Annotated in this window: 52 protein-coding genes and 3 pseudogenes (2 of these 55 running past the window's edge); 23 read left to right on the top strand and 32 right to left on the bottom strand. The window is 69.1% G+C overall.

From position 1 onward, the window contains the following. Both ABZ193_RS00555 and ABZ193_RS00550 read left to right on the top strand, forming a co-directional pair. Positions 1-1,174, top strand: the 3' portion of a protein-coding gene (locus ABZ193_RS00555; protein WP_354708323.1) for an FAD-dependent oxidoreductase. 20 nt of this gene lie to the left of the window's left edge; the window shows 1,174 of its 1,194 coding nt (coding positions 21-1,194); its start codon lies off the left edge, out of view; it ends in the stop codon at positions 1,172-1,174. A 3-nt stretch (positions 1,175-1,177) separates the two neighbouring features. Continuing rightward, a complete protein-coding gene (locus ABZ193_RS00550) occupies positions 1,178-2,227 on the top strand; it encodes an LLM class flavin-dependent oxidoreductase (RefSeq protein ID WP_354708322.1) in 1,050 nt (349 codons plus the stop codon). Here ABZ193_RS00550 and ABZ193_RS00545 read toward each other — a convergent pair. The 4 genes from ABZ193_RS00545 to ABZ193_RS00530 all read right to left on the bottom strand — a co-directional run bounded on the left by ABZ193_RS00545 (position 2,176) and on the right by ABZ193_RS00530 (position 5,610). After that, positions 2,176-2,421 carry a helix-turn-helix domain-containing protein gene (locus tag ABZ193_RS00545; protein ID WP_354708394.1) on the bottom strand — a complete coding sequence of 82 codons (246 nt, stop codon included), beginning with the start codon at positions 2,419-2,421 and terminating at the stop codon, positions 2,176-2,178. The genes ABZ193_RS00550 and ABZ193_RS00545 overlap by 52 nt on opposite strands. A 619-nt stretch (positions 2,422-3,040) precedes the next feature. Continuing rightward, positions 3,041-3,784, bottom strand: a complete 744-nt coding sequence (locus ABZ193_RS00540) for an SDR family NAD(P)-dependent oxidoreductase (RefSeq protein ID WP_354708321.1) — start codon at positions 3,782-3,784, stop codon at positions 3,041-3,043. Between the two features lie 8 nt (positions 3,785-3,792). Further along, positions 3,793-4,674, bottom strand: coding sequence for an SDR family oxidoreductase (locus tag ABZ193_RS00535; RefSeq protein ID WP_237337046.1), 882 nt, complete (start codon positions 4,672-4,674; stop codon positions 3,793-3,795). 24 nt (positions 4,675-4,698) lie between these two features. Next, a complete protein-coding gene (locus ABZ193_RS00530; RefSeq protein WP_354708320.1) occupies positions 4,699-5,610 on the bottom strand; it encodes an SDR family oxidoreductase in 912 nt (303 codons plus the stop codon). 106 nt (positions 5,611-5,716) lie between these two features. Between ABZ193_RS00530 and ABZ193_RS00525 the strand changes: the two genes are divergently transcribed. The 4 genes from ABZ193_RS00525 to ABZ193_RS00510 all read left to right on the top strand — a co-directional run bounded on the left by ABZ193_RS00525 (position 5,717) and on the right by ABZ193_RS00510 (position 9,501). Then, a complete protein-coding gene (locus ABZ193_RS00525; protein ID WP_354708319.1) occupies positions 5,717-6,295 on the top strand; it encodes a helix-turn-helix domain-containing protein in 579 nt (192 codons plus the stop codon). A gap of 129 nt (positions 6,296-6,424) precedes the next feature. After that, positions 6,425-6,643 (top strand): hypothetical protein, encoded by a 219-nt coding sequence (locus ABZ193_RS00520; RefSeq protein WP_237337049.1) that lies wholly within the window; start codon positions 6,425-6,427, stop codon positions 6,641-6,643. A gap of 1,215 nt (positions 6,644-7,858) precedes the next feature. Next, positions 7,859-8,278, top strand: coding sequence for a MarR family transcriptional regulator (locus ABZ193_RS00515; RefSeq protein WP_237337050.1), 420 nt, complete (start codon positions 7,859-7,861; stop codon positions 8,276-8,278). A gap of 89 nt (positions 8,279-8,367) precedes the next feature. Next, positions 8,368-9,501, top strand: a complete 1,134-nt coding sequence (locus tag ABZ193_RS00510; protein ID WP_354708318.1) for a glucose 1-dehydrogenase — start codon at positions 8,368-8,370, stop codon at positions 9,499-9,501. A gap of 166 nt (positions 9,502-9,667) precedes the next feature. Here ABZ193_RS00510 and ABZ193_RS00505 read toward each other — a convergent pair whose 3' ends face one another. Next, entirely contained in the window at positions 9,668-10,459 is a 792-nt protein-coding gene (locus ABZ193_RS00505; RefSeq protein ID WP_354708317.1) for an IclR family transcriptional regulator, read from the bottom strand. Between the two features lie 112 nt (positions 10,460-10,571). Between ABZ193_RS00505 and ABZ193_RS00500 the strand changes: the two genes are divergently transcribed. The 5 genes from ABZ193_RS00500 to ABZ193_RS00480 are packed head-to-tail and all read left to right on the top strand — an operon-like array spanning position 10,572 to position 14,320. Beyond that, positions 10,572-11,321, top strand: a complete 750-nt coding sequence (locus ABZ193_RS00500) for a fumarylacetoacetate hydrolase family protein (RefSeq protein WP_354708393.1) — start codon at positions 10,572-10,574, stop codon at positions 11,319-11,321. Continuing rightward, positions 11,321-12,226 carry an acetaldehyde dehydrogenase (acetylating) gene (locus tag ABZ193_RS00495; RefSeq protein ID WP_354708316.1) on the top strand — a complete coding sequence of 302 codons (906 nt, stop codon included), beginning with the start codon at positions 11,321-11,323 and terminating at the stop codon, positions 12,224-12,226. Before ABZ193_RS00500 ends, ABZ193_RS00495 begins: the two co-directional genes overlap by 1 nt. Next, positions 12,223-13,239 (top strand): 4-hydroxy-2-oxovalerate aldolase, encoded by a 1,017-nt coding sequence (gene dmpG, locus ABZ193_RS00490; protein WP_354708315.1) that lies wholly within the window; start codon positions 12,223-12,225, stop codon positions 13,237-13,239. Before ABZ193_RS00495 ends, dmpG begins: the two co-directional genes overlap by 4 nt. Next, positions 13,236-14,018 (top strand): fumarylacetoacetate hydrolase family protein, encoded by a 783-nt coding sequence (locus ABZ193_RS00485; RefSeq protein WP_354708314.1) that lies wholly within the window; start codon positions 13,236-13,238, stop codon positions 14,016-14,018. The genes dmpG and ABZ193_RS00485 overlap by 4 nt, the downstream gene beginning before the upstream one ends. A 59-nt stretch (positions 14,019-14,077) precedes the next feature. Further along, positions 14,078-14,320, top strand: a complete 243-nt coding sequence (locus tag ABZ193_RS00480; protein WP_354708313.1) for a hypothetical protein — start codon at positions 14,078-14,080, stop codon at positions 14,318-14,320. Between the two features lie 9 nt (positions 14,321-14,329). Here ABZ193_RS00480 and ABZ193_RS00475 read toward each other — a convergent pair whose 3' ends face one another. Further along, a complete protein-coding gene (locus ABZ193_RS00475) occupies positions 14,330-14,536 on the bottom strand; it encodes a hypothetical protein (RefSeq protein ID WP_354708397.1) in 207 nt (68 codons plus the stop codon). On the opposite strand from ABZ193_RS00475, the pseudogene ABZ193_RS00470 reads away from it, so the two are divergent. The 5 genes and pseudogenes from ABZ193_RS00470 (at position 14,445) to ABZ193_RS00450 (ending at position 21,002) form a co-directional block, all read left to right on the top strand. Further along, positions 14,445-14,908 (top strand): annotated as a pseudogene (locus ABZ193_RS00470) (TetR family transcriptional regulator C-terminal domain-containing protein). The gene ABZ193_RS00475 and the pseudogene ABZ193_RS00470 sit on opposite strands and share 92 nt — an antisense overlap. A 681-nt stretch (positions 14,909-15,589) precedes the next feature. Further along, complete coding sequence (locus tag ABZ193_RS00465; RefSeq protein WP_354708312.1) at positions 15,590-15,859, top strand: hypothetical protein; 270 nt, start codon at positions 15,590-15,592, stop codon at positions 15,857-15,859. 517 nt (positions 15,860-16,376) lie between these two features. Then, the gene (locus ABZ193_RS00460) at positions 16,377-16,652 is read left to right on the top strand and encodes a hypothetical protein (protein ID WP_354708311.1); all 276 of its coding nucleotides are present in this window, start codon (positions 16,377-16,379) and stop codon (positions 16,650-16,652) included. 91 nt (positions 16,653-16,743) lie between these two features. Then, positions 16,744-18,624: a propionyl-CoA synthetase gene (locus ABZ193_RS00455; protein ID WP_354708310.1), complete on the top strand. Its 1,881-nt coding sequence runs from the start codon at positions 16,744-16,746 to the stop codon at positions 18,622-18,624. Between the two features lie 512 nt (positions 18,625-19,136). After that, on the top strand, positions 19,137-21,002 hold the full coding sequence (locus ABZ193_RS00450) for a helix-turn-helix domain-containing protein (protein WP_354708309.1): 1,866 nt from the start codon (positions 19,137-19,139) through the stop codon (positions 21,000-21,002). 201 nt (positions 21,003-21,203) lie between these two features. On the opposite strand, the gene ABZ193_RS00445 is transcribed toward ABZ193_RS00450, so the two are convergent. From ABZ193_RS00445 to ABZ193_RS00395, 11 genes are all read right to left on the bottom strand, one after another. Further along, on the bottom strand, positions 21,204-22,049 hold the full coding sequence (locus tag ABZ193_RS00445; protein ID WP_237337063.1) for an alpha/beta hydrolase: 846 nt from the start codon (positions 22,047-22,049) through the stop codon (positions 21,204-21,206). Between the two features lie 43 nt (positions 22,050-22,092). Further along, positions 22,093-22,866 (bottom strand): 3-hydroxybutyrate dehydrogenase, encoded by a 774-nt coding sequence (locus ABZ193_RS00440; protein ID WP_354708308.1) that lies wholly within the window; start codon positions 22,864-22,866, stop codon positions 22,093-22,095. Between the two features lie 165 nt (positions 22,867-23,031). After that, positions 23,032-25,059, bottom strand: a complete 2,028-nt coding sequence (locus ABZ193_RS00435) for an acetoacetate--CoA ligase (protein WP_354708307.1) — start codon at positions 25,057-25,059, stop codon at positions 23,032-23,034. Then, positions 25,013-26,197 (bottom strand): cytochrome P450, encoded by a 1,185-nt coding sequence (locus tag ABZ193_RS00430; RefSeq protein ID WP_237337066.1) that lies wholly within the window; start codon positions 26,195-26,197, stop codon positions 25,013-25,015. The genes ABZ193_RS00435 and ABZ193_RS00430 overlap by 47 nt, the downstream gene beginning before the upstream one ends. 21 nt (positions 26,198-26,218) lie before the next feature. Continuing rightward, positions 26,219-27,379, bottom strand: coding sequence for an FAD-dependent oxidoreductase (locus ABZ193_RS00425; RefSeq protein ID WP_354708306.1), 1,161 nt, complete (start codon positions 27,377-27,379; stop codon positions 26,219-26,221). After that, positions 27,369-27,566, bottom strand: coding sequence for a ferredoxin (locus ABZ193_RS00420; protein WP_354708305.1), 198 nt, complete (start codon positions 27,564-27,566; stop codon positions 27,369-27,371). The genes ABZ193_RS00425 and ABZ193_RS00420 overlap by 11 nt, the downstream gene beginning before the upstream one ends. Further along, positions 27,563-28,720, bottom strand: coding sequence for an alpha/beta hydrolase (locus ABZ193_RS00415; protein ID WP_354708304.1), 1,158 nt, complete (start codon positions 28,718-28,720; stop codon positions 27,563-27,565). The genes ABZ193_RS00420 and ABZ193_RS00415 overlap by 4 nt, the downstream gene beginning before the upstream one ends. A 17-nt stretch (positions 28,721-28,737) precedes the next feature. Then, complete coding sequence (locus tag ABZ193_RS00410) at positions 28,738-29,709, bottom strand: cyclase family protein (RefSeq protein ID WP_354708303.1); 972 nt, start codon at positions 29,707-29,709, stop codon at positions 28,738-28,740. A gap of 14 nt (positions 29,710-29,723) precedes the next feature. Next, entirely contained in the window at positions 29,724-30,842 is a 1,119-nt protein-coding gene (locus tag ABZ193_RS00405; protein WP_354708302.1) for an FAD-dependent oxidoreductase, read from the bottom strand. 20 nt (positions 30,843-30,862) lie between these two features. Continuing rightward, a complete protein-coding gene (locus ABZ193_RS00400) occupies positions 30,863-31,792 on the bottom strand; it encodes a VOC family protein (protein ID WP_354708301.1) in 930 nt (309 codons plus the stop codon). Between the two features lie 111 nt (positions 31,793-31,903). After that, a complete protein-coding gene (locus tag ABZ193_RS00395; protein WP_237337073.1) occupies positions 31,904-32,824 on the bottom strand; it encodes a LysR family transcriptional regulator in 921 nt (306 codons plus the stop codon). 750 nt (positions 32,825-33,574) lie between these two features. On the opposite strand from ABZ193_RS00395, the gene ABZ193_RS00390 reads away from it, so the two are divergent. Further along, a complete protein-coding gene (locus tag ABZ193_RS00390; RefSeq protein ID WP_354708300.1) occupies positions 33,575-34,279 on the top strand; it encodes a zinc-binding dehydrogenase in 705 nt (234 codons plus the stop codon). A gap of 110 nt (positions 34,280-34,389) precedes the next feature. On the opposite strand, the gene ABZ193_RS00385 is transcribed toward ABZ193_RS00390, so the two are convergent. Then, entirely contained in the window at positions 34,390-35,307 is a 918-nt protein-coding gene (locus ABZ193_RS00385) for an NADP-dependent oxidoreductase (RefSeq protein ID WP_237337076.1), read from the bottom strand. 124 nt (positions 35,308-35,431) lie between these two features. Here ABZ193_RS00385 and ABZ193_RS00380 point away from each other — a divergent pair, with 124 nt between their 5' ends. Next, entirely contained in the window at positions 35,432-36,082 is a 651-nt protein-coding gene (locus ABZ193_RS00380; RefSeq protein WP_354708299.1) for a TetR family transcriptional regulator C-terminal domain-containing protein, read from the top strand. 682 nt (positions 36,083-36,764) lie between these two features. Here the strand turns inward: ABZ193_RS00380 and ABZ193_RS00375 are convergent. Continuing rightward, entirely contained in the window at positions 36,765-37,334 is a 570-nt protein-coding gene (locus ABZ193_RS00375; protein ID WP_354708298.1) for a TetR family transcriptional regulator, read from the bottom strand. Between the two features lie 90 nt (positions 37,335-37,424). Between ABZ193_RS00375 and ABZ193_RS00370 the strand changes: the two genes are divergently transcribed. Further along, positions 37,425-38,186, top strand: coding sequence for an oxidoreductase (locus ABZ193_RS00370; protein ID WP_020418655.1), 762 nt, complete (start codon positions 37,425-37,427; stop codon positions 38,184-38,186). Positions 38,187-38,295: 109 nt separating this feature from the next. Here the strand turns inward: ABZ193_RS00370 and ABZ193_RS00365 are convergent, their stop codons facing one another. Further along, positions 38,296-38,805: a helix-turn-helix domain-containing protein gene (locus ABZ193_RS00365; protein WP_020418654.1), complete on the bottom strand. Its 510-nt coding sequence runs from the start codon at positions 38,803-38,805 to the stop codon at positions 38,296-38,298. Between the two features lie 173 nt (positions 38,806-38,978). Between ABZ193_RS00365 and ABZ193_RS00360 the strand changes: the two genes are divergently transcribed. The 3 genes from ABZ193_RS00360 (at position 38,979) to ABZ193_RS00350 (ending at position 42,913) form a co-directional block, all read left to right on the top strand. Then, positions 38,979-39,860 carry an isocitrate lyase/PEP mutase family protein gene (locus tag ABZ193_RS00360; protein WP_020418653.1) on the top strand — a complete coding sequence of 294 codons (882 nt, stop codon included), beginning with the start codon at positions 38,979-38,981 and terminating at the stop codon, positions 39,858-39,860. Positions 39,861-39,910: 50 nt separating this feature from the next. Beyond that, a complete protein-coding gene (locus ABZ193_RS00355; protein WP_020418652.1) occupies positions 39,911-41,224 on the top strand; it encodes an amidohydrolase family protein in 1,314 nt (437 codons plus the stop codon). 408 nt (positions 41,225-41,632) lie between these two features. Further along, positions 41,633-42,913 carry an MFS transporter gene (locus ABZ193_RS00350; RefSeq protein WP_354708297.1) on the top strand — a complete coding sequence of 427 codons (1,281 nt, stop codon included), beginning with the start codon at positions 41,633-41,635 and terminating at the stop codon, positions 42,911-42,913. A 63-nt stretch (positions 42,914-42,976) separates the two neighbouring features. Here ABZ193_RS00350 and ABZ193_RS00345 read toward each other — a convergent pair whose 3' ends face one another. Beyond that, on the bottom strand, positions 42,977-43,555 hold the full coding sequence (locus ABZ193_RS00345; protein ID WP_354708296.1) for a TetR/AcrR family transcriptional regulator: 579 nt from the start codon (positions 43,553-43,555) through the stop codon (positions 42,977-42,979). An 85-nt stretch (positions 43,556-43,640) separates the two neighbouring features. Continuing rightward, a pseudogene (locus ABZ193_RS00340) lies at positions 43,641-44,753 on the bottom strand (chloride channel protein); the annotation flags it as partial. 165 nt (positions 44,754-44,918) lie between these two features. Here ABZ193_RS00340 and ABZ193_RS00335 point away from each other — a divergent pair. Beyond that, positions 44,919-45,791: pseudogene (locus tag ABZ193_RS00335) on the top strand (IS481 family transposase); the annotation flags it as partial. A 35-nt stretch (positions 45,792-45,826) separates the two neighbouring features. Here the strand turns inward: ABZ193_RS00335 and ABZ193_RS00330 are convergent. From ABZ193_RS00330 to ABZ193_RS00285, 10 genes are all read right to left on the bottom strand, one after another. Next, positions 45,827-46,246 carry a nuclear transport factor 2 family protein gene (locus tag ABZ193_RS00330; RefSeq protein WP_354708295.1) on the bottom strand — a complete coding sequence of 140 codons (420 nt, stop codon included), beginning with the start codon at positions 46,244-46,246 and terminating at the stop codon, positions 45,827-45,829. Positions 46,247-46,384: 138 nt separating this feature from the next. Next, positions 46,385-47,548 carry an acyl-CoA dehydrogenase family protein gene (locus ABZ193_RS00325; protein ID WP_354708294.1) on the bottom strand — a complete coding sequence of 388 codons (1,164 nt, stop codon included), beginning with the start codon at positions 47,546-47,548 and terminating at the stop codon, positions 46,385-46,387. A gap of 17 nt (positions 47,549-47,565) precedes the next feature. Next, positions 47,566-48,312: an SDR family oxidoreductase gene (locus tag ABZ193_RS00320; RefSeq protein ID WP_354708293.1), complete on the bottom strand. Its 747-nt coding sequence runs from the start codon at positions 48,310-48,312 to the stop codon at positions 47,566-47,568. Between the two features lie 61 nt (positions 48,313-48,373). Next, positions 48,374-49,546, bottom strand: a complete 1,173-nt coding sequence (locus ABZ193_RS00315) for a thiolase family protein (RefSeq protein WP_354708392.1) — start codon at positions 49,544-49,546, stop codon at positions 48,374-48,376. Positions 49,547-49,575: 29 nt separating this feature from the next. Further along, the gene (locus ABZ193_RS00310; RefSeq protein WP_354708292.1) at positions 49,576-50,373 is read right to left on the bottom strand and encodes an SDR family oxidoreductase; all 798 of its coding nucleotides are present in this window, start codon (positions 50,371-50,373) and stop codon (positions 49,576-49,578) included. Positions 50,374-50,479: 106 nt separating this feature from the next. Further along, positions 50,480-51,238 carry an SDR family NAD(P)-dependent oxidoreductase gene (locus tag ABZ193_RS00305; RefSeq protein ID WP_354708291.1) on the bottom strand — a complete coding sequence of 253 codons (759 nt, stop codon included), beginning with the start codon at positions 51,236-51,238 and terminating at the stop codon, positions 50,480-50,482. Positions 51,239-51,477: 239 nt separating this feature from the next. Further along, positions 51,478-52,056, bottom strand: coding sequence for a TetR/AcrR family transcriptional regulator (locus ABZ193_RS00300; protein ID WP_237337089.1), 579 nt, complete (start codon positions 52,054-52,056; stop codon positions 51,478-51,480). A gap of 85 nt (positions 52,057-52,141) precedes the next feature. After that, positions 52,142-53,680: an AMP-binding protein gene (locus ABZ193_RS00295; RefSeq protein WP_020418642.1), complete on the bottom strand. Its 1,539-nt coding sequence runs from the start codon at positions 53,678-53,680 to the stop codon at positions 52,142-52,144. A 12-nt stretch (positions 53,681-53,692) separates the two neighbouring features. Beyond that, complete coding sequence (locus tag ABZ193_RS00290) at positions 53,693-55,237, bottom strand: sugar ABC transporter ATP-binding protein (RefSeq protein WP_354708290.1); 1,545 nt, start codon at positions 55,235-55,237, stop codon at positions 53,693-53,695. Beyond that, positions 55,237-55,943: the 3' portion of an SMP-30/gluconolactonase/LRE family protein gene (locus tag ABZ193_RS00285; protein WP_354708289.1), read on the bottom strand. It continues 403 nt past the right edge of the window; 707 of the gene's 1,110 nt are visible here — the last part of the coding sequence; the start codon falls outside the window, past its right edge; it ends in the stop codon at positions 55,237-55,239. Before ABZ193_RS00285 ends, ABZ193_RS00290 begins: the two co-directional genes overlap by 1 nt.

Here is a 55,943-nt window from a genome sequence, read left to right as displayed (position 1 = left end):
CATTGTCGGCGCCGGGCACGCGGGTTTCACCGCGGCCGCGTCACTACGCCGGAACGGCTATGCGGGCGCAATCGCCTTGATCACGGCAGAGAGCTGCCTCCCGTATCAGCGGCCTCCTTTGTCGAAGGGCTATCTCGACGGCCTCCGCGAGGATCGCCTCTCATTCCGTCCGGAGCATTTCTACGAGCGCAAGGGAATAGAACTGCTTCGCGCGTACCGGGTCGAGGAGATCGATCGCACCGCGAAGGCGGTCGTGCCCGCGTCCGGGGAATCTCTGCGGTACGACCACTTGATCCTGGCCACCGGATCAACACCCCAGGCGGCACGGCTTCCCGGTAACGATCTGGACGGCGTTTTCCGGCTCCATCGCCGCGCGGACGCCGACGCGCTCCGAGAACGGCTCGTCACGGCGAGTGAGGTGGTCATCGTCGGTGGCGGGTTCATCGGCCTCGAGTTCGCCGCCCACGCGCGAGGCCCGGGAAAGAACGTCACGATCGTCGAAGCGGCTGACCGGCTCATGGCCAGGGCGGTCACACCGGTGATGTCGGAGTTCTTCCTTCGTGAGCACGTGTCGGCAGGCTCCCAGGTCTTGCTGGACACGCCTGTCGCACGGCTGGTCGGCGGCGACGGTTCGCGCGTTCAGGGCGTCGAGCTGCACGATGGTTCCCTCGTGAAGGCCGACCTCGTCGTAGTAGGCGTCGGTGTCCGGGCGAACACCGGGCTGGCCGAGCGGGCGGGGCTCGCGGTGAACGACGGCGTCCTCGTCGATCGCTGCCTGCGCACGTCCGATCCGGACATCTTCGCGATCGGTGACTGTGCGTCCTACCCGTACCGGAACCGGCGAACCCGGCACGAATGCGTCGAAAACGCCGTCGGCCAGGCGCGCGCCGTGGCCAGCACGCTGACCTCCGGCGAATCGCAACCTTACCGGCGGACACCGGTCTTCTGGAGCGACCAAGCTGATCTCAAGCTCCAGATCGTGGGCGACTTCAGCGGTAGCGACCGCACCGAAGTGATCGGTGACCCCGCGGGACGGTCGTTCTCGGTCAACTGCTATCGAGACGGTGCCTTGATCGCTGTCGAATCGGTGAACCGTTCGTCCGACCACGTGGCTGCGAGGAAGCTCGTCGACCGGTCCGGCTGTAGTTCTCCAGCTCAAGTGGAAGGAAGCTAAGGCATGCGATTTGGGGTACTCTATGATCTTCGCAATCCGACTAGGCCTGACTGGCACCGCCCATGGTCCCAGTTCTACAGTGGCGCGTTCGAACACATGCAAGAGATGGAGAACGTCGGATTCGACGCGGTCAGCCTGAGTGAGCATCACGGCGACCCGGACGGATACAATCCGGGACTTCCGGTGACGCTGACCGCGGCCGCGCACCACACCAGCAGGATACGCATCGGTACCAACATCATCCAGGTGCCGTTTTACCACCCGGTCCTCCTCGCCGAGCAACTCGCCGTGATCGACATCTTGTCCGGCGGCCGCCTCGACGTCGGCCTGGGCCAGGTCGGGCCGACCTTCAACATGGAATTCCCCATGCTGGGGGTGAACCCGAAGTTCCGGCCGAGTCTGCTTGACGAGGGCATTGACATCATGCGGAGGTGCTGGAACTCTGACGAGCCCTTCAGTTATCACGGCAAGCGCTGGCATCTCGACGACGTGTGGATCAACCCGAAACCGATGCAAAAGCCATTGCCGGTGTGGGTTGTCGCGGCGTTCTCCGCGGCGGCGATGGACCGGGTTGCGAAGCGCGGGCTGAATGTCGGTGGGCTCGGCGGGTTTTTCCAGGGACTCACCGGTGGGCAGACGTGGCAGAAGTGGTTGGCCGGCTGGCGGGAGGCGTGTGTCCGCAACGGAAGGCAGCCCAACTACGCGAAGATCCACACGTTCGGGACCTGTTACATCACCGATGACCCGGAGCGGGCCTGGGCGAAGCACCGTGAAGGAATATTCGAGCATTTCCACTACCGCCGGGGAGATGTGCACCCGTACAGCTCGTTACTGATGGACGTACCGCCGGCCAAACCCGAGGACATCCCGAACTGGGAGCGGATATTCCAGACACCGGACCAGGCCATCACGGAGCTCCGCACCACATACGAAGAGGGCGGGCCTGACGAACTTCATCTGATGGCCACCCGGCACGGCATGACCTGGGAGGAATCTGCCGGTTACCTGCGCAACTTCGCCGAGAAGGTCATTCCCGCCGTACGGGACTTGTGAGGCGGCTCGCGGATCGCTCCGGGCTGCGTACCCTTCCAGCGCCGCAATGTGTGCGACGGTGGCTCCCCGTACCACTCCTGACACGCGGCCCCGAACCGGCCGAGGTGGCCGAAACCCCAGCGGAGCGCCACCGCGGACACGGTGAGGGCATCGGGGTCCCCGTTGATCAGGTCATTCCGTGCCCGGGCTGACATTCGGCCGGTGTCCGCGTCACGGTTCACGACCGGATCCGGTGCCGATCGCGTTGAGGCGGAGTGCCACGGTCCGACGAGCCGTTCTTCGCTCGAGTCTGTCCACTTTTCGCACCGGTCGCGGGCAGAATCGAAGACGTGCGGATGAGCTGGAAGAACCTTGGTCACGGCTGACTCGGCCGGCGCTGCCGCGCTGTCCGTGGCCGGTTGCGGCGGTGGCGACGTCGAATCAGCGGCGCCAGCACCCCAGCCCGTACCGTCGTCGAGTTACCGTCCGCACGAAGACAACGGCCCCGGCGCCCACCTCGAAGCGGCTCCTGCGCGAGTGCTTGTTCGAGACGGCGTCATCGGCCGCTGGGTCGAAACCCGCCTCACTGACAGCGCGGACCGCCGTCACCCGGCCAGGCGGGGTGACGGTGATCAGGTCGACCTGCAGTCACATCCTCCGGGACCCCCGCCAACCCGGCGAGCCGCGAGGAGTCGACGTAGTCGCTCGCGAGGGTATCCTTCGCGGCGCGGAACCGGTGCACGAGCCGCTCATGCACCGTCTCAAGTTCACCCGCCCACAACCTGACCTCAGAGGTCGCCCTCGTTGTCCGCGGGGCCGCCCGGCGCCGGAGCGTCACTGCTGCCCGTTGATGAGCGCGAAGACCTTTTCGTAGTCCCCGCGCCGCTCGGCATAACGCTGGAGCTTGACCTGGTCGACAAGGATCTCGTGGGCCTCGGGCTGGCTCTCCAGTAGAGCGATGACGTTGTCCGCGAAGTCATCGAGCGGGATCGCGCGTGGGTTGCGGGCGGTGTCCGCGAGGCCGGTGCGGACCACTGGCGGAACCAGCTCGATGACCTGGACGGACGTGTCAGCGTACTGGACGCGGATTGCCTCGGAGAGGGCGTGGATCGCGGCCTTGGTCGCAGAGTATGTGGCTGTGCGTGCCAGCGGGACGGAAGCGAGTCCAGAGGAGACGTTGACGATGGTTGCGGCGGGGCGGCTTTGAAGCTGTTCGGTGAAGGCGGCGATCAGCCGGATGGGGCCGAGAAGATTGACGTTGACCGTGTCCTCGGCAACCGAGAGGAAGCCCTCGGCTGTGTGCCAGTCCTCGGCGACCATGATCCCGGCCATGTTGACGAGGGTGTCAAGGTCTGGATATTCGGCGATCACCTGAGTGGCGGCCCGGGTGATGCTGGTCGGGTCCGCGGTGTCGATGTGGGCGACGCCGAATCCCTCTTCCCGTAGCTCCTCCAGGAGTTCGGTCCTCCGTCCACCGACGACGACCGTGTTCCCGCGGTCTTTGAAGCGCCGGGCCAAGGCGAGCCCGATGCCGCTGGTGGCGCCGGGAATGAAGAGGGTGTTTCCGGTGATGTGCATGGTGTCCTTCAGTTGTGTGCGACGGTGAGAAGCTGCTCGTAGCCCATGTGGTGCATGGCCCGGCGGATGTGGGATGTACTCAGTTCGTTGATGTCGTCCACGCTGAAGCGGGTGAAGTCCACCACGGTGCGGAACGGTCGTGTCCCGTAGGGCAGGGCGAGGACGCGAGCGATCTCGTCGGCGACCGCTACCGGGTCGGGGTCGACCCCCTCGGGGAAGAGGCTGTTGGTGGCCTGCAGGTTCCGTGCGACGAATGGTTCCAGTTCGGCGTATCCCTGGGTCACCGCGGAGTCGCTGGCGCGGCTGGCGTTCGGGAAGTGGTTGGTGCCCCGGGTGAACGGGCCGGGCATCACGATGACGGACTCGATGCCGAGCGGGGCGACTTCATAGCGGGTGGCCTGGGCCATCACGTCGAAGGCGGCCTTGGAGGCGACATAGGGGCCGAGGAAGGGCGGCACGTCGAGTACTGAGGTGCTGCCGACGTAGAGAAGGGTCCCTGACCGTCGCGCGCGGAAGTGCGGAAGGACCGCCCGGTTGACGCGTTGCGCGCCGAGTACGTTGATGTCGAACAGGCGGGCGATGTCCTCGGCGGTGAACGCCTCGACGTATCCGGTGGCGAGGTGACCGGCGTTCTGCACGACGACGTCCAGAACGCCGGATTCCCCGAGGATGGCGTCGATCGCCTGCTGAATGGACTCCTCGGACTGGACGTCGAGGACGATCGGGCGCAGGTCGATGCGTTCGTCTGTGGCGAGCTTGCGCAGTTCTTCGGCGTGATCGGTGGTTGTGTCCCTCATGCTCGCGTAGACACGGTGCCCGGCGCGGGCCAGTGCCCGGGCGGTGAGGTTTCCGATGCCTGTTCCCGCACCGGTGATCAGGACGGTGGACATGTCTGCCTGCTTTCTCTCTGCTGTTCAACGGGGTGACGGCGTGAGGACGGGGTCGCTTTCCAAGGCGGCTATCAATCCCGGGCGGCTGGGAGCCCAGCCGAGCGTCTCGCGCGTGCTGCGGCTGGAGACCGGGTTGTCCATGCTCACGAAGGGGGCGAGGAAGCCGAAACGTGTTGCAGCCTCTTCGGCAGTGACCGCTGCGGTGGGCACACCGAGTCGATGACCGATGGCTTCGGCGATGTCGCGCATTGCGATGCCTGCCTCCGCGACGGCGTGGATGCGTGATCCGGCCTTGGCTGACTCAAGGGCAAGGCGGTAAGCGCGGCCGGCATCTTTCAGTGCGGTGGCGCCCCATCGGTCGCCCCCGTCGCCCACGTATCCCGCGCTGCCGGCAGCCCGCGCGATTTCGATGAGCCCGGAAACGAAGCCGTACCGGCCGTTGCCGTGTACGGCCGGAGGCAGTCGCACCACGGATGCGCGCACGTCCTGCCCAGCCAGGGCGAGGACGGCGTTCTCCGCGTCGATGCGGGGCCCACCGGGCAGTGAGACGTCCTCCGTGAGGACGCCCTGGAAGCCCGCCAAGGCAATGCCGCCGGTCGCGTTCGTCCCCACGAAGGGTTTGCCCGAGCCGGCGAGGGCCGAGCCGATCGCCCGCACGGCGGCGAGGTCAGCCTCGACAGCTCCTTCCAGATCGCCACCGCTCTGACGCTGGTGGTCGAACGCGAGGTGGACGACCCCGTCGGCCTTCGCCGCAGCGGCGGCAAGGCCGTCAAGGTCCGACAGGTCGCCCAGGTGCACTTCGGCACCCAGACTCTCGACCTTCACAGCAGCCTCATCGGAACGGACGAGACCGACGACGGTGTGTCCCGCGCCGATCAACTCCGGGATGAGGGCGGACGCGATGTGCCCGGACGCGCCGGTGACGAAAACGCGCATGGTCAAGCTCCTCCCCCAGGCCTCGCTTGCTGCGAGGCCAGCTATTTCAGTGCCTGCAATCAGCATAGGGTATGACTACAGTGACTGCAATCGCTATCTTTGGGCCATGCCGCGATGGGAGCCGAACGCCGTAGGACGCCTGCACGACGCAGCCCTCGCCCTCTTCACCGAACAGGGCTACGACCAGACGACGGTCGCGCAGATCGCCGCACGCGCCGGCCTGACCGAGCGCACCTTCTTCAACCACTTCTCCAGCAAGCGCGAAGTCCTCTTCGGCCGCACCTCGGAAATCCAGAAGCAGGTCCTGGCCCGTGAGATCCACGCCAGCCCGGCCGACCTGCGACCGATCGACGTGGTGGTACGGGCGCTGCGTGCTGCCGCCGACGAGGTGCTGGAGGAATTCCGTGAGCCGGCCGCGCCCCGGCGGACGATCATCGAGGCCACGCCCGAGCTCCAGGAGCGGGAAGAAGCCAAACGCGCCGCACTTACCGCCACAATGGCCGGCGCCCTCCGTGAACGCGGTGTCGACGCGCAAACCGCGCTCCTGGCGGCAGGGGCCGGCATGCTCATCCAGCAGGCGGCTGAACAGCGCTGGATTCAGCCAGCGGAACGGCGGCCGCTGCGCGACCTGATCAGTGAAGCGCTCTCGTCGCTCCGGTCGGTCACGGGGACGGATGCGGTGTGACGGTGCAGACCGTTACCTGCGGCACCGTCGCGGAGAGCCTTGTTCCGAGTGCCGTCCCGCCAGCAGGACGTTCTTGAGCCGAACAGGTCGGGCAACTGATCGCCGCCTACCGGTCCGCCGCGACGGTGTGTGAGCTCGCCGAGCGATTCGGCATCGAACGCGGACAGCCAGCTACATCCTGGCGGAACCGAACATCTGTGGGCGACACCGCAGCAGGTCGTCGCGATCGCCGCGCAGGCCGGCGCGCTGGTCGGGCTGTGGGCCGGGGTGCCCATCATCACCGAGGCCTGGACGGGCGCCCGCTGGGGTGAGCTGACCGGCCTGCAACGCCCACCTCGACGACGGTGAGATCGTCATCGACCCGCAGATCGGCGCCCTGCACGAAGTCAACGGACAACTGGAACTCGAACCGCCCAAGACGGCGTGTTCCGCGCACACCATCTCCCTGCCACCGTTCCTCATCCCGCCGCTGCAGGCGTGTCTCGACAGTCATGACCATCCGCACGTGTTCGTCAGCGCCGAGCACCAGCTGCTGCGGCGGTCGAACTTCGCGCGCCGGGCGATGCGGCCCGCCGCGGACGGGAACTCCCACGGCCCGCTGACCTGGGCTTCCCTCCAGAGCCAGCGGACCCAAACAGACCGTCGGGCTGACAGGATTTGAACCTGCCATCGACCCCAAGTGCGACATCTGCAAGCCGCTGACCTGCTTTTGCTCCTGCTCGTCCCAGCGAAGTGGCCGGCATCGACATGCCGGCCGAGGACGCTGGTTAGCCTGGTCTGAGATCCGTCGGTACGCCACCTGCGGCACATAAGCCTTCCCGGTGTGCCAGCGGGACGCGTCCCTGGCGGACGAAGGCGTGCCAGACGGCTAACCTCGACGTAGCAGGCTTGGCCGCGAGGGCCGCCCCTGGCGCTCCTCTCAATCTGAGCTACACGGCACCACCGCCGACATCAGGAGGGGCCCGGTCGGGACATCGGTCCAGCCGGGCAGGCAAATCCGCTCGACACCGGCTCGCCGATCAGGGGGTGGTTAGGGCACCAGTCGAGCCCACTCGCCGAGCGCGCGGGCGAATCCGTCGTCATCGTGCGGGTCGAGTTCGGCGCGGATCTCTGATTGGCGGTCGCGGCTCCCTGGGCACGACGAGGTGCGCGAGCATGGGGTCGCCCTCGGCGGCGACCCGGCCACCGTGCCCCTCGCAGACGGCAACGAGTTGTTCGATGCGGGCCAGCCGGTCGCGGATGGCTCACCGCTCGGACGGCGACTGATCCGGTTCCCAGCCTCGCACCAGCCAGGCAGCGGCACCTTCCGGGAGCGGCCCGGTTTGGCCGTTGCGCAGCGACCGGGTGATCTCGCAGGTCGGCCGGGCGCGGGACGTCGCTGCTGGTTCCTGGCCCGCCGAGAGGGACCGCAGCGCCTCCGCTCACCCCGGCAGGGATCCAGATCACTTTCGATATAGCTTTACGAAAAGCTATATCGAAAGCTAAAGTTGTGTCGTGACCAAGCGCGGAGAACCCAGCTCTGCACGAAGCCGACCGAGCGTGTACGTAGGTTTCGCTCGCCACGTGGGCAGGTTCCACGCGCTCCTCGACCGCGAAGTTGTGACAGCAGTGGGGAAACTGGGGCTGTCCCGGTCCGAATTCGACGTGCTCACCGCTCTGCTGGCGACGGCGGACGGAGAAGCACGCCCGGGAGACCTGTCCGCGGGGCTTCTTCTCACCACAGGAGGCACGAGCAACATCCTGCGCCGCCTGGAACGTGAACGGCTCGTCGAACGAGCGGGCGGCAGCTCGGACCGGCGAAGCTATCGCATTCGCCTCACCCCCGCTGGTGCTGCCCGCGCACGGGAGGCACTGTCACTGGTCGACGCGCGGCTCACCCAGTTGCTCGCATCGATGGAAATCGATGCCATCCGGTCAGGTACCGAGATCCTGCACGAGCTGCTGACACAGCTGGGCGAGGACGGTCCCGTCCACCAGCTCTGATTCCGTGAACAAGTCCTGCCGCGCGATCGTGCCGTCCCTCGTTGTCGGTACGGGTCGCGCGTTCGTCAACCGTCCAAAAAGGATGAATAATGCCCAAAATTCAGCTGCGCACTTACCACCTGTCGTCGCCTGAGGCGGCCAGCGACTACCTGCCTCGGTGGGAGGCACACGTCACGAGCCTTCGGGAGTTCGGCGTCGAAACTCTCGGATTCGCCAAACTTCCCGGAGACCCCTCCGTCGTTGTCGCCGTTGTCAGTTACCCGGACGGGGCCGATCCGGAGGCGGTCATCCGGGAGTACATGGGCAGTGAAGGGTTCGCCGGAGATATGGCCGGGTTCGACATGCGCCAGATCGAACAGGCGGAGACGGTGCTGCTGGGAACTAACGAGCCGAGTGACGCGCCGGTGCAGAGGGCGGCCCGGCCGAACGCCGCGCCGCGTGGCGCTGGAAGGCTGCAGGGCAAGGTGGCCGTCGTCACCGGTGGGGCGCGGGGCCAAGGAGAGGCAGAGGCCCGGCTCTTCGCACGAGAGGGTGCACGCGTCTACCTGTGTGACATCCTCGACGAGCGAGGTGAAGCGGTCGCCGCGGAGATCCGGGAAGCAGGTGGGTGGGCCCGGTTCGTGCACCTGAACATCACCCGGGCCGAGGAGTGGCGGCGCCTCGTCGGTCAGCTCGAAGAGGAGGCCGGACGCCTCGACATCCTGATCAACAACGCCGGCGTCAATGTCCGTCATGACCTGACCGGCACGTCGGAAGACGACTGGGACAGGATCCTGAATGTCAACCTCACCGGGCAGTACCTCGGCATGAAGGAGTGCGCCGCGCTGATGAAGCGCAGCGGCGCAGGCAGCATCGTCAACCTCGGCTCCACCGCGGGGATCATGGGGCATCCGGTCGCCGCGTACTCGTCGTCCAAATGGGGTGTCCGCGGACTCACGAAGGCGGCGGCAACCGAGTTCGCACCGGCCGGTATCCGAGTGAATGCCCTGCACCCCGGGGTCGTCGCGACGCCGATGATGGACGCAGGCAGCGCTCTCTTCGCGGAGTTGGTGCGGCTCACTCCTCTGGGACGTGCCGCCGATCCGGACGAACTGGCGGCTGCGGCATTGTTCCTCGCCAGCGACGATGCCGCCTTCGTGACAGGAATCGACCTTCCCGTCGATGGCGGTTTCAGTGATCTCGCCGCGTACAACCACGTGTGGCACACCATCAACCCGAAGTAGGAACCCGGCTTGCGAGCGGCATCCCAGTCCCGCAGCCGTCGCCGGCAGGCCATTCCCGACCCGGACTCATGGCGCGGCTGCGGGACACCGTCGGGGAGACCATCGTGCTCCCCCAGCTCACGCCGAGACCGACCTCTCCGGGAACCCCGTTACCAGCGGGGCTGGGTTAGCCCAGTTCCGTCCAGGCCGCGCCGGACAACGCGGGCATGCGGGCCGCCTGCCTGCCGAGCGCGAGGGCGGCGGTCCGGACCGCGGGTCCGAGCGTCGCGGTGTCGACCTCGCCCCGCCGTGTGCTGATCGACAGGCCCGCGATCGGCCTGCCCTCGCGGGGCGTGACGGGTGCCGCCACGCACACCACGTCGTGGCCGGATTCCTCGGTTTCATAGGCGATCCCGGCCTCCCGGATCGCCGCCAGCTCGTCCCGCAGCCGTTTGCCGTCGGTGATCGTGCCCGGCCCCAAGCGCGGCAGCCCCGCCTCGATCACGCGGTCCACGACCCCGGGGTCGGCGAAGGCGAGCAGCGCTTTGCCGACGCCGGTGGCGTGCGCCGGCATCCGGCCGCCGACGCGCGAGCCGAGTGGTGGCGCGGTCCTGCTGCGCAGCTTGATCACGTAGACGACCTCGGTGCCGTCAAGCACGGCCAGGTGCACGGTCTGGCGAGTGGCGCTGCGCAGGTCGGACATGTTCGCCATCGCCATCTGCCGCAGCTGGTGCGGGCGCGCGGCCTGCTCACCCAGTTCGAAGAACCGCAGCCCGATCCGGAACCCGCGCCCGGCCGGCTCCAGGAACCGGTGCTCGACCAGCTCGCGAACGATCCTGGACACGGTCGAGGACGCCAGCCCGGTCCGGCGCGCGATCTCGCGCACCCCGAGCGCATCGTCGGGGGGCCGGAAGGCCTCGAACACCCGCGACACCCGGGCGATCATCGACGCCGGAGTGTCCCGCTCACTGGGGCACATGCTAGGAGCGTGCAGGTCAGCGGCGCACGATGTCAACCAACCGCGTTTCCTCTCACAGGGAGTGTTTTTCGTGAGCCCACAGCCCCGCGTCGCAGAGGCGGCCCGCCTGCTGATGCAGGCCTACGACAGCGGTGTCCCGATCCCGCCGTTCACCGGCCTGACCGTCGAGGACGCCTACGACGTCCAGCTGCGCCAGGTCGCGGAGTGGAAGGCGGCGGGCCGCATCGTCAAGGGGCACAAGGTCGGCCTGACCTCGGCCGCGATCCAGCGGCAGCTCGGCGTGGACTCCCCGGACTACGGTCACCTCTTCGCCGACATGTTCTTCGTGGACGGTCAGCCAATCCCGGCGGACGCCTACCTCAGCCCGCGCGTCGAACCGGAGATCGGATTCGTGCTGCGCAAGCCGCTGGCCGGGCCCGGCGTCACCGTCGCGGACGCGCTCGACGCGATCGCCCACGCCGTGGCCGCGCTGGAGATCATCGACTCGCGCATCGAGGACTGGAAGATCGACCTGCCCAACACGATCGCCGACAACGCCTCCTCCGGCGGCCTGGTCCTCGGCTCGACGCCGCTGCCGCTCGACGCCTTCGACCCGCGCACCACCGGAGTCGTGCTGCGCCGCAACGGCCGGATCGTGCAGACCGGCGCCGGCGCGGCCGTGCTCGGCTCCCCGGTCAACGCGCTGGCCTGGCTGGCCAACACGGTCGGCCCGCTCGGAATCACGCTCGACCCCGGCGCGGTCGTCCTGCCAGGTGCGCTCACCGCGGCAGTCGGCGCCGCGGCCGGAGACACCGTCACCGCCACCTTCGCCCACCTCGGCAGCGTCACCGCGACGTTCGCCGGCACCCCCGAGGAGAAGTGATGCCCCGCCCCACCGCCGCCATCGTCGGTCCCGGCAACATCGGCACCGACCTGCTGGTCAAACTGCAGCGCCGGGATGTCTTCGACGTGCGCTACATGATCGGGGTCGACCCGTCCTCCGACGGCCTGGCCCGCGCCCGCGAGCTCGGCGTCGAGGCCAGCGCGGAAGGCGTGGACTGGCTGCTGGCCCAGCCGGAGCTGCCCGACTTCGTCTTCGAGGCCACCGCCGCGAAACCGCACTTGGCCAATGCCCCTCGCTACGCCGAAGCCGGGATCCGCGCGATCGACCTGACGCCGGCCGCCGTCGGCCCGTTCGTGTGCCCCGCGGTCAACCTGGGCGCGCACGCGGAGGCGCCGAACATCAACATGATCACCTGCGGCGGACAGGCGACGATCCCGATCGTGCACGCCGTCTCGCGCGTCACCGAGGTGCCCTACGCCGAGATCGTCGCGTCGATCTCCTCGCGCTCGGCCGGCCCGGGCACGCGGGCGAACATCGACGAGTTCACCGAGACCACCTCGCACGCGATCGAATCCGTGGGCGGCGCCGCGCGGGGCAAGGCCATCATCATCCTGAACCCGGTCGAGCCACCACTGATCATGCGGGACACGGTGTTCTGCGCGATCCCGGGCGACGCCGACACCGGTGCGATCGCCGAGTCGATCCACCGTGCCGTGGCCGAGGTGCAGACCTACGTGCCCGGCTACCGCCTCAAGTCCGACCCCCAGTTCGACCGCCCGAGCGAGCTGTGGGACGGGCACGCGCGGGTCGCGGTTTTCCTCGAGGTCGAGGGCAACGGCGACTACCTGCCACCGTGGGCCGGGAACCTGGACATCATGACCGCCGCCGCGGTGCGCGCCGGAGAGCTGCTCGCCGCCGGATCGAAGGAGACGACCGCGCGATGACGAACCCCGTGCGCATCACCGACACCACGCTGCGGGACGGCAGCCACGCCGTGCGCCACCAGTTCACCACGGACCAGGTTCGCGCGGTGGCCGGGGCACTGGACCGGGCCGGGGTCGAGGTCATCGAGGTCACCCACGGCGACGGGCTGGCCGGCTCGTCGTTCAACTACGGCTTCTCCAAGGTCCGGGACATCGAACTCGTCGCCGCCGCGGTCGACGAGGTGCGCCGGGCAAAGATCGCCGTGCTGCTGCTGCCTGGTCTGGGCACGGTCGCGGATCTTCGCGAGGCCGCGGACGCCGGTGCCCGCGTCGCCAGGGTCGCGACGCACTGCACCGAAGCGGACGTGAGCGTCCAGCACTTCGGCGCGGCCCGCGATCTGGGCCTGGAAACCGTCGGGTTCCTGATGCTCTCGCACATGAACTCGCCGGAGGGCCTGGCGAAACAGGCCCGGATCATGACCGACGCGGGATGCGAGTGCGTCTACGTCGTCGACTCCGCGGGCGCGTTGCTGCCCGGCGGCGTGACCGACCGCGTCACCGCGCTGGTCCAGGAGCTGGGCGAGGACGCCCAGGTCGGGTTCCACGGCCACCAGAACCTGTCCCTCGGGGTCGCGAACTCGCTCGCCGCGCAGCAAGCGGGCGCCCGCCAGATCGATGGCACGTTGCGCGCTCTCGGTGCGGGCGCGGGCAACTCCCCCACCGAAATCCTCGTCCCGGCGTTCGACGCACTCGGCGTGGAGACCGGAGTGGACAGTGAACTGATCCTCGCCGCGGCCGAGGAGGTCCTGGCCCCGATGGTGCCCCGGATGCCGGTCGCCGACCGGGCCGCGATCGTGCAGGGCCGTTACGGTGTCTACAACTCGTTCCTGCTGCACGCCGAAACCGCCGCCCAGAGGTACGGCGTGCCCGCCTACCAGATCCTGAAGCGAGTCGGCGAACTGCGGTACGTCGGCGGCCAGGAAGACATGATCATCGATGTGGCGATCGGCTTGGCCGAGAAGGAGAACGCATGACGACGTGGAGCATCGACACCGCGGCGGACGTGCTGCTGGCCGCCGAGGCGAAGCGGCGGGACCGCGGGCCGATCACCGAGGAGTGGCCGGAGCTCGACCTGCCGACCGCCTACCGGGTGCAGAAGCGGCTGATCGAGAGAAAGGTCGAGGCGGGCGAGACGGTCGTCGGCGTCAAGCTGGGACTGACCTCGCGGGCCAAGCAGGAGCGGATGGGCATCGACTCGCCACTGACCGCGGTGCTGACCGACGGCTACGTGCTGGCGGCCGACGAGCCCATTCCGCTGGACCAGCTGATCCACCCGCGAGTCGAGCCGGAGATCGTGTTCGTCATGGGCAAACGCCTGGCGGGCCCGGGCATCACGGCGGCGACCGCGTTGGACGCGGTGGAGAGTGTCCACGCCGGACTCGAGATCATCGACTCGCGTTACTCCGACTTCAAGTTCACGCTGCCCGACGTGGTGGCCGACAACGCCTCCTCGGCGCGGTTCGTGGTGGGCGGCAAGCCGGTATCGCCGAAGAACCTGGACCTGGCGCTGGAAGCGTGTGTGCTCACGGTCAACGGCACGGTGACCGACACCGCGACCGGTGCCGCGGTGCAGGGCCATCCGGCGGAGGCGCTGGCGCTGGCCGCCAACGCACTCGCCGCGAGGGGCGAGGCGATCGAGGCCGGGCAGATCGTGCTGACCGGGGGCCTGACCGACGCGGTGTTCGCGCACGCCGGCGACCAGATCGGTGCCGAGTTCACCTCCCTCGGCTCGGTATTCGTCACCGCGGCCTGACGTGACAAGGAAGTTCCGCTGCCCCGCTGAGTCGGCCGAGGCCCGCGAAGGGCTGCCTGGTGGCGGAGAGCGAGACCGCCGCCACGACCGGGATGGCCGCCCTGGAGGACCGTCGCCCGACCACGGTGATCGTCACCCTGCTCTTACTCGGCACCTGGAGGAAGATCGGCCTGAAGACGCTTCCCCGTGAGTCGCGCCTGCCACTGCGGCGCACCTTCGAACCCATCACGGATCCGGGCTACTGGTTCGAGGTCGCCCTCACCACGGCTCATCCCGACCCAGCAGGCGCGGCGATGCGGTGACGCCTCGCATCACGCGCACGACCGATTTGCCAACTTGGCTCCGCGGAGAAGCGACATCAGCGCGGCCGGTGCCTGCTCGATTCCGTCGAACGCGGTGACCGGGACCTGGAGACGGCCGCTGGTCATGAGTTCGCGTAACTCGGTCTCGACTGCCGGCGCGCGTTCTAGCTGGTCGGTGACGAGGAAGCCCTCGAGCCGAAGCCGCTGGATGATCACGTTGGCGATGTCCGCCGGTCCGGTTTGCGGCCTGCCGGCCCCACCTCCTCGCTCAGGTCGGCCTGGAGGTCCTGCAGCGTACAACTTCGAGCTCGGCTGCCTGATGGGCAACCTCGGGCAGGAGGTCGTGTCTTTACCCGACCGCTTCCGCGTAAGACTCGAGGAGGTCCTGCGTGGGAGCGCCGGCTCGCGGCCTGCCTCCGGCTGGCGGACGAGGCCGGGGAGCTCGCGGCCGGCGCCGATTGCGACCAGCTTTCGGCGTTCTTCTGGATCGGTTGGGAGGGCGCGGTGCTGCGGGCGCGACTGGTGCGCAGCACCCGGCCGCTCGACGTCTCCATCGCCGGCTTCCTGGCCCGCGCGGCCAGCGATTAGGCACCGACCCCGCTGACCCACAGCCCGAGGAGTAGCACGACCTGCCCGAGGGTGACCTGCGTGTCCGCGTCGCCTACAGCACCCTCAACTAGAAGGACGGCCTGGCCATCACCGGCAAGGGGCCCGTCGTGCGGCGGTTCCCCATGGTGCCCGGCATCGACCTCGCCGGGGTCGTCGAGTCGAGCGACCACCCGTCGCACTCTGCCGGTGACCGCGTCGTGCTCAACGGCTGGGGTGTCGGGGAGAGACCCACTGGGGCGGGCTCGCGCAGCGCGCCCGACTGCGAGGCGACTGGCTGGTGCCGTCGCCGGACGGCGTCAGGGAGCAGCAGGCGATGGCGAGCGGCACGGCTAGCTATACGGCGATGCTCTGCCTCATGGCGCTGGAGCGGCACGGCGTGAGGCCCGGCGACGGCGACGTGCTGGTGACGGGCGCCAACGGAGGGGTGGGCAGCTTCGCGATCTCGCTGCTGAACCGCCACGGCTACTCGGTGATCGCCGCGACCGGCGCCCGGAGCAGGGCGACTACCTGCGGAAATCGGGCGCGACCAGCATCCTTGACCGCGCCGAACGATCCGAGCCGGGACGTCCGCTCGCCAAGGAGCGGTGGGTCGCAGCCATCGACTCCCTCGGCAGCCACACCCTCGCCAACGTCTGCGCTGGCACCAGGACCGAGGGCGCCGTGGCGGCCTGCGGCATGGCGCACGGCATGGACCTGCCGGCCACCGTGGCACCGTTCATCCTGCGCGGCGTGAGCCTGCTCGGCATCAACAGCGTCAACCAGCCCTACGACACGCGCGTCACGACCTGGCAGCGACTGAGCCGGGAGCTCGACCGCGCTCATCTCGAGGAGATCAGCCACGACATCGGACTCAGCGAGGCGATCGCGACCGCCGACGAACTGCTCGCCGGCCGGATCCGCGGCCGGGTGATCGCCGACGTGACCCGCTGACGAGCGGGGTCGCCTGACCTACCCCCGGATCCGCGACTCCAGCTCGGGTCACACCTAGTCGCGGAGGCGAACTCCTGGTCACGGCCCGCCGAGGTCATGGGGAGCATGGCGATCACCTCGACGTCCCGCGGTGCCTTGTACTGCACTGGTGAACGGCGAGGAGGTAGGTTCCGCGAGGTCGATCAGCAGCTGGCCTGTGTCAGTGACACTGTTCGGGTTCACCCTGGCTGGGCTTGGCTTCTGATGACGGTTGCAACCTTCGCTGGCGCAGCAGCCAGCTCACGGCCTCATCATGAGGTGACGCGTCCGGTCCAGGCGCTTGCAACGACTTCTTGGGGAACGCAGCTGATGCGATGAAGGAGCGGTCTCTCCGCTCCCGCCGAACGCTGCAGCCGTATCCCGCTCGGATAAATGACCCTGTCGCGATTTGCGACAGCAGCAGCCGTCACAAGCAGCGTCTACTTACAGCAGCGGCCCCGTCCGAGAGAGGACCGCCTCCGGTACCCAAGGAACAACGATGTCCAATAAGCAGCCGGTTCCGCCACTTGCGGCCACCTGTCGAGCACAGGCAATCCTGCGAGCAGTCGCCGCAGGGCGGGTGCGGATGAGGCTCGGGTGTGAACCCGACCTCTTCATCGATGGTCTCGCCTGCTGCGATCAAGCCATGGCGCATTCGCTCCACCACCTCGGCTTGATCCGCCCTGCCAGGCCCGGAGGCGTCGGCGATCTGGTCACGGCGACGCTTACCGCCGATGGCGTGGACATGATTCGGATGGGCCCATCAGCGGCTTGAGACCGTTGCAGCGGCGGCCACTCGGCCCTGCGGCTGCGCAGCTTCCAGATGGGGTTGAAGTATCCATCGAATTATCGAACGGAGACGATGCATGGGTGAGTATCAGGCGGTCCTTGAGCGCAGCCGGCGCGACCCCAGCGGCTTCTGGCTTGAGGCCGCGGAGGCCATCAGCTGGCACCGTCCGCCCACAACCGCGCTGGACGCGGAGCGGGCGCCATTCTATGGCTGGTTCCCCGACGGGGAGCTCAACACCTCTTACAACGCGCTGGACCGGCACGTGGAGGCTGGCCGGGGCGGCCTGGCCGCGCTCGTTTACGACTCACCGGTGACGGGGTCGAGCCGTACCTACACCTATGCCGATCTGCGGGACGAGGTCGCCCGGTGCGCCGGTGCCTTGGCCGGCCTCGGCGTGGTCAAGGGCGACCGTGTCGTCATCTACATGCCGATGGTGCCGGAGGCAGTGATCGCCATGCTCGCCTGTGCCCGGCTCGGCGCGGTCCACTCCGTGGTGTTCGGCGGGTTCGCGCCCAAGGAGCTGGCCATCCGGATCGACGACTCCGAACCGAAGATCGTTGTCACCGCGTCCTGCGGCATCGAGCCGCACCGGCTCGTGGAATACAAACCAATCATCGACGAGGCGCTACGCACGACCCGTCACCAGCCGCAGAGCGTCGTGGTGCTGCAGCGCGAGCAGTCCCGCGCGCAGCTCACGCCCCGCGACCGCGACTGGCTGGAGCTGATGGCCGCAGCCGAGCCGGCAGACCCCGTGCCGGTGGCCTCCTGCGACCCGCTCTACATCCTCTACACCTCCGGCACGACCGGGCAGCCCAAGGGCGTGGTCCGCGACAACGGCGGTCACGCGGTCGCCCTGGCCTGGTCGATGCGCCACGTGTACGACATCCGCGTGGGGGACGTGTGGTGGGCCGCCTCCGACATCGGTTGGGTCGTCGGCCACTCCTACATCGTGTACGCACCGCTACTGGTCGGGGCCACCACAGTGCTCTACGAGGGTAAACCGGTCGGGACGCCCGACGCTGGTGCGTTCTGGCGCGTGATCGCCGAGCACCGGGTGAAGGCGCTCTTCACCGCGCCGACGGCGCTACGCGTGATCAAGCGGGAGGACCCGTACGGTGAGCTACTGGCGGGCCACGACCTCTCGCGCTTCACCACGCTGTTCGTGGCTGGAGAGCGGCTCGACCCCGAGACCCTGCGCTGGGCCAACGACTTGCTGGACGTGCCCGTGCTCGACCACTGGTGGCAGACCGAGACCGGATGGGCCATCGCGGCGAACCTGCGCGGAATCGAGCCGATGCCGGTGAAGGCCGGCTCCGCGACGGTGCCGGTGCCGGGCTTCGACGTCCACATCGTCGACGAGGGCGGTGAGCCCGTCCCGACCGGAACCGAGGGCGCGATCGTGATCCGCCTGCCGCTGCCGCCGGGCGCGCTGCTGACGCTGTGGAACGACGACGAACGCTACATCGACTCGTACCTGAGCACTTACCCGGGCAGCTACATCACCGGGGACTCGGGCTACCTTGACGAGGACGGCTACCTGTTCGTCATGGGGCGGATGGACGACGTCATCAACGTCGCCGGTCACCGGCTCTCTACCGGCACCATGGAGGAGGTGCTCGCCGCCCACCCTGCGGTAGCCGAGTGCGCCGTGATCGGCGTGCCCGATAGCCTCAAGGGACAGGTCCCGCGCGGCTTGGTCGTGCTCAAAGCCGGTGTTCGGATCGAGGAGGGCGTGCTGCGCGACGAGCTGGTCGCCTCCGTGCGCCGTGAGATCGGACCGGTTGCGGCGTTCCGCGACGTCGCCGTCGTTGAGGCCCTGCCCAAGACCCGCTCGGGCAAGATCCTGCGCCGCACGATGCGGGGCATCGCTGCCGGGAACGACGAGGCACTGCCGGCGACAATCGACGACCCTTCGGCGCTGGACGCCGTGGCCGCCGTCCTGCGGGCGACGCCCTGAGCCGGGGTGCTCGACGGTGGGCGTCCTAGCCGGGAGAGCCCTGCACGGGCCGTTGCTGGAGCACGAGGAGAAGCGCAGCACAGAGCTGGTCGAGACCCGTGCAGCACTGGTTCGACGGGTGGGTCCCTGGCCGAGACACCGACCCAGATGCACGTCCACCCCAAATACCATCGGCTCGACCAGGCCGGGTCGGCTGCTCGGCGCCACCTGACGGAACCCCGAACGCAGAGCGGAGGTGGAGATCGGTCTGAGACTTCCACGTCCTGCGCCAGGACGGGATTGTCGCCGCCTGGTCACCTCATCCGCATCGCCCCAAGCGGCGCGAGCGACCCGGAGGGACCCCGAGGGTGTCCTCGGGAGCCGCTCGGCCGCCGCGAAGTGTCTCGTTACGCGACAATCCGATGCGCAGTGACGTAGGTAACATCGCGTAAGCGCGGGTGGCACCCGGCGGCCGAGCCGTCGACCGCACTCCCCCGACTGGACACTGGAGTCTGGAGGCTGGAGGCCGAGGGATGAATGACTGGCTGCGCACCGCCAGCAGGGCGCGCGACGACGTCTTCTCCAACGCGCTGGATGCACAGGTCGGCGCGGCGGTGGACCTGCGGCCCACTGTGTACGAGTCATGGCGCCGCTCGCGCTTGCAGGGCCTGGCGCCCGAGGCCGTCTCTCCGATGCCGCTGGCCGAGGTGGAGTTCGACGGCTATCTGGCGCGTACGGTCACCCGGATCGTCGAGAAGCGCGCCGCCGCGCTCGACCAGAGTGCCTGTGCGCTGGTGCTCACCGACCGTGAGGGCCGACTGCTGCGGCGCTGGGTGCGCGACGCCGAGATGGCCGCCGGCCTGGATGCCAAGGGCGTGGCGGCCGGGTTCATGATGGACGAGTCCACGGTTGGCACGACCGGGCTGGTCACGTTGCTCACCGGCAGCCCGGAACTGATTCGGGGTCCAGAGCACTTCTCGGAGCTGTTCAAGCAGTACAGCTGCGCCAGCGCCCCGATCTTCCACCCGGTGCGCCGGGTCCTGCTGGGCAGTGTCTCGCTCATCTGCCGCGTCGCCGACACCACCCCGCTCATGCTCTCGTGGGTCACGGAGCTGGTGATGGCCGTCCAGGAGGCGCTCTTGCTCCGCGCCTCTCAGCGCGAGCAACGGCTCTTCGACGCCTACACGACCTACAACCGCGACGTACGCCACCCGATCATCGCCCTCGACGTCACGACCATCATCACCAACGCGGCGGCGGCCCGCCTGCTCGGCGGCGTCGACCAGACCCTGCTGTGGGAGCACGCACGGCGCAGCCTGCGCGAAGGCGACCGCGGCCCGAGCAGCCTGACCCTGCCCGACGGTCAGGTGCTCAAGGTGGACTGCCGCCCACTGGCCCATGACGACACCGATGCCGGCGCCATCCTGATCCTGCGCAGGGACCCGACAGCCCGTGCGCACCGGCCTGCGACCGAGCTCGCGCAGGGCTCCTCCGGATTCGCCGCTGAGGCCTCCGCGGCCGCGGGGAGCCTTGGGCCTGCCCCCGTCGGTCTGCCCGTTGCCGACGCCCCGGCCGCGTTGCCGGGTCTGGTCGGGCGCAGCGAGAAGTGGCGTGCGCTGTGCCGCCGGGCGGCGTCCTTGCGCAACGGTCCCGAGGCTGTGCTCGTGCTGGGCGAGCCCGGCACGGGCCGACTGGCGGTGGCTCGGGCGCTGCAGGACCTGCCGGATGTCCGCGTCGTCGACGCCGTCGAGGCCGTCGCACTCGGCGACGACGGCTGGTGCGGCCTGTTGGCCTCCCAGCTCGGGGACCCCGACACCGCTCTGGTCGTACGCCACGCCGACTTGCTCTCGCCCTCGGCTGCGCTTGCGACCCTGGCTGCGGTACGGCGCACGCCGCCGACCCGAGTGCTGGCGACCGCCCGCAGCGGTGCCGGTGAGCAGGCCGTCCACAACCCGCTGCTCGGCTCCTTCGAGTCGGTCCTCGAGGTGCCGCCGCTGCGCGAGCGCCTCGACGACTTCCCTGTTCTGCTGGCCCGCTTCTCCGCGGAGGCGGCGCGCGGCGGACTGCCCGCCACGTGGTCCCCGGAGGCGGTGCAGGCACTGACCCGGCTCGACTGGCCGGGCAACCTGGCCTCACTGCGGGCGTTGGTCCGCCGTACGGTCACTGGCCGCTCCGCCGGCCGGATCGGCACCGCCGACCTCCCACCGGAGTACGTCGCGCGCGCCGCGCGACGCCAACTGGCCGCGCTGGAACAGATCGAGGCGCAGACGATCGTTCGGGCCGTGCGAGAGGCGGGGGGCAACAAGCACCAGGCGGCATTGACGCTCGGCATCGCGCGCTCCACGTTGTACCGCAAGATTCGCGCGCTGGGTCTGGATCTCTCGGCCAGCACCTACTGATCCGACAAGTGCAGTTGTCCGCCGGCCAACTGCGCGGCTGCGGCAGCGGATTCCTGTGCCATAGCTGCCCGGTCGCGTGTCAAGCCGGCAGCAGGCGGCCCGTTCGATTGACGCTGCGCCCACTATTCAACGGGGGGATATCCGGCCAAGCCGGAATATCCCAATGCGACTGTTCTCCGATATCGCCGGATCGCGCGCTGACTAGCGATTCAAGAAGGCCGAGAGCACAGTGTTGAAGCGCTCGGGGTGCTCGAACTGCGTCCAGTGGCCGCACTGGCCGAAGACGTGCAGTTCGGCGCGCCCGATGAGCTCCAGGAGTCGGACAGCCGAGCTCAGCGGGATTACGCCGTCCTCGCGACCATGAATCACGAGCGTCTCATGTGGCAGCGTGGCGATGCGTTCCTCCGGCACCGCCAGGCGATCCAGCACCTCCTGGTGGGGGTGTGGGAACATCTGCTCGTACGCCTCCTGCCGACCCGGACGGGTGGACGCCTCGAATCGCAGCCGCACCAGGTCGTCGGTGACGAGTGAGGTGTCGTAGGCGAGCAGGTCGACCAGGTCGCGCATGGCCTCGAAGGATGGCCGGTAGCCCCACACTTTCCTCAGGCTCGGCGTGACGGGGAGCGATAGTCCGGCACTGCCCATGAGGGCGAGCCTGTCGACACGGTCGGGGTGCTCGGTGGCCAGGCGGAGGGCCAGCGCGCCGCCGAAGCTGTTTCCCACGACGCTGACCCGGTCCAGCCCGAGGGCGTCGAGCAGCGCGACGAGGTGCTCGACCCAGCGCGACGGGGTGTAGACCCCGTCGGCGGGACGTTGCGTGTCACCGAAGCCCGGGATGTCGGGGGCCACGACGCGCAGGCTGCTCGCCAGGGCGGAGATCGTGGGGCGCCAGGTGCCCCACGCCGTGGCCCCGGGCCCAGACCCGTGCAGCAGCAGGACGGTGCCCGCCACCGGCCGAACGTGCGCGACGTCGTGCACGTTCGTCGCTATCCCGCCGGCGTCGACCGTTGTTCCGATCTCAGGGTTGCTGGCGTCGCTGCCGGTCATCGGGTTCCTCTCGTGCGGCTCGCGCGGTTGGCGGACGGAGCCCTCAGGTCGCGGTCCAGCCGCCGTCGAGGACATAGGAGGCGCCGTTTATCGAGTCGGTGCCAGGGCCGCACAGGAAGCCAACGAGACCGGCGACCTCTTCGGGTTCGATCAGCCGCTTTACGGGTGTCCGAGCCAGCAGCACGTCGGATACGACCTGGTCCTCGGCCACCCCGTGGCGCGATGCCTGATCGGCGATCTGGCCCTCGACCAGGGGCGTACGCACGTACCCCGGTGCGACAGTATTGCTGGTGACCCCGCGCTCGGCACCCTCGACCGCGAGGACTTTCGACAGACCCTCGAGGCCGTGCTTAGCGCTGACGTATGCCGACTTGAAGGCGGACGCTCGATGGCCGTGGGCGGACGTCACGTGCACCAGCCGGCCCCAGCGCCGCTCGTACATCCCCGGCAGGACGGCGCGTGCGAGCAGGAAGGGGGCGTGCAGCATGAGCCGGTGGATCAGCTCGAAGCGCGCGGGTTCGAACTCCTCCACCGGAGCAACGTGCTGAATGCCGGCGCAGTTGATCAGGATGTCGACAGCGCGGTTCCGCAGGCCGAGCGCCTCGATCGCTGCGGGATCGCTGAGGTCGACGGCAAGCGCTTCGCCGCCGACCTCTTCGGCCGCGCGCTCGGCGCCCGCCCGGTCGAGGTCCAGCGCGATGACATGGGCTCCGTCAGCGGCCAGCCGCTCGGCGATGGCCCGGCCAAGGCCGCTGGCCGCGCCCGTGACGGCGGCGACGCGGCCCTCGAGTGCGGGGGTGTCCTGGAGCGTTGCCATGGCCGAAAGCGTATGGAGAAAGTCAGAGATCGGTTGTCGCACTTCGCTACAGCTGCCGTGGCGCGTCCCACTGCCGTCTCGGAATGCGGCAACCGGCAGCGCGATCATCGTGGCAGGCTTGCCCGGGTCGTTCGCCGGATACCTGACGCCGCGAATCGCGCACCGCTACTCGTGGATCCCGTCCAGGTGTGCTCTACGCCGGCCGGCGAACTGGGCGTACCAGGCGATGAGCCCGGGGTCGTCGACACTGGCCGGGTCCAGAACGGATTCCGCGTCCTCTCCCCGGAACAGCCGCTTGAGCGGCACTTCCAGCTTCTTCCCCGTTCGCGTGTGCGGGATGCCCGGAACAGCGATGATCTCGTCCGGCACGTGGCGCGGCGAGGTCCGGGTGCGGATGGTGGCCCGAATCTCGTCGATCAGCTGCTGGTCGAGCCGGCAGCCCTCGGCGAGCCGGACGAACATGGGCATGTAGTAACCACCGTTGCCCTCCTCGATCCCGATGACGAGCGCCTCGGCCACCTGCGGAAGGGACTCGACCGGATCTGTGATGTCCGCGCTGCCCATGCGGATGCCGTGACGGTTGAGGGTCGCGTCCGACCGCCCGTGGATCACGACAGAACCGCGGCCGGTGATCGTCACCCAGTCACCGTGCCGCCAGACTCCCGGGAAGTGCTCGAAATAGGTGGCGCGAAAGCGGCGCTTGCCGTGGTCGTCCCAGAAACCGAGCGGCATCGACGGCATCGGAGCACGCACCACGAGCTCGCCGACCTCGTCCCGGACCGGCCGGCCCCGGTCGTCGTAGCAGTCGAGCGCCACGCCCAGGCATGGCGCGGAAAGCTCGCCTGCCCGCGCCGGGACGTTGGGGGCGGGGCCGGCGAAGGCGGTGCACACATCGGTTCCCCCGCTCATCGAGGCGACCTGCACGTGCGGCCCCAACTGGGCGGACAGCCAGCTCTGCAGGTCCGCGGGGAACGTCGAGCCGGTGACGCCGACCGTGGTGAGCGAACCGAATCGACGGCCGGCTGGTCCGGTGTCGTTCCTCCGGCAGGCGGCCAGGTACGCAGGGCTGGTGCCGAGCAGGGTGAGGTCGAGTTGTTCGGCCAGCCGCCACAGCGTCCCGGTGTCCGGGTGGCCGGGATTGCCTTCGAAACACACGATGGTCGTGCCGAGCAGCAACGTGCCGACGAGGAAGTTCCACATCATCCAGCTCGGCGTGGTGTGCCAGAAGACCCGGTCCCCCGCACGCAGGTTCAGGTGCAGGCCACCGATCTTGCACGACTCGATGGTCACCCCGCCGTGGCCGTGGACGATCCCCTTGGGGCGCCCAGTCGTCCCGGACGAGAACAGCACCCACAGCGGATGGTCGAACGACACGGGGACGGGTTCGAAGGGCGCGTCTTCCGTTCCGGCAGCGGAGTCCCACGCGAGCGTGCCCACCTGCCCGTCGAGCGTGATCGTCGCCCGCAGCGATGGCAACGAGGCACGCAGCTTTTCGACGTCGGCATTGCGGTCGATCAACCGGCCCGCGTTCACGTATGTCGTGCCCGCGATCAGCACAGCCGGATCGAGCTGGCCCAGCCGGGCCACGGCCGCGTCGGCGGCGTAGTCGAGACCGCACAGACTCCACACAGCGCCGAGGCTGGCGGTCGCCAGCAGAGCGACGACCGCCTCCACGCCGTTGGGCAGATACCCCACGACGCGATCACCGCGCGTGACGCCGAGCTCCCGTAGCGTCGCGGCAACCGACGCCACCTGCCGCCTCAGCTCTCCCCACGTCAGCTCGACGGGAACGAACCGCTCGTCGACTGTCACGACCGCGACGGCGTCGGCCTCTCGCCGCTGGAGAACCTCGGACGCGAAATTGAGCTCCACGCCAGGGAACCAGGCGACGTCCGGCATGCGATCCCCGACGAGAACCGGCCCGTCGACAGGCCGCTCCGGCAGGCCGAAGTAGTCCCACACGAGCGCCCAGAACTCCTGTGGGGCCTCGACCGACCACTTCCACAGGCTCCGGTAGTCCTCGTCGAGCGGCAGACCGGTCCGCGACCCGGCCGCCCGCGCGAACTCGGTGATGCGCGCCTTGTCGGCTCCGCTCGTGGTCGGGACCCAGCCGGGTGCTTTGATCGCCACTGACGCCTTGCTCCTTCTAGTCATCTGTCTCGAGGTGGACCACGGGCAGTGATTCCAAGCCACGAATCACGTTGTTCAGGTGCCGTGTCGCCTCCCCGACGTGGATGCGTCGTACCCGCGCGGCGAGCGCACGCAGTATTGCGTGTGCTTCGATCTTCGCGAGCGCCTGTCCCGCACAGGTGTGCGTGCCGTAGCCGAACGCCAGGTGGTCAACGGGATTGCGCTGGATGTCGAAACTGTCGGGGTCCGGGTACTGGCGTTCATCGCGGTTTCCGGATCCGTAGAGCAGCACGACCTGTGCGCCGGACGGGATGTGCGTGTCGTCGACGGTCACGTCCCGCGTGATCTTCCGGGCGAACGCTTGGACGGGTGCATCATAGCGAAGGACTTCGTTGAATGCGCTGGGAATGAAGTCGGGATTCGCGCGGAGGGCGTCCCATTGATCCGGGTGGGTCGCGAAGAGCTGTATCGAATTGGCGATGGCGTTGATCGTGGTGTCCATGCCGGCCGTGGTGTATGCGGCGAGCAACGGAACGCACGAGTCGTGGCCGATCTGTCCGGCGTCGGCCGCGTCGAAGATCGCACGGCCCATGCTGCCGGGTTTCAGGTCCTCGGCGCGCAACGTGCCGAGCCACGCGAACATCTCCTGGATGACTCCGAGGCCCTTCTCGGTGCGCTCGTTCATGGGACCGAAGACCGTGAATGTGCCGTCCGCCCAACGGAGCATGTCGTCACGCGCCCGCTCGGGGAGTCCGATGAGATCGAACACCACCGACAGCGGCAACGCCGCCGCGAGGTCGGTCACGGCGTCGAACTCGCCACGCGTGACCAGTGCGTCCACGAGTTTGCCGGCGCTCGCTTCGATGTCGTCCTTGACCTTCCGCAGGGCGCGGGGCGCCAGCTGCTCGGAGAGCACAGAACGGAGCGTGTCGTGCTGCGGCGGGTCGGTACCGAGCACCGTGCCGACGAGGAAGCCGTTCACCACGTCGTTCAGTCCGACGGCGGCGTCCGAGGAGAACGTTTCCCAGTCACGCAGCGCGGCGCGGATGTGTTCGTACCGCGGCAATGCCCACGCGTCGATCTTGTCGAGGTACACGGCGGCGCCCGACGCACGCAACGTGGCGTAGGCGGGGTAGGGATCCGTGAGGATCGTGTCCGAGAACAGATCGATTTCGGTGTGCGGGACGGGAGCGATCGTCATTGGTCTCTCCAAGGTTGGTTGTCAGGACGCGCGGGACAGGGCCCGTAGTTTGCCGATGGGGACTCGGGTGTTCACCGCGGCGGCCGTTGTGGCGGAGCGCTCGTCCCGCCACTGCAGGAGCAGCTCCGAAGTGCCGGGTGAGCCGTCGAGAATGTGCGGGTTGCCCGCCGCCGGCAGCTTCCCGCAGACCTTGATGGTCAGACCGAACTGTTCGGTCCAGAAATATCCTGCGGGATTCAACGGCGGTGCCCCGTCTCCGTACAGGAGGGCGGCGGCCGCGGTACGCGCTTGCTCGAGGGCACTGTTCCACAGTGGAGTGCGCCGGTGTCCACCGTCGGCGGGGAAAGCGGCGACATCACCCGCGGCGACGATGTTCTCAAGGACACGTCCCCGCGCATCCACCTGAACGCCACCTCTGGCGGGGAGGCCGGTACCGGCGAGCCACTCGACGTTCGGTGTGCAGCCGACAGCACTGAGGATGACGTCGCCTTCGAACTGACGCCCGTCGCCGAGTTCGACGATCGGTGACGTCACGCCCCGGAGCCGGATCGAGGGGTGACACACGAACCGGACGCCGGCTCGCCGGGCGGCCGCCGCGACGAGGTCGGCGAGGTACTCCCCCAGCTGTGCGAGCAGTGGCGGCTGCCGGTCGACGATCGTTACCTCGGCACCGTGATCGACACACGCGGACGCGAGCTCCATTCCGAGTATGCCCGCGCCGACGATCACGACCCGGCAGTGTCCCCGCAGCTCGCGGGCCAGCCACAGCGCGTCATCGAGGTCGCGGAAGGTCGTTTCCCGGGCGCCGGGTTCGGCGGCACCGAGATCGGCGAGCCGCCGAGCGCGCGCGCCGGTCGTGATCGCGAGCCCATCGAACGCGAGGTCGTCGCCGTCGTCGAGCACCAGCCGGCGCGCCTGCAGATCCGCCGCGAGCACCCGGGTGTTCAGGCGCTGGTCGATGTCACCGCCCAACGGTTGCAGCGCGATGTCGCCGGGTTCCTCGGTGCCCGCGAGAACACCTTTCGACAGGGCGGGACGGCTGTATGCGGCATGCGGCTCGGCCCCGAGCAGGGTGATGCGCCCGTCGTAACCGTTGCGGCGCAGGGTGTCGGCGACGACCGCGCCGGCCAGCGACGCACCGACGACCGCGATGTGGCGTAGCCGGGTCGCACTAGCTGTCATCGCGGATCCTGAGTGCGGCGACGGGGCAGACACGCGCGGCGGAGGAAGCATCCGGCGCGTGCTCCGGCCGTAGCTCTTCGACATCCAGGACGAGTTCTCCTTCGTCGTCGAGGTGCATCAGCTGCGGGGCCGTTTCGGCGCAGATGCCGTAACCTTCGCAGCGTCGCCGATCCACGCTGATCTTCATCGTTGCCCTTTCAGTTCCGTCACCGTCTCGCCGATCCAGTCGCAGATGTAGTCCCGGACCACGGGCAGGTTGTCGATGCTGCAGTGCTCGACGCCTCCCTCGCGGTCGGTGAAGATCTTCAGCTCGCGCTTGGGAGAGTTGACGAGGTCGTGGAAAAGGTCGTTGGCGTAGTGGACCGGGATCTGCCGGTCGTTTTCGCCGTGGACGACGAGGAAGGGCACGGTGACCCGGTCCATGATGCCGCGCAGCGTGATCTTCGGTGCCAGAGCGAGAAACTCGTCCAAGTCGTGACAGCCCCACACCCACTTCACGTGTTCCCAGTAGTGCGGGACCGGCCGGTCGCCCTGGTTTTCCAGTCGCCGCAGCTGCACCTGACCCCAGTCGTAGTTGGATCCCCACGCGACACCGAACCGGATACGCGGTTCGAACGCGGTCGCCCGGGGGCCGTAGTAGCCCCCGAGCGACCAGGCGAGCATGCCGACCATGTCCTCGTCGACATCCGGGCGGGTGGCGAGGTAGTCGATGCACGCCGCCGCCCACTGCTCGGTCTCGGGAACGGCCGTCAGGCCGCGCAAGCGCAGCGCCTCGCCGGCTCCGGGCGTGTCGACCATGAGGGTGGCGATGCCACGGCGACGCAACTCCTCCGCGGTGCCGCTGCCGTACAGCTGTTCCTTCGTGCTGTCCAGGCCGTTGAAGAACAGCACGCACGGAACCGGGTCCGGGGTGTCCGGGCGGACCAGGATGCCCGGCAGGCTGGCGCCACCGTAGGGGATCTCGACCCGTTCGGCGGGCTGTTCGGTCAGCTCCAGGTAGCGGGCGAAGGAGTCCAATGCGTTGCGGTAGGCGACCTTGCGGGGCTCGAAGGAATGCGCCTGCATGCGTTCGGCTGTCTGGTAGTATACGGCAGCGCGTCCGTACTTCTGTCCCGCGCTGCGCCGCCTGCCGCGTTTTTCATCCTCTTCGGCCAATTCGACGAGGTTGTCGGCCACAGCGGACCAGGAACGGAAGAACGCCTGTGTCGCCTCGTCGTCGTCAGTGGCCAGGTCGTGCAGCGGGCGGCAGGCGCGGTCCACCTCACCGATCAGACCGCCGACGGCCAGAGCGATCCCGACGGAGAGGTTCCACACGTACTTGTCCGGGAACGGTTCGAACACTGCGTGCCTTTCATCTGTCACTTGATCGCCACCGCGCTCACCGGGGCACCGGAGCCACCGGTGATCGGCAAGGGCGAGGCCACGAACATGAACTCGTACACGCCGTCCTCGGCGCAGTACGCGGCGAGCTCGTCGAGGTCGAACATCTCCCCGAAAGCGATGCCGCCGTGCACGAGCGAAACGATGTGCAGGGGTTGGAAGTACCCGACCTCGTTGGGCCGTACCTCCACGCCCCAGGTGTCGGTGGCGACGGCCGCGATGTCGTGCTCACGCAGCCAGGGCGCCGTGTGCAGTGACAGCCCTGGCGCGGGGCCACCGGCGTAGTCACCCCAGTGGCCCCGGCGCGCGGCCATGAACCCGGTGCGCACGAGGAGGGCGTCTCCCGGGCGCACGGTGAGGTCGTGCGCCGCGAACACCTCCTCGATCGCATCGGGTGTGATCGCCTCGCCCGGCTCCAGCGATTCGACTCCCCGGTGGGCAGGCAGATCCACCAGCACCCCGCGCATCACGACGCGGCCGGTGTAGTTCTCGATGCCGTTGGCCGCGGCGCCGCCGCTGGTGACCTGTCCGGCCGAGCGCCCGTTCCACATCTTGCCTTCCCAGAAGATGTGCGACAGCGAGTCCCATTGGGTGCCGCACTGCGTCGGCATGACGAGCACGTCGTCGGAGAACCCGAAGCCCTTCGCCGGGCCGAACCCGCCCGGCAGCTGATCCTGCGCTCCCGACACATGATCGGTACCGGTAGCGGTGACCAGCAGCTGCGGGTTGTTGCGGAAACCGCCGGGTTGTGGCCCGGCCTGGTCGTACGGCAGGGTCAGCGAGATCGGAATCCCCTTGCGCACCAGCGCTGCGGCGCGGCGGACCTCCTCGGGGCCGACCAGGTTGAGCGCACCGAGCTGATCATCAGGTCCCCAGCGACCCCAGTTCGAGCACTTGTCGATGTACTGGTGCAACAGGCGTGTGTCATCGTCGGCATATTCGGTACCCATCGGAATTCCTTCGATCAGAACGGGCCGGCCAGTCGCTCGAACGCCTCGCCCATGACGCGCGAGTGGTCGGCCCCTGGCGTGTCGGGGTGGGTCTGCCAGTGGCTCAGCAGGGACGCGGTCTCGACCACGTACTTGCAGCGGTCGAAGCGGCGCGTGCAGTAGGCGCGCAAAGCGTCGTCGACCGTCGCCGCGGCGGCCAGTTCCTCACCGAGCACGACCGCGTCCTCCAGGCACATCGCCGCTCCAGCGGCCAGGTGCGGTGTCGTGCAGTGCGCCGAATCGCCGAGGAGAACCGTGCGGCCCCGGAACCACGGGTCAGGCACGAGGACGGTCTCGAACCTCGTGTAGTGGATCTGGTCCGCGTCTTTGATGGCGTCCCGGATTTCCGCCACCACACCACCGAACGGCGCGATCCGTGCCCGGACGACGTCGACCATCTCCTCCTTCTCCGGCCGGTAGCCGTCGTCGATCGGGAACAGGCAGTACATGTACATCCGGTCCGGCGCGGTGGGCGTGAATCCCATCGCGACATCGCCGGCCGGGTGGAACTGCACTTCCGCGGTCACCTCGGCCGGCCGGGGCAGCACCACCCGGAAGATGCCTTGCCCCAGGGGTTGCGGGGTCAGCGGCTCGAAGAGCAGCTCGCGGATGGTGGACCTGATGCCATCGGCACCGATGACCAGGTCGTAGTGGCCGCGCTCGCCGTTGTCGAAGGTGACGTCGGCCGCGGTCCGGTGCTGTTCGATGTGGACCGGCGCGACGCCGGTGCGCACGACTGTGCCTTCTTTCGTCGCGTGGTCGATCAGGATCGTGTGCAGGGTCGGGCGCATCATGCCCAGCAGACCCGGCTGGTCGGTGCCGACCGGCGACGGCAGCGGGAACCGTTCGGCCAAGGTGCCGTCGACGTCGTAGATCTCGAAGTCGGTGACGCCGTACCCCTGGTCGACGCAGTCCGCGTAGACACCGAGCCGGTCGAGTGCGCGCAGCGCTGGTGCGATCAACGTGATACCGCTGCCGAGCGCTTCGACCCGGGGCTGCCGTTCGACCAGATCGACCTCGATGCCCTGGCGCGACAACACCATTGCCGTGGCCAGCCCGCTGATTCCACCGCCGACGATGAGAGCTTTCGTCATGACAGTCATCCGTTCCTGTTTTACAGCGGTGCTGGGGTCCACAGCCCCTGGTCGGGGGAGTTGTGCATGGCCGGGATCATCGGTTCGAAGGGGCCACCGGTGCCCCACTGGTCGGCGACCTCCGGGGCCGCGGAGAACGTGCGTGGTTCCCAGGCCTCGTCGTCGTCGATCCGCTCGAGCTCGGTGGTGTATTCCACGACATTGCCGACGGGGTCGGTGAAATAGGAGAAGGTGTTGTCTCCCGCACTGTGCCTGCCCGGTCCCCAGACGGGATCGCGGCCCTGACGGATGAGCCGCCCTGTCCCGCGCATGAACTCGTCGAGACCGCGCATCTCGAAGGACACGTGGTTCAACGAGGTGTGCGGGCCCTGAGCGATCGCGAGAATGTGGTGATCGGACCGGACTCGCATGAAACACATCTTGTCTTCCAGCCAGTCCGACAAGCGGAAACCCAGATGCGTCTCGTAGAACCGCTTGGTCGCCGCGACATCGGGCGAGTTGACGACCACGTGACTGAGCTTCTGCGGGACCGATTCCCGAGGCTCCAGCGCCCGCCACGGACGTTGTGCGACGTCGCTGGAGACCTCGATGAGGCGGCCGTCCGGGTCGAAGAACCGGAACCCGTAACCGCCACCGGGCGTGCCGAGCTTGTCGGGCTCCCGCACCAGGGTGATGCCGGCCGACCCCAGCCGCTGCGCCAACTCGTCCACAGCGGACGCGCTCTCCGCGGCGAACGCGATCAGGTCCACGCGCTTCGCGGAGTCCTTGCGGACGCGCACGATGTAGGCCTCGGGATTGGCAGGGGTTCCGAAGAACACCACATCGGAGTCCTCGTCGACGATCTCCAGACCCCATGCGGAACGGTAAAATTCGACTGTTTCCCGGAAATCCGGGACGCCGAGCCCCACGTGGCGAACGTGGGTCAGCGGTGACTTCGCTGCCTGAGTCATTGATGTTCTCACTTCATTGTGCGGTCAGCCTCCGCACACGCTAACCGCGCCAACCCCCGCACTGATAGCGATGGATATCGATGTGAACCATCATTGGAATCGATGGATGGCTCAGGGCTGCAGCGCGGCGGCCGCCCGTGCGACTCGGTTGCGCAGCCACCGGTGGGCGGGGTCCGTCTCGGCGCGCGGCGACCAGAACATCGACTCGCTCATCGTGTCGATCGTGAACGGCGGATCGAGCAACCGGATCCCGGCCCGCTCGGCGAAGTACCGGCCGAGCCGCTCGTGCAGCAGCGCCATGAGCCGGGTGCCGCGGAGCATGAACGGCTGGATGACGAAACTCTGCGTGCCGATCTCGACCGGACGATCGATGCCCAGCTCGCGGAACCGGAGTTCGCTGATCGTGCGCAACGAGGTCCCGGCGAAGGACACGTAGGGCAATGTCCGGAACTGCTCCTCGGTGATCCGACCCCCGATCTCCGGATGGTCGCGGTCGACAGCGCACACCAACCGATCGGTGAACAGCTTCTCCGAGCTCGCCTGGAGGTCCTCAGGCATCAGTTCGTCCGGAAAGATCAGCAGATCCAGCTGCGAGCGGCTGACCTGCTCGGCGAAATCCGGCGCGATCGGGCGGACGGTGAAGCGCAGGTTCGGCGCCTCGACCTCGAGCTCGGCCAACAGCGGTCCGAGCAGGATCAACAAGACGTAGTCGCTGGCCATCAGCGTGAACTGGCGATGATCGGCCCCAGGATCGAACCGCCGACCGGACCGGATCGTCGACTCGACCAAGTCCAGCGCCTCACGGAGAGGCTCGATCAGCTGCAGCGCCCGGGTGGTCGGCACGAGCGACCGGCCCTCCCGGACCAGGAGCGGGTCGTCGAAGAACTTCCGCAGCCGGGACAACGACGCGCTCATCGCCGGCTGCCCGACCGACATCCGCTCGGCCGCCCTCGTGACACTGCACTCGGCCATCAACGCGTCGAACGCCAGCAGCAGGTTGAGGTCGAGCCGATACAGCTGCTCACGATCCACGATGTCACCGTCCCGGCCGGCTCATGAGGTCGCACGACCCTAACCCCAGGGCCCGGTGACCATCAACGCGGCCGATGCGCGACACCGGCAGTCATCACCACAACACAATGGCGGTTCGTCAGACGCCGACATTTGACGAACCGGAGCCACCGCTGCATGACTCCCACAAGACGGTTACGAGAATCACCGGGGTTACGGACCATCAGCGGTACTAGCGGAGCCCCGTTAGCCACAAAGGAACTGATAAAGGTCTGGCACTGTACTCCAGGCGCGGAGGCCAACACATCAGCGGACTGCGGGTGCGAGGAACCAACTGTGACGATTAGGGGATTCGAACCCCTGACCCCCGCACTGCCAGTGTGGTGCGCTACCTCTTCCAGCCTGCACTTTCAGAGAATCCGCTGGCCAGTTGGGACAGTTTGGCGTTGAGTCGGACGCGGGACCCGTTCGGGGTCGGCCAGCTTGACGTCGTGCGCGCGGACCGCGAGCCGGCCGCGGATGCCTTGGCCGCTGCGTTCGCCGGCCATGCCGGCGTAGACGATGGCGCCGTGGGAGCGAGGCAAATACACGCCCGGCTCGCGCGGGTCTTGGGTGACGGCCTGGTCGAAGGTCAGCCACGGGGACCATGCGGCCAGGCGGCAGGTGTGATGCCGGCGGCGCGGTCCCGGCCGGGTTGTCGTCGTTGCCGCTGCTTAGCGATCTTGATGACGACGAGCTCCGGGTCCGAGGGCCGGGGGGTGGGGCGCACCAGTGGATCACCTCGCCGACCTTCTTGATGATGTTGCCGCGGGGCCGGTTGAGCGCGGCGGGCTTGCAGTGGTGCTGGAGAACATCGACTGGAAGCCGGGTGTGGTGGCCGGGCTGGGGTGGAGCGGAGGCGGCGCTGGCCGGCATCGCTGCCGCAGCCGGTCGGCAACAGGCGCCGGGCAGCGCGGTGGTGACCGCCGGCTGCGACGAGGCCGCCCGGGACGCGGTCGCGGTGTGGACGTCAGCCCGCTGGGTGCCCGACCGGGGCTCGATCGCGGTGCAACTGGCGAAGCTGGCGCCACCGTGATCGGCGCGGGCCGCGCCCACAATCGCGAAGCCGCCCTCGACCTGGGGCCCGACGTGTTCGTCGACCTGGAGGACGACCGGCAGGAAGACATCGGCGAAGTCGACGTGGTTCTCGACGTGTTCGGCAAGGAGATCGGCGCGCGGTCCGCCGGCGTGGTGCGGGCGGGTGGCACGCTGGTCACCATCACCGCCCTGCCCGAATTCGAGCCGCGGTACGGGCGATCGGTCTTCTTCGTCGTGGAACCGGACCGCGCCCGGCTCGCTCAACTGGTCGGGCTCGTCCGCGAAGACAGCCTGCGTGTCCTGATCAGGTCACGTGATTCGCCGGCCGAGGTGCTGCAGGCCTTCAACGCCGGACGGCAAGTTGGCGGGAGACCGATCGTCATGGTCGACGAGCCCTAAGCGTCGCAGCCAACCGACCGGGTCGCCGCAGCTCGCGACCCGGTCCCCCGCTGGCCCCGCGACGCTCCCGGGCACCGGCGGAAGGACGGGAGCGCAGCTGCCCCAGAAATTCAGGGGCGCACGCGGACGACGGTCTTGCCCTTGCGCCGCTCGGTCGGATTGAGCGCGGGGAGGGCGTCGTCGAGGGATACGACCGTGCCGATGTGCGTGCGGAGGCGTCCATCCCGCACCCGGTCGACGATCTCCACCAGCTGACCCGGAACGGACTCGACGACGAAGTCGATCGCGAGGCCGTCGACCGGGCGCGCCTCGACGGGCCCGACCACCGACACCAGTGTCCCGCCCGGCCGGAGGATGCTCGCCGAGCGCCGCTGGACGTCGCCGCCGACTACGTCGAAGACCAGGTCGACCCCGCCGATGTCGCCGAGGTCGTCGTGCTCGAGGTCGAGGAATTCGTTCGCGCCGAACTCGAGCGCCGCCTGGCGGTCCGCCGCCCGCCCGGTGCCGATGACATAACCACCGAACTCCCGGGCCAGCTGCGTCACCACCGCCCCGACCGCACCGGCCGCGCCGTGCGCCAGGACGCTCTGCCCCGCCCGGAGACGACCGTGCTGGAACAGGCCCTGCCACGCGGTCAACCCGGAAATCGGCAGACTCGCACCCACCGTGAAATCGACGTCCCCCGGCAACGGCGCGAGGTTGCGGGCCTCCACGGCCGCGTACTCGGCAAGGGTTCCGTCGCGGTGCCAGTCCGTGATCCCGAAAACCCGCTGCCCCAGCGAGAGTCCCGTCGTGCCGTAGCCCAGGGCGGTGACCACTCCGGCGAACTCGTGGCCGATGATGGCGTGCGTCCGACCGCGACCCGAACGATCGGCCCACGTCGAGGGCCACTCCCACTCAGCGGGCACGAAGCCCGACGCGTGCACTTCCACGACGACGTCATTGATCGCGGGTGTCGGCTCGGGCCGCTGGGCGAGGGTGATCCCGGCTGCTTCCGCGGCTTGGTCCGTCGCGACGATGGCCTTCATCGGTGCCTCCTGTCTCCTGCTCGCCATTCCCGGGCGAGCGATTTTGGGCTGAACAGCCCACTAACGGGAGTGAACACGACCACGGAGTGGGCTGTCAAGCCCAATCTGGGATACCGTGTGAAGCATGGAAGCCAGAACGGAAGCTCGAGCGCCGCAGAAGCTGACGGGCAAGGGGCAGGCCACGCGCGCCCGCATCCTCGAGCACGCCGCGGAGCTGATCTACGCCAAGGGCGTCCACGCGACGAACAACGAGCAGCTCCGGCGCGCGGCTGGCATCAGCGGATCACAGCTCAACTACTACTTCCCCACCAAGGAAAGCCTCGTCCTCGCGGTCATCCAGTGGCAGGCCGAGCGCGTCCTCACCTTCCACCGCAGCGAACGGTTCACCCGCTTCGAAAGCCTCGACTCGCTGCGAGAATGGGCGCGCTACTACATCGCCTACGAGCGCTCCTGCCAAGAAGGCTGCACCCTCGGCTCGCTCGCCAGCGAGATCATCAAGACCGACCTGGACGTCCGCACCGAACTCGCGAGCGCGTTCCGGCAATGGATAGACATCTTCCGGGACGGGATCGAAAGGATGCAACAACTCGGCCGCATCAGCGCCGAGGCCGATCCCACCCGCCTGGCCCACCTCCTGCTCTCCGCCTTCCAGGGCGGCATGCTCCTCGCCCAGGTCGCCCGCGACATCGCCCCGCTCGAAGACGCTCTACGAGCAGCCATCGATCACGTTCGCGCATTCGCGATGCCCCCCGCCGAGGAACTCGAAGACCAGTAACAGCGAGTGCTATGCCGGTGGGCAACATCCGGCGGGGCCGAGGCGCGTCTGGCTCGGCAGCATCAGCCGGTGGAGACCGAGCAGGCGCCTGGTCGTGAGCGCTGATCCAGGCGGCAGCCTCGTGACTTCCGTCGTCGCGCTTCCCGACGTCGACGGTGTTGTACGGCCAGGCGTTCGACACTGCGCAGTTGGACACCGATTCCGACTTGGGCTCAGGCGGTCGCCATGTGCGCGAACTGGCTTTCGACCACCTCGTGAGGCAGATCCGGCTGGCCGTTGAGCGCTGAAGGCGGAAGCGCCGCCGCATCGAGCGGCGCGGTCGCCGTCGGTCGAAGGGCCGGCCAGTACACGACGCGCTGTAATCCGCGGCGTTATTCTGCTGAACGGCGTGGCGGCGTCGTGGGTCTCACGACGCGATCAACAATCCACCAGTGAGCCGGCAACCCTCTGATGCCGATTCACGGAAGTACCGGCTCAGTACCACCTCGGCATCATGCCATCCTTCAAGGTCACCAGATTCAACTCGAGCACTTCGCGGGGACACGAGCCCGACGATGCCCGGCGAGGTAGTCATAGTCGTTGGCGGAGTCGCCCTCGACACCACATCATCGTCACTTCGACGGCACGCGACGTCCCGCTGCGCCGCGCGAACCAGGCTTTCGGCGGTGGCCACACCAACGGGTCAGCCGAGCACGCGTAGCGCCTGGTCGACCGCCGCGCGCAGCCGTTGCGGGTCGTGGCCCGCGCGGTGGCGTACCCGCAGCCCGGCGAGGGTGGTGAACAGCAGGTCGGCGGTGGCCTCGGCGTCGAGGTCGGCAGCCAGTTCACCGGCGGCGATCCCGCGCCGCAACAACGCGGCGATCGCGACGATCGTGCCTTCGAATGCCGCATCCACCCGCCGGCTGGTTTCCGGGTCGTCCGTGCCCAGCTCGGTGGCGGTGTGGATGACCAGGCAGCCCGGCACGTCGGCGGGCTCGACCATCGAGTAGAGCCAGTCGCGCAACACGAGGCGGACTGGCCGGTCGTCCTCCAGTGCGGCGGTGCAGCGCGCGGACTCCGACGCCTGGTAATGATCCAGAGCGCGCAGGAACAGCGCGTGCTTGTCCCCGAAGGTCCGGTAGAGACTGCTCGGGTTGAGGGCGAGCGCCTCCCCGAGGTCGCGGGTGGACGTGGCGTGGTAGCCGCGCCGATGGAACAGCTCCGTCGCGCGCGCGAGCACTTCCCCCTCGTCGAACTGCCGAGACCGTGCCACGCACCCAGACTACCCCAGGTTGTGGAGCGACTGCTCCCGTTGTACTGTCCAGACCATACGGGAGCGATCGCTCCCAAAAAGGAGGCAGTGATGGACAACAAAGTGGCCGTCGTCAGCGGTGGCACGAAGGGCATCGGCGCCGCGGTCGTCGAGCGCCTGCGCAAGGACGGCTACTGGGTCGTCACGGGTTCGCGCTCGGCTACACCGGAGCAGGGTGACGACCTGACCGTCGTCCGCGCGGATCTCGCGACCGCCGAGGGGGTCGAGGCGCTCGCTGCTGCCGCACTGCGGCTCGGCCGGGTCGACGCGCTGGTCAACAACGTCGGGCAGTTCGAGGCCCGGAGTTCGTTCCTCGACGTCACCGACGCGCAGTGGCAGCAGGGCTTCAACGCGAACGTCCTGTCGGCCGTGCGCCTCACGCGCGCACTGCTGCCGGCGCTGCTGGAGCGCGGCGGAGCGATCGTCAACGTGTCGTCGATCAACGCACGGTTGCCGTTCCCGATGGTGGTGGACTACTCCGCGCACAAAGCGGCGCTGACCAACCTCACCACGGCGCTGTCGGAGGAGTTCGCACCGCGAGGGGTCCGGGTGAACACCGTGTCGCCCGGGCCTGTCCGCACGCCGGGCTGGACCGATGACGGCCGTCTCGGCGACAGCATGGCCAGCGCGTCCGGCACCACCCGCGATCAGGTACTGGACGAGGGCGTGCCCGCGAGCATGGGCATCGCACTCGGCCGGATGGGCGAAGCCGGTGAAATCGCCGACGCGGTCGCGTTCCTCCTCGGGCCCCAGGCCCGGTGGATCACCGGCACCGACCTCGTGATCGACGGCGGGACCATCAAGGCGGCGTGACACTCCCCGGGGCTTCGGGCCTCGGGGTGCGCCCCGAAGCCCGAAACCCGCGGAAAGCCTGCTCTCGCCGAACCTTCGGCGTGATGGACAAGCCCGCGCCCGGCCGCCGTCAGCTCGCCTGGGCAGCCGGCATCCCGTCCCCGGTCCCCGTCATGGCGTCGAGCGCGGCGTCGTCGGTCCTCCGGGCCGTCAGCCGCGCGGGCGGCACACACTGACCGTCCGGCGTGACGAACGCCAGTTGCGCGGCCGTGCCCGTGTCTTCCAGGGTGAACCGTGGCGAGGTGCCGCCGGGACGCGGCCGGTGAGCGCGGCCCCAGCTCGCCAGCGCCGCCATGACCACGTTCAAGCTGCGGCCGGCTTCGGTGAGTACGTACTCCTCCCTGGCCCGCAGCCCCGGCTCCCGGTAGGTCCGCCGCTCCATGAGGCCTTCGTCCACCAGCTGCGCGAGCCGTTTGGCCAAGATGTTCGGCGCGATCCCCAGCTCCTCCCGGAACTCCTGGAACCGTGTCGAGCCCGCCAGCATCGCCTCCCGGACGATCAGCAGCGTCCAGCTGTCGCCGAGCACCTGCAGCGTCCGGGCGATGGAGCAAGTCGAGTCCTTGCCGAGCGTCTTGGGCACGCCACGATCGTACCCACTTGAGTAGCCCCCAGCTAGCCAGCCCGGCCGCCCGGCTGGGTTGCACGAAGAAATCCAGCGATGCTAGCTTGCTGAAAGCAAGTCAGCAGCCTTGCAGCACCCCAGCGCGCCACGGGCGCGCGAACCGTCCGCACTTCGCATCAAGGAGGCCCATCGTGCCGTCGACCCCAGCCCAGCGCCGTGCGGCGTTCGCCGAGCTCGTCCGGTCCCCCGCGCCACTCATACTCCCGGGCGCCTATGACGCCTTCACCGCGAAGCTCGTCGAACGCGCCGGTTTCCCCGCGACCTACCTCGGCAGTTTCGCCGCCGCCGCGAGCACGTTCGGCGAGCCGGACGTCGGACTGATCACGATGACCGAAATGGTGGACGCGGCGCGCCGGATCGTCGAGGCGACCGAGCTGCCCGTGCTCGTGGACGGCGAGAACGGCTTCTACGAGCCCGAGAACATCTGGCGGACGGTACGGGCCTTCGAGTCCGCCGGCGTGGTGGGCATCCACATCGAGGACAACCTCGGCGGCAAGCACACGTCGCGACCGGCGGGACTGATGTCTCCCGAGCGGATGGCGAAGCGCATCCGGGCGGCGCTGGACGCCCGCACGGATCCGACCTTCCAGATCATCGCGCGGTCGGACGCGGCCTGGGTACACCGGGACATCGACGACGCCGTCAACCGCCTGCAGAGCTATGTCGCCGCCGGGGCCGACGCGGTTTTCGCTCCCGCGATTCCCGCGGCCAAGCTGAAGGAGGTCCGCTCGCGCATCGACGCCCCCGTCATGGTGGCCGCGGACCTGTTCGACGCTCCGGGCGGCGACCGCCCGGGCAGCACGCTCGCGGAGTACGCCGACGCGGGAGCGGACATCCTCCTGCTGTGGTACAGCCTCATCGGCGCGGCGGCCAAGAGCGTCACAGCGGTTCTCGACGCGCTCGAGGAGGGCCGGGAGGTCGCCGACATCCGCGGCCTGATGCTCGGGCAGCACACGTTCGAGTCCCTTATGGACTACGCCGCCTACGAGCGACGCGCCGCCCGGTACCAGTGACGCCCCCAGCTCCGCAATCCCGGTCCGTTCTGACGAAAGACGGTAACCCCATGAACAACGACAATCCCACCGGCACTACCGCGTTCACCGACGCGCGGGTGATCGTAGGCGACGGCACCACGGTTCTCGACGACGCCGTGATCACAGTCCAGGATGGACGCATCACCGGCCTCAGCCAGGCCCCGGCCGGGGACCTCACCGGCGCGAGCGTGGTCTCGTTGCGGGGCAAAACGGTCATGCCCGCGCTGGTCAACCCGCACGGGCACATCGGCTACATGCGAGGTGCCGCCTGCGATCCGGGCTTCTATTCGCGCGAGAACATCCTCGACCACCTCCGCCGGTTCGTCTACTACGGAATCAGCACGTTCCAGTGCCTCGGGACCGACCGGAACGGCATCGAGATCGCCATCCGCGACGAGCAACGCTCGGGAATCCTTGACGACCCGGACCTGGCGACCTTCTTCACCGCGGGCTCCGGCCTGGTCGCGGCGCCCGGCCCCGGGCAGGCCAGCGGCGCGCCGTTCTTCGCCGTCGACGCGGTGCACCAGGTGACCGACCCGGCGGACGGGCGGGCCTTCGTGCGCGAGCTCGCGGGGCGGAAGGTCGACGCGGTCAAGTTCTGGATCGACGACCGGGGCGGCACCGCGGCCAAGCTGTCGCCGGAGGCGTGCCGGGAGATCGTCGACGAAGCCCACGAGCACGGCATCCCGGCCGCGGCGCACATCTACACCGTCGAGGACGCGAAGGTCGCGCTCGACGCCGGTGCCGACATCCTCGCCCACATGCCCCGCAGCCCGGGTCCCGACCAGGAGCTGATCGAACGGCTCGTCGAGCGCGACACCGCGGTCTTCACCTCGATGAGCGTGCAGGGCCCGACGCGCACCGAATGGCTGGACGATCCGGCGGTGCGGGAGACGCTGCCGGCCACCGCCATCGAGGAGCTGCGCGGCCGGATGCGGGCGCGAGGCGGGGAACCACTGTTCGACACCGGCGAGACCTACCGCCGCCTGCAGGAGAACTTCGCCACCCTGCACCAAGCCGGCGTCCGGCTCGTCTACTCGGCCGACACGGGCCTGCTCGCGCAGCTCCCCGGGCTCGCCGAGCACCGGGAGCTCGAAGCGCTGGTCGAAGCGGGCCTGTCCCCGATCGAGGCGATCGAGTTCGCCACCCGGCGCTCGTCCCACCTGCTGGGGCTGACCGACCGGGGGACCATCGAGGTCGGCAAGCGGGCCGACCTGCTGGTCCTCGACGCCGACCCGCGCGCGGACATCACCAACACCCGCCGCATCGCCGATGTCGTGCTCGAGGGGCGGGTCGTGGACCGCGAACGCCTGCGGCGGCAGTGGCGAACCGACGGCGAGTGACCCGTTGCCCGATCGGCGCCCCTGCGCGGTAACCCGCGGTGCCAGCCGCTCGTAAGTGCGACCAGCCGAGTACGGCTCCCTGCCGGGCCATCACACCACTCGGACCCCGCCGTGACGCCGGGACCGCCTCGTCGCGGACATCAGGCCGCCACCGTCACACCGCGGCCGAAATGCACGGGCAACCTTTCCTCCAGCGTCTTGTACCGACCGGTCAATATGCCTATAGTTCAGGCAACGTCGCGCACCACTGCTCCCCTGGATCGTGGGCGCGTCGTCCGCCTCCTGCCCCAGCTCTTGTGCGGGGCAGGCGGCATCCACCCGGCCGGCCCCACCGCTAGGAACGGGTCAGATCGACCGGTACAAAGCGCCGCGTGGTGAAGCGAATCTCCCCCGAAGTCGTTGGAGGTAATGATGGTGGTCGAGCAACAACAGGCGGCGCGGGTCAATCCCGCGCGCGTGGCCTTCGCCAGCTTCGTCGGCACGGCGATCGAGTGGTACGACTTCTTCCTGTTCGGTTCGGCGGCGACCCTGGTGTTCAACACCCAGTTCTTCCCCACCCTGAGCCCGTTGGCCGGGACTCTCGCGGCCTTCGCGACGTTCGGCGTCGCCTTCGTCGCGCGCCCGCTGGGCGGTATCGTGTTCGGGCACTTCGGCGACCGGCTCGGCCGGAAGCGGATGCTGATCCTGTCCCTGCTGTTGATGGGCGGCGGGACGGTCGCCATCGGCGTGTTGCCCACCTACGCCCAGATCGGCCTCGCCGCGCCTCTCCTGCTGGTTCTCGTCCGGCTGGTCCAGGGCTTCGCGGTGGGCGGCGAATGGGGTGGCGCCGTGCTGATGGCGGTGGAGCACGCCCCGCCGCGGCGGCGGGCCTTCTACGGCAGCTGGCCGCAGGCCGGCGTCCCGGCCGGGCTCGTGCTGTCGGCCGCGGCGTTCCTCGCGGTGCAGCAGCTGCCGAAGGACCAGCTGTTGTCGTGGGGCTGGCGCCTGCCGTTCCTGGCCAGCGCGGTGCTCATCGCGGTCGGCTTCTACGTGCGTTCCCGCCTCAGCGAGTCGCCCGAGTTCGAGCAGGTGTCGCAGGCCCGGGAAGTGTCGAAGTTCCCGCTGAAGGACACCCTGCGACGTTCCCTCCGCTCCGTTCTCGTCGGTCTGTTCGCCCAAGCCGCGTCCAACATCCCCTTCTACGTGGTGACCGTGTTCGTGCTGTCGTACGGCCCCGGCGAGGTCGGCATCTCCCGCAGCACGGTGCTGACCTGCTTGATCGTCGCCTCGTTGCTGGACATCGCCGCGGTGCCGCTGGTGGCCGTCCTCGCCGACCGCATCGGCAGGCGGAACGTCCTGCTGGCCGGGGCGGTCTACTCGGCCCTCGCCGCGTTCCCGTTCTTCTGGCTGATCGACAGCGGCGCCCCCGCCGCGGTGCTCATCGCGATGTTCCTGTTCGCCTGCCTCGGCCACGCGCTGAGCTACAGCGCCATGGCCGGCTTCCTGGCCGAGCTGTTCGACGCCGAGCACCGCTACACCGGCGTCTCGGTCGCGTACCAGGTGGGCGGGCTGATCACCAGCGGTCCGGCGCCGTTCATCGCCGCGGCCCTGTTCGCCGGCTTCGGTGGCTCCTGGGTGATCTCCCTGTACATCGTCCTGGCGTGCGCGATCACGTTCACCGCGCTCCTGTTCACGCCGCGCCGGCACTGAGCGGCGGGAAAACCGGGACACCGCGCTGATCCAGAGCCGGGCCCCGCGGCCGGAACCGCGGGGCTACCGGCCCACGAGCGTGGTGACCAGTGTTTCGGCGATGGCGCGGAGCTCGTCAGGCGTGTGGTCCACCCGTTCCAGCACGGCGATGCCGCGGGTGGTGGTGACGACCAGGCGCGCGACCGCCCTGATGTCGACGGCCAGTTCCACGCCGTCGTCGATGGCGACGAGCGCGTCGTGGACGAGGTCTTCCAGCTCGTCCAGCATCGCGCGGACCGCGGCTTCCACCCGGGGAGAGTCCGTCGCGGCCTCGACGGCCGTGCGGGTGGACAGGCAGCCGCGGGACGGGGAGCCGGCCGAGAACATGGCGATGCAGTAGTCGAAGAAGGACAGCAGGGCGGTCCGCTTGTCGGGGCCGTTCAGCGCGTCACGGGCGCCTGCGAGGAAGCGATCGGTGTATTCGCCGAAGGCACGAAGGAAGATCTCCTCCTTGCCCCCGTAGGCGTGGTACAGCGAGCCACGCTGAACACCGGTGCCCGCGGCGAGGTCGAGCATCGACGTCGCGCGGAACCCCCGCTCGGCGAAGACGTCGAGCGCGCGCTCGAGCGCCACTCGCTCGTCGAACTGCCGAACCCCGGCCATGAAACTCCTTCCTGTCCCGCGCCCGACGAACTCTACCGGGATCGAAGATGCTGCCTCCGGACAGCGGTAGTGCCACGGCCCAGCCGATCACCGCAGCGGGCCCGAGTGACGACAGCAGGCCCGGCCCGCTCAGCTCGGCCGCCAGCACGACCGCCGTGGCCGGAGCGCGGGCGCCGGCCGCGAGGCAGGCGGCCATCCCCACGACGGCCGCCCCCGGTACCGGGAACGCGGCGCCTACGGCCGCGCCGACGAACAGCGCCGGACCGATGGTGCCACCCACCCCGCCGACGCCGAGGGTGACGCTCGTCGCGAGGATCTTGGCGGCTGCCAACAGAAGCAGGGCGCCGGTGCTTCCGGATCCCGTGGCCGTGTTGGTGATGACATCCTGCCCGATCCCGCCGACCTGGGGCACCGCGAGTACCGCCGCGCCCATCAGCACCCCGCCGACGGCCGGGCGCGCCCACTCGGGCCACCGCCACACCAGATCGGCCGCCCGCCGCACCACGTGCAGGCTCCAGATCAGCGAGACCCCGGCGAACCCGGCGAGCAGCGCCACCGGCACGGTGGCCAGGTGCGGGCCGAACCCGGCGATGTCCGGTGCGGGCAGCCGCAGCGGTTCCCCCGGCAGGGCCCAGGCGACCGTGGTTCCGGACACGGCCCCGGCCACCGTCGCGGCCAGCTCGAGCGGGCTCACGCCGGTCAGCAGGACCTCCACGACCAGGACGACGCCGGCCATCGGCGCCTGGAAGGACCCGGCGACCCCGCCCGCCACGGCGGACGCCACCGTCGATCGCACCAGCGTGACCGGTACTCGCGGCAGCCGCACCAGCGCCGAGCCGAGTGCCGCGGAGATGTGGATGATCGGGCCCTCGCTCCCGGCCGATCCCCCGGAACCGAGAGTGAGACCGGCGGCAATCCCCTTGACGCCCGCGACGCGGGGACGGAGTGGCTCCGCCGTCGCGAGCGCTCGCCGGACCTGCGGAACCCCGCCGCCCCCGGCCTCCGGCGCACACACCGCCAGCAACGGCCCGTAAGCCAGCGCTGCCACTGCCGGGGCGAGAAGAACCACCGGCGCCGGCGCACCGTGCAGCAGCCATCGGCACGCCGCCACGGTCTGGATGAGAGCGACACCGGAAGCGCCGGCCAGGGCACCCGCGAGCACCGCGAGCACCAAGGCCGCGGGCCATCTTCGCGTCATCGTTGAAAGGCCCGTGCCGAAGGCGCCGGCACCCGGCCATCCGGGCCGCCCGCAGTCAGCTCGGATGCGGCCGCCGTGTGTCCGAAAGCGACAGTGTTGGCAGCGCCTAGGTCTAAAACTGACGGAGGTTGTTGACAGTCTGGGCTCCTGATCAAGGGAGGCCTTATGGCTGAGCGAGTGCGGAGCGAGAAGGACCTGGTCAGGCGCGCGAACCGGCACCTGGCCGTTCTTCGTCACGCGGAGTCGATCAGTGGCAATGTCGCGGCGACCTGCCGGTATCACGGCATCAGCCGCACCGTGTTCTACCGGTGGAAACACCGCTACGAAGACGAGGGCATCGACGGTCTGAAGGACCGGTCCAGCGCACCGCCGCACTGCCCGACCATCACCCACCCGCAGGTGGTCGAGAAGATCATCCACCTACGGCAGCATTACCACTTCGGCCCGCTGAAGATCAGCATGTACCTGCGTCGCTACCACGACCAGGAGATCAGCGCCTCCACGATCTATCGCATCCTCAAACGCCTGCGCCTGAGCCGGCTGCCGGCCTCTCAGCGCTACAAGCGCCATCAGCAGCGCTGGAAGCGTTACGAGAAGCAGCGCCCAGGCCACCAGTTGCAGATCGACGTCAAGTTCGTCGAACCGATCACCACCGACGCCGGCCGAAAGAAGCGGTACTACACCGCGATCGATGACCGCACCCGGCTGCGGATCCTGACGATTCACCCGCGGTCTGACCAGAAGACCGCGATCCAGTTCCTGGACCATGTGCTGTCCAGCCTGCCGGTTCAGGTTGAGAAGATCCAGACCGACAACGGGGCGGAGTTCCAGTCGGCGTTTCACTGGCACCTGCTCGACCAGGGCATCGGTCACGTCTACATCCGCCCCGCCACCCCACGTCTCAACGGCAAGATCGAGCGCTCACACCGCATTGACGCTGAGGAGTTCTACCGCCTACTCAACGGCGTCGTCCTCGGTGACATCGCGGTGTTCAACGAGAAGCTCAAGGAATGGGAGGACTACTACAACTATCACCGCCCCCACGGCGGCCCCGGCGCGCCCGCGGCGCACGATCAGGTCGACTGCGGGGTCAGACGCTGGAAGAGTTCCCACGCAGCCCGCTCGACGTGGTTGTGCAGCAGCTTGCCGTCTTCGCGCACCTCCCACACCGCGGTTCCGCTGAACGAGATCGGCCGTCCGTCCGGCTCGGTGCCGAACATTCCCTTGTTGCGGCCGTGCACCCGCCAGCGCGAGGCGACACGGCTGCCGTCGTGGTTCTGGAACGTTTCGACGACCTCCAGCCTGAAGTCGTCGATCTTCTCCCGGAACGCCCGGATCCACGCCTTGAAGTTCTCGCGCCCTTCGATGCGCTCGCCCGCGTTCGTGATGACGAAGTCCTCGACGACGTAGCGGTCCGCGGCGTCCGGGTTGCCCGCGTTCCACACGTCGCGCCAGAACGACTCGACCACGTCCACCGAGTTCACCGGCGACATCGGCAACCTCCTCGACCTATGTTTGACAACACTGTCAAACATAGGCGGTCCCGCCTTCGCAGCCCAGCTTTTTGCGAGCACCGCCACACGACAACGGCCGGGCACCCGAAGTGCCCGGCCGAATCCGTCGTGCGTCGGTCAGCTCGCGACCGTGAAGGCGTCCTCGAACGTGTAGCCGCCGAGCAGTTCCCGGGCGGCCACCATGTACTGGATGGTGGGCGTACCCTCCTCCAGCCAGTTCAGGCGCGCGTCGCGGTAGAGGCGTTCGATCGGGTACTTCCGCGTGTAGCCGATCCCGCCGTGCACCAGCAGCGCACGGTCGGTGACCCGGCCGACGGCCTCCAGTCCGAACTGCTTGACCAGTGACGACTCGGCCGGGATCCGCTTGCCGCTGTCCCATTTGGACGCCGCGTCCGCCAGCATGCCGCGCAACGCGTACACGTCGGCGGCCATCTCGGCCAGGTAGCGCTGGATCGCCTGACGCTGCGCGATCGGCTTGCCGAACGTGACCCGCTCCTGCGCGTACTTCAGCGACAGCTCCAGCGCCCGCGACGCCGTGCCCAGCGAAGAGGCGGCGATGAACACCCGGCTGATCTCCAGCGCCCGCTCCAGGTGCGCGCCGCCCTCGCCCTCGGCGCCGACCAGAGCCGACACCGGTACCCGCACATCCTCGAACGTCAGCTCGCCGTGCTCGGCCCCCTTGCAGCCCATCGTCTCCGGCAGCGGCGCGATGGAGAACCCGGGGGTGTCGCGCGGCACGATGAGCGCCGAGACGTCCTGGTCGGACGTCTTGGCGAACACCAGGAAGTGCGAGGCGATGTCGGAGTTGGTGATGAGCCACTTGCGCCCGTTGAGCACGTACTCGTCACCCTCGCGCCGCGCGGTGGTCGACAGGTCGGCGCCGGTCCCGTTGCCCGGCTCGGTGAGCGCGAAGGCCAGCGACTTCTCGCCGGTCGCCGCGCCCGGCAGGATCTCCTTCTTCTGAGCGTCGTTCCCGATCTCGGACAGGGCGTGCGCGAAGGAGTTGTGCACGTGCACGATGGCCCGGATGCCACCCTGGATCTTCGCGAACTCGGCCAGGATCGGCAGGTACTGCGCCATCGACAGCCCGGCGCCGCCGTACTCCTGGGGCACGATCAGCCCGAACGCGCCACACGAACGCAGCGCGGGCAGGACGATGTCGTACGGAATGGTTTCGGTGTCCTCGATCTGGTGTTCCAGCGGGTCGAGCTCGTCCCAGATCGTGGCGAGCACACTGTCGCGCAGCTTCCGGTACTCGTCGACGGGCAGACCTGCGTTCATCGTTTCCTCCTTGGGATCTAAAGCGTCCAGCCGCCGTCGGCGGCGAGCACCGCACCGGTGCAGAACGTCGCGTCCTCGGCCAGGAAGACCGCGGCGCGGGCGATTTCCTCGACCGTGCCGAACCGCCCGAGCAGCGTGGCATCGGCGATCCTGGCGCGTGCCACGTCCGGGATCGCCGACGTCATGTCGGTGTCGACGAAACCCGGCGCGAGCACGTTGACCCGCACCCCCTTGGGCGCGAGTTCCTTCGCCAGGGAGCGGGCGAAGCCCACGGCCGCCGCCTTGGCGCTCGCGTAGGCCGTGTCGCCGGGGAAACCCACGGAGCCGACCGCGGAGCCGACCAGCACGACGCCGGGGCTCGCCCCCTGGGTCAGCCACGGGATCGCGGCCTGGACGAGCGCGGCGGTGCTTCTCAGGTTCGCCTCGACGACCTGCCACCAGTCGTCGAGATCGATCTTGGCGAGTTTGCCGCCCTGCCACACCGCCGCGTTGAGCACGAGCGTGTCGAGCCGGCCCCACTGGCCGGTGACCTGCTCGATCACCGCCCGGGCGCCCTCGGGCGCGGCGAGGTCGAAGGGCACCGGCAGAACTCGGTCCGGGTGGACCGCGGCGAGCTTCTCGACGAGCTCACCGCCGGTCCGGTAGGTACCGGCGACCCGCAGGCCCCGGTCGAGGAGCTGCTGCGCGATGCCGCCTCCGATACCGCGGGAGGCGCCGGTGACCAGGGCCACCCGCTCGCCGGTCATGCTGTCGTCTGCATCCATCACAGTATTGTACCGATCGGTCTATACGAATAGGTGTGTGACATTCATCGGAAGAGAAGGGTCAGATCCGCTCCACGATCGTGGCGTTGGCCATGCCGCCCCACTCGCACATCGTCTGGAGCCCGAAGCGGGCCCCGCGACGCTCCAGCGCGCCGACGAGCGTCGTCATGATCCGGGCGCCGCTGGCGCCCAGCGGGTGGCCGAGCGCGATGGCACCGCCGTGCACGTTGAGCCGGTCGTGCTCCACCTTGAGATCGTTCATCCAGGCCAGCGGAACCGGCGCGAACGCCTCGTTCACCTCGAACAGGTCGATGTCGTCGGCGGTCAGCCCGGCACGCTCGAGCACCGCGCGGGTGGCCGGCACGACGCCCATGAGCATGACGATCGGGTCGTCCCCGACGACGGCCATCGAGTGCACCCGCGCCCGCGGGGTCAGGCCCAGCTGCTCGGCCTTCTCCGCGCTCATCAGCAGGACGCCCGCCGCACCGTCGGTCAGCGGCGAGGAGTTGCCCGGCGTGATCTTCCAGTCGATCTCGGGGAACCGCCGCGCAGCCGCTTCGTCCACGAAGGACAGCCGGAGCCCGGCGAGCGCCTGGACCGCGGTCCCCGGCCGGACGGTCTCGTCGACGGTCACCCCGGGGGCGTCGGTGACGGTGATCAGATCGGGCGCGAAGGCATCCCGCGCGGCTGCGGCGCGGTGGTGCGAGGCCGCGGAGAACTCGTCCAGCTCGTCGCGGTCCAGCTGCCAGCGGGCGCAGATCAGCTCGGCGGAAAGCCCCTGGCCGATGAGCCCGCCACCGGGAAACCGCTCCGCGATCCGCGAGCCGAGGTGGTCGGCACCCTGGGCGTCGGAGTGCATCGGCACCCGCGACATCGATTCGACACCGCACGCGATGACGATGTCGGCCGCGCCGGCCTGGATCGCCTGTGCCGCGAAGTGCACGGCCTGCTGGCTCGAACCGCACTGCCGGTCGATCGTGGTCGCCGGCACCGAGAGCGGGAAGCCCGCGGCCAGCACGGCGCTGCGGGTGGGGTTGATCGCCTGCTCCCCCGCCTTGGTGACGCAACCGCCGATCACGTCGTCGACCAGGGCCGGATCGAGATCGGCGCGCCGGACGAGTGCGGCGAGGACGTCGGCGAGCAGGTGCACGGGGTGGACGTGCGAGAGCGCACCGCCCTTCTTCCCCTTGCCGACGGGCGTGCGCACAACGTCGACGATGACCGCGTCGCGCACTGGTGTCATGGTTCCTCCCTGGGGCGGGTTCACACCGACCGGCGGGTGCCGATCGGCAGCCGGGACGGCAGGGCGGGCATCGGGCCGCCCGTGCGGCCGCCGGGCACGCCGGCGAACCGATAAGGGACGGGCTCCCGGCCGGGCTGGACGACGACGACCTCGCTCGGGTCGTCGCCGACGGCGCACGAGACCAGCGCACGTGCCACGTCGGGCACGGTGACCAGCGGGAAGCCGAGCCGGTCGAGCTCGGAACGGGCGGCGCCCAGCATCGGCGTGTCGACCAGGCCGGGGCAGACCGCGTGCAGCCCGACCCCCTTGGCGGCGAGCGTGGGCGCGTAGCTCCGGACCAAGCCGATCACCGCGTGCTTCGTCATCGCGTACACCGGATCGAACGGCACCGCGGTCATGCCCGCGAGTGACGCGGTCACGACCGCGCGCCCGCGCGCGGCCAGCAGCCGCGGCACGAGGGCCTGCAAGCCGTGGACCACGCCGTCGACGTTGACCGACCACGCGCGGCGGTAGGCCACGGGATCGACGTCGAGGAGCTCCGCTTCGCCGAGTGCGACGCCCGCGTTCAGCACCAGCGCGATGAGGGGAACACCCGCGGCCGCGACGGCTTCGACCGCCACTTCCCAGGCTCCGGGGTCACCCACGTCGAAGGCCACCGCGGAGGCGGCTCCGGCTTCGTCCGCCGCGCGGCCGGCCGCGTCGATGTCGAGGTCGGCGACGATGACGTGCAGTCCGCGTTCGGTGAGTTGCCGGACGACCTCGCGGCCGATTCCGCCCGCCCCGCCGGTGACGAGGGCACACCCCGCGCTGCTGGTCACGATTCCTCCCGGGATCCGACGCTGGACTGGCTCGAACAATACCTGTATAGACCGGTCGGTACAAGACTTTAGGCAGAGTTCCGCCCGTCTTCGCCGCGCGGATTCCCTATCGCGGCGCCATCCGGATCGCTCCGTCCATCCGGACGACTTCGCCGTTGAGGTAATCGTGTTCGACGATGGTGGCGACGAGCCGCGCGTACTCGTCGGGCCGCCCGAACCGCGGCGGGAACGGGACGCCGGCCGCGAGCCCGGCTCGGTACTCCTCGGCGACGGTGGCCATCATCGGGGTGTCGACGATGCCGGGCGCGATGGTCATCACCCGGATGCCCGAGGACGCCAGATCCCGGGCCGCGGGCAAGGTCAGCCCGACGACGCCGCCCTTCGACGCGGCGTAGGCGGCCTGCCCGATCTGCCCGTCGAACGCGGCGGCCGACGCGGTGTTGACCACCACCCCGCGGGCGCCGTCCGCCAGCGGCTCGGTCGTGGCGATCGCCTCGGCGGCGACGGCCAGCACGATGAAGGTGCCGGTGAGGTTGATGTCGAGGACCTTCCGGAAGAGGGCCACGTCGTGCCTGCCCGAGCGGGACACGATGCGGGCCGACGGGGCGATCCCTGCGCAGTTCACCGCGATCCGCAGCGGCGCGCCCGCGCCGGCGGCCGTGCCGACGGCCGCCTGCACCTGGTCGGCATCGGTGACGTCGGCCTCGACGTAGGTCACCCCCTCGACCGGGGTGGCCGCCGCGACCGCGGCGGGCAGGTCGAGCGCGAAGACCCGCGCCCCCTTCTCGGCCAGCAGGCGGGCCGTCGCCTGGCCGAGCCCGGACGCACCGCCGGTGACCAGGGCAGCGCTGTCGTCGATTCGCATGTCGTTTCCTTCCACGTCGGCGACACCGGCGCAGGGAAGCCACGGAAGGACAAGGAGAACGAGCCGGCCGCGAGGGCCGGCGAGGGAAACCCGGTCCACAAAACCCGTTGGCGGGCAGCCGATGTCCCCTGTTTGTAGCAGAGCAGGCGAAACAACGACAAGCAGTTTCGTACCGAACGGTACACGTCACATTTTCCGCAAGGCAGGTGGCGCGGAATCGTGGGGCCGCTCGATCCGCCTCAGGCCCGGATGCCGTCGATCAGCGCGTCGAGGAACATGTCCGCGACCTCGTCGGGTTTCAGCTCGCCGTCGGGCTCCATCCACAGGTACGTGTAGTTGAGCATGCCCAGGATCCCTTTCACCAGCAGGCGCGGGGTCTGGCGCAGCACCCCCGCGCGCACGCCGTTGTCCAGCGCCTGCCGCCAGTAGCTTTCGTACCGTTCACGGGCCGCGATGACGTGGTCCCGGCGCTCACCGGTCAGTGCGGTGTACTCGCGGAAGAACACGGCCCACTCGGAGCGGTGCTCGGCGATGTTGGCCAGCAGCCCGCGGGCCATCCGCCGGAGCAGCTCCTCCGGAGAGAGATCCTGGTCGAGCAACGCCTCGGCGTAGCTGTTCATCTTGTCGACCTGCTCCTTGCTGATCGCGTAGAGCACGGCCTCCTTGCTGCCGATGTAGTGGTAGAGCGCGCCCCGGCCGAGCCCGACCGCCTGCCCCAGCTCGGCCATCCCGGTGCCGTGGTAGCCGTTCCGGGCGAACAGATCCGCCGCGATGCCGATCACGCGCGCCCTGTTCGCCTCGAAACTCGTGACCGTCATAGCCGACGCCGCCCTCACTCCCGATCGTGGACCGAACGATCCACATGATATCGCCCGGAGGCGCGCTACCGGCGTTCAGGCGTGGTCAGCGCAGACCCAGGAGGTTCCGCACCCGGAACTTCTGCACCTTCCCCGAGGTCGTGCGCGGCAGCGACGTGCCGGTGAAGGTGAACCGGCGCGGGATCTTGTAGGTCGCCAGCTCGCTCTTCAGGTACCGCGTCAGCTCCTCCTCGCCGAGCTCGCACCCGGGCCGCAGGACCACCATGGCCGCGCCGACCTCGCCCCACTCCGGGTCCGGGACACCCACCACCGCGGCCTCGAGGACCGCCGGGTGCTGCGCGACCACGCGTTCCACCTCGGCCGGGTACACGTTCAGCCCGCCGGTGATGATCATGTCCTTCGACCGGCCGGAGATGTAGAGGTAGCCGTCCTCATCGACGTGGGCCAGGTCACCGGTGTGCAGCCAGCCGCCCTCGAGGGTGGCGGCCGTCGCGTCCGGCTTGCCGTAATAGCCGATCATCGTGGCCGGCGAGCGGCAGATGATCTCGCCGACCTCGCCCGGCGCGGTGTCCTGCCCGCGCTCGTCCACCACCCGCACCTCGGCCGCGCTGCAGGCGCGCCCGGCGGAGCCCGCCTTGCCCACGGCCTCGTCAGGTCGTACGTAGGTCATCATCGTGGGGAACTCGCTCATCCCGTACACCTGCAGCACCGCACAGGACGGGAGCAGGCGGCGGGCGTCGGCGAGCGCGGTCAGCGGCACCGGTTCGCCGCCGCTGCAGATCAGCCGCAGCGAGCTGACGTCGTGGTCGCCGAGGCCGGGATGCCCGAGCACACGCTTGAGCACCGTGGGAACGAGCAGCACGGACGTCACCCGGTGCCGTTCCACCATGGCGAGGAACCGCTCGGGGGTGAAGCCGGTACTGGGCGAGAGCACCACCCGCCCGCCCCGCCACAACGTCGCGAGGGCGAGGTCGTGGAACCCCGCCGCCCAGCACAAGGCGGGCACCACCAGGTACACCTCGTCCGCGGTGATGCCGTAGTCCACGACCTGGTGGAAGGAGTTCCACAGCACCGTGGCGTGGGTGTGCATCGCGCCTTTCGGCGCACCGGTGGTCCCGGAGGTGTACTGCAGCAGGAACAGGTCTCCCGAGCCGACCTCGACCTCCGGCGGCGGGCCGGCCCGCGAGATCAGCTCCTCATACGCGAAATCCCCGTCCACGGTGCCCACGCCGACGTACCGGGCGGCCGACCCGCCGGCGCGCAGCTCCTTCACCACCGGTTCCAGCGCCTGCTCGTACACCACCCAGGACGCCGCGCAGTCGTCCAGGATGTAGCGCAGCTCACCGGCCTTGAGCAGGTAGTTGAGCGGCACCACCACCCCGCCGAGCTTGGCGACGGCGAAGAAGAGCTCCACCCATTCGACCCGGTTGTGCAGCAGCACGCCGACCCGGTCGCCCTTGGCGAAACCCTGGGCGTGCAGGGCGGCCGCGAGCCGGTCCGACCGCTCGTCGAGCTCGTCGAAGGTGACCTCACGGCTTTCGAAGACGACCGCCACGCGGCCTTCGTTGACCCGGCCGGCCAGGCGCGGTTTGCGCAGCAGCTCGGCCACCGTGTAACTGTCCATTTTCGCTCCGCTTCAGAAGATCGCGGCGTACATGATCTTTTCCTGGGTGGCCTCTTCCCGGCTGAACTCGGCCACGGTGCGACCGAACCGGGCGACCAGGATCCGGTCCGACACGGCGAGGATCTCCGGCAGGTAGGACGAGATCACGATGACCGCCTTGCCCTCGTCGGCGAGCTGCCGGATCAACTGGTGGATCTCCTCGATCGCGCCGACGTCCACACCGCGGGTCGGCTCGTCGAAGATGACCACCTCCGGGTCCGCCACCAGCGACTTGCCGACGACCACCTTCTGCTGGTTCCCGCCGGAGAGCTCGACGATCTTCGCGTCGGCGTTGATCGCCTTGATCCGCAGCCGGTCGCTCCACTCCTTCGCCACCCGCTTGCGCCGCGCCGAGGACAACCACCACTGCCGCCGCCCCTTGCGCGAGGCGAGCAGGCCGAGGTAGAGGTTCTCGGCGATGGTCATCGTCTCGAAGAACCCGTCCAGTTTGCGGTCCTCGGTGATGTAGACGATCCCGTCGTCGATCGCCTGCTTCGGCACCCGGTAGCGCACGGGTTTGCCGTTGAGCAGCACGCGGCCGCCGTGGATGCGGTTGCGCTTGAGCGCCCCGGCGATGATCTTCGCGGTTTCCGTGCGACCGCTGCCGATCAGCCCCGCGATGCCGAGCACCTCCCCCGCGTAGGCGGAGAACGACATGTTCTTCACGACGTTGCCCAGGATGAGGTTCTCGACCTCCAGCACGCGGCGCTTGCGAACGTCCGCGGTGCGACGCGGCTCGACCCGCGTGGTGCTGCCCAGTTCACGCCCCACCATGTGCCGGACGATCTCGTCCCGGTCGGTCTTGGCCGCGTCCAGGCACGCCACCCGCTCCCCGTCACGCAGGACGGTGACCCGGTCGGCGATCTTGAGCGACTCCTCCAGGGCGTGCGACACGTAGATGACGCCCAGGCCCGCCGCGCGGAGATCGTTGATGACGTTGAACAGGTGGAGCGTCTCCTCGGGGGTGAGGCTCGCGGTCGGCTCGTCGAAGATGACGATCCGCGCCCGGGAGCGCAGGGCCCGCGCGATCTCCACCATCTGCTTCTTCGCCGCGCCCAAGGTGGACACGTAGGCCGTCGGATCCACGTGGAAGTTCATCGACTGCAGCAGCTGCTGGGCCCCGATGTTGAGCGAGCGGAAACGGGTCAGCACCTTTTCGTGCCCCAGCTCGATGTTCTGCGCCGCGGTCATCGTCGGCACCAGGCTCGTCTCCTGGTACACCATCGCGATCCCGTGCTCGAGCGCGTCGTGCGGGCGGCGGAAGTTCACCAGCTCGCCACCGATCCGCAGCTCCCCGCTCGAGTGCTGCACCGCGCCGGCGAGGATCTTGCACAGCGTCGACTTGCCCGCGCCGTTCTCGCCGACCAGCGCGTGCACCTCACCGGCGCGCAGGTCGAAGTCGATGTCGTGGATCGCGTGCACGCCGCGGTAGGTCTTGGTCACCTTCGACATCTCGACCAGCAGGGTCTGCCCGGCCGCCGGGTCGATCTCCAGCTGCTCCACGATGGACTGGTTCATCACGCCTCCCCCGCCCCGGTCACCAGCACCTGGTCCCCGCCGTGCACCGCGATGAACAGCCGGGTTCCGCACTGGCGGGCCGAGGTGACACCGTGCCGCCGGCCACCGCCGCGGCTGTGCATGCTCGAGACCACGTAGCCCTCCTCGTCCAGCCGGGCCACCAGGCCGTAGGACCGCGGGGGCGCCCACGGCTTGATCACGCCGAGCTTGCGGATCTGCCCGCCCTGCAACGGTTCCAGGCCGGAGTCGAGGCCGCGCAGCGCGGGCCGGATCCAGTAGTCCGGCTCGATCGTGCGCATCATCTCCTCGACGTAGTCGCGCTGGGTCAGCACGAACTCCACCAGCTGGGTGCGCAGCGCGAACATCGCCAGCCAGTAGCCGCCCGGGGCCGGGTTGATCCGGCCCGGGTAACCGGGCAGGTTCTCGCGCAAGGTGCGACCGGCTCCGCCGGCCAGCGGGTAGCGGCGGACCCGGTGCGCCCACGCCTCGCAGACGACGAGCGCGTCCTGCCCGGGTGTCAGCGAAACTCCGCTGGCGTAGGCCAGTCCGCCGGCCAGCACGGTGGTGCGACCGGACCGGGGGTCGTGGCGCAGCAGCCGTCCGCGGGCGTTCTGCTCCATCAGGTCCCGGACCCAGTCCCGGCCGTGGTGCCGCGTCGACCCGTCGGTGAGGTAGATCGTGCCGTCGCCGGCGAGCGCGACGTCGG

It is taken from the genome of Amycolatopsis sp. NPDC006125 (genome assembly GCF_040614195.1).
Lineage (GTDB): Bacteria > Actinomycetota > Actinomycetes > Mycobacteriales > Pseudonocardiaceae > Amycolatopsis_E > Amycolatopsis_E tucumanensis.
The sequence above is the reverse complement of the archived record's forward strand: the minus strand, read 5'-3'. Positions and strand labels throughout refer to the sequence as shown.

What these genes read in the sequence shown, in the direction of transcription:
- ABZ193_RS00550 (WP_354708322.1), top strand. Translation starts at nt 1,178, where the DNA reads ATGCGATTTGGGGTACTCTATGATCTTCGCAATCCGACTAGGCCTGAC.
- ABZ193_RS00545 (WP_354708394.1), bottom strand. Translation starts at nt 2,421, where the DNA reads ATGTCAGCCCGGGCACGGAATGACCTGATCAACGGGGACCCCGATGCC.
- ABZ193_RS00540 (WP_354708321.1), bottom strand. Translation starts at nt 3,784, where the DNA reads ATGCACATCACCGGAAACACCCTCTTCATTCCCGGCGCCACCAGCGGC.
- ABZ193_RS00535 (WP_237337046.1), bottom strand. Translation starts at nt 4,674, where the DNA reads ATGTCCACCGTCCTGATCACCGGTGCGGGAACAGGCATCGGAAACCTC.
- ABZ193_RS00530 (WP_354708320.1), bottom strand. Translation starts at nt 5,610, where the DNA reads ATGCGCGTTTTCGTCACCGGCGCGTCCGGGCACATCGCGTCCGCCCTC.
- ABZ193_RS00525 (WP_354708319.1), top strand. Translation starts at nt 5,717, where the DNA reads ATGCCGCGATGGGAGCCGAACGCCGTAGGACGCCTGCACGACGCAGCC.
- ABZ193_RS00510 (WP_354708318.1), top strand. Translation starts at nt 8,368, where the DNA reads ATGCCCAAAATTCAGCTGCGCACTTACCACCTGTCGTCGCCTGAGGCG.
- ABZ193_RS00505 (WP_354708317.1), bottom strand. Translation starts at nt 10,459, where the DNA reads ATGTGCCCCAGTGAGCGGGACACTCCGGCGTCGATGATCGCCCGGGTG.
- ABZ193_RS00500 (WP_354708393.1), top strand. Translation starts at nt 10,572, where the DNA reads ATGCAGGCCTACGACAGCGGTGTCCCGATCCCGCCGTTCACCGGCCTG.
- ABZ193_RS00495 (WP_354708316.1), top strand. Translation starts at nt 11,321, where the DNA reads ATGCCCCGCCCCACCGCCGCCATCGTCGGTCCCGGCAACATCGGCACC.
- dmpG (WP_354708315.1), top strand. Translation starts at nt 12,223, where the DNA reads ATGACGAACCCCGTGCGCATCACCGACACCACGCTGCGGGACGGCAGC.
- ABZ193_RS00485 (WP_354708314.1), top strand. Translation starts at nt 13,236, where the DNA reads ATGACGACGTGGAGCATCGACACCGCGGCGGACGTGCTGCTGGCCGCC.
- ABZ193_RS00460 (WP_354708311.1), top strand. Translation starts at nt 16,377, where the DNA reads ATGTCCAATAAGCAGCCGGTTCCGCCACTTGCGGCCACCTGTCGAGCA.
- ABZ193_RS00455 (WP_354708310.1), top strand. Translation starts at nt 16,744, where the DNA reads ATGGGTGAGTATCAGGCGGTCCTTGAGCGCAGCCGGCGCGACCCCAGC.
- ABZ193_RS00450 (WP_354708309.1), top strand. Translation starts at nt 19,137, where the DNA reads ATGAATGACTGGCTGCGCACCGCCAGCAGGGCGCGCGACGACGTCTTC.
- ABZ193_RS00445 (WP_237337063.1), bottom strand. Translation starts at nt 22,049, where the DNA reads ATGACCGGCAGCGACGCCAGCAACCCTGAGATCGGAACAACGGTCGAC.
- ABZ193_RS00440 (WP_354708308.1), bottom strand. Translation starts at nt 22,866, where the DNA reads ATGGCAACGCTCCAGGACACCCCCGCACTCGAGGGCCGCGTCGCCGCC.
- ABZ193_RS00430 (WP_237337066.1), bottom strand. Translation starts at nt 26,197, where the DNA reads ATGACGATCGCTCCCGTCCCGCACACCGAAATCGATCTGTTCTCGGAC.
- ABZ193_RS00425 (WP_354708306.1), bottom strand. Translation starts at nt 27,379, where the DNA reads ATGACAGCTAGTGCGACCCGGCTACGCCACATCGCGGTCGTCGGTGCG.
- ABZ193_RS00420 (WP_354708305.1), bottom strand. Translation starts at nt 27,566, where the DNA reads ATGAAGATCAGCGTGGATCGGCGACGCTGCGAAGGTTACGGCATCTGC.
- ABZ193_RS00410 (WP_354708303.1), bottom strand. Translation starts at nt 29,709, where the DNA reads ATGGGTACCGAATATGCCGACGATGACACACGCCTGTTGCACCAGTAC.
- ABZ193_RS00405 (WP_354708302.1), bottom strand. Translation starts at nt 30,842, where the DNA reads ATGACGAAAGCTCTCATCGTCGGCGGTGGAATCAGCGGGCTGGCCACG.
- ABZ193_RS00400 (WP_354708301.1), bottom strand. Translation starts at nt 31,792, where the DNA reads ATGACTCAGGCAGCGAAGTCACCGCTGACCCACGTTCGCCACGTGGGG.
- ABZ193_RS00385 (WP_237337076.1), bottom strand. Translation starts at nt 35,307, where the DNA reads ATGAAGGCCATCGTCGCGACGGACCAAGCCGCGGAAGCAGCCGGGATC.
- ABZ193_RS00380 (WP_354708299.1), top strand. Translation starts at nt 35,432, where the DNA reads ATGGAAGCCAGAACGGAAGCTCGAGCGCCGCAGAAGCTGACGGGCAAG.
- ABZ193_RS00370 (WP_020418655.1), top strand. Translation starts at nt 37,425, where the DNA reads ATGGACAACAAAGTGGCCGTCGTCAGCGGTGGCACGAAGGGCATCGGC.
- ABZ193_RS00355 (WP_020418652.1), top strand. Translation starts at nt 39,911, where the DNA reads ATGAACAACGACAATCCCACCGGCACTACCGCGTTCACCGACGCGCGG.
- ABZ193_RS00350 (WP_354708297.1), top strand. Translation starts at nt 41,633, where the DNA reads ATGATGGTGGTCGAGCAACAACAGGCGGCGCGGGTCAATCCCGCGCGC.
- ABZ193_RS00345 (WP_354708296.1), bottom strand. Translation starts at nt 43,555, where the DNA reads ATGGCCGGGGTTCGGCAGTTCGACGAGCGAGTGGCGCTCGAGCGCGCG.
- ABZ193_RS00330 (WP_354708295.1), bottom strand. Translation starts at nt 46,246, where the DNA reads ATGTCGCCGGTGAACTCGGTGGACGTGGTCGAGTCGTTCTGGCGCGAC.
- ABZ193_RS00325 (WP_354708294.1), bottom strand. Translation starts at nt 47,548, where the DNA reads ATGAACGCAGGTCTGCCCGTCGACGAGTACCGGAAGCTGCGCGACAGT.
- ABZ193_RS00320 (WP_354708293.1), bottom strand. Translation starts at nt 48,312, where the DNA reads ATGGATGCAGACGACAGCATGACCGGCGAGCGGGTGGCCCTGGTCACC.
- ABZ193_RS00305 (WP_354708291.1), bottom strand. Translation starts at nt 51,238, where the DNA reads ATGCGAATCGACGACAGCGCTGCCCTGGTCACCGGCGGTGCGTCCGGG.
- ABZ193_RS00300 (WP_237337089.1), bottom strand. Translation starts at nt 52,056, where the DNA reads ATGACGGTCACGAGTTTCGAGGCGAACAGGGCGCGCGTGATCGGCATC.
- ABZ193_RS00295 (WP_020418642.1), bottom strand. Translation starts at nt 53,680, where the DNA reads ATGGACAGTTACACGGTGGCCGAGCTGCTGCGCAAACCGCGCCTGGCC.
- ABZ193_RS00290 (WP_354708290.1), bottom strand. Translation starts at nt 55,237, where the DNA reads ATGAACCAGTCCATCGTGGAGCAGCTGGAGATCGACCCGGCGGCCGGG.